This window comes from Flavobacterium soyae, from assembly GCF_021245985.1.
Taxonomy (GTDB): Bacteria; Bacteroidota; Bacteroidia; order Flavobacteriales; family Flavobacteriaceae; genus Flavobacterium; species Flavobacterium soyae.
Genome location: NZ_JAJQXA010000005.1, coordinates 1 through 57671, shown reverse-complemented (window position 1 = coordinate 57671; position 57671 = coordinate 1). Strand labels below are relative to the sequence as shown.

Below are 57671 nucleotides of genomic sequence, written 5' to 3'. Positions count from 1 at the left end.
AGTGGTATTTTTTCATAAAAATCAAATCCAACAGAATTGATCTTCAATAATAACTCCAAATCTATTGAGGGAACGTGTTTAAAATAAAAAGCATATCCCATTTCCAGAACTTCCTCTGCCGTATTTCCGCATAAAAATAACGGATTATCTGAAACAAATTCAAAACCTTGTTCCAAATAATCTATAACATAAATGCTCGTATATGTTGCCCTTGCAAATGCCTTTATAGGTTCTAAATAATTATTTTTTTGTACTCTCTCTTCATCTGTCAAGCCATCAATTGTATTTCTGGAATCAAAAAATGAATTTAAATCTGGTTCTTTCATCATACCTAATTTTAATTCAAATTTAACTTTTTTTTATTATGTCTGAAAAAAATTACAAGGCTATTAGGTAATAACAACATTAAAACTTACTGACTTTCAATTTGTTACTATGCCTTTTCTAAAATGACTGCAGATTTTCTATAAAAGTCATATAAAATCAGGGGTTATCCAAAAATTGACTCATTTACCTTCATTAAATATTCTTTTCTTCTTTGCATTACAATTTAAAACTGCCGCTACACAAAAGTGTAGTTTATTGATTTTCAAATAAATACTATTATTTAGTGTAGTAAAATAATGACATATGAAAATTAGCTTTGTTAGGAACCAACGAACCAAAGAACTCATGATTATAACTCAAAATTACCTAGAAAGACTAGAACTAGACCAGCTGAGTGAATTAGCCAAGTTTGTAGTCGAAGAGAACTTCAGTCATCATTGTGAAGATGTAAATAGTAATGAACTTGTAACAGACACTCAGGAAGTGTATGATGAAGAATTAAATTATTTTAAAGATTCTGAAATTTTCGTTGCAAAAGATTTTTCAGGAAATATTCAGGGATCGATTAGAGTAATTAAATGGGATTATAAAACAAAACTCCCCCTTCAGAAAATTTTTAATATCGATCCATTAAGCGTCTTCGGCTATTCTGACCAGTTCTCATCCGTTTGGCACATTGGCCGATTTGCAACTAAAAAAAATCTCAAGGATAAAACTCTTTTTAAAAAATTAATGGTTTGTGCCATTGCTCCCATTTGTGAACAAAAAAATGGTGTTGCCTTTGCCGAGTGCGACAGCAAATTATTAAGAATTATGAACCTGCTGGGAATAAAAGCTCAGGTTATAGGAGCCTCTGCTCACTATCTGGGTTCTGAAACTATACCAATAGCATTGAATTACGATGGCTTAAAGGAGTTTTATAATAACAATAAAAATTTTGTAACCTCCTTCTCTATCGATAAAATATCCCCTAAATCCTTTAAAAAGAGAAAGTATCACTCCCAAGCATGTTAATTCTTCCTCCTAAATAAATTAAGATATAAGCCAAAACCACTATACCCCAAATACTGCACAGTAAAAGACCCAATTAAAATTTTTCAAATTATTGATTAACAGTTAATTCTATTACAATCATGAATGAAATGATAAAAAATACCACAATAGATTGGTCTTCTCCAGATATTTTGAACCAGATAGTTCAGAATATTAAAAACCCGTTAGAAAACATTATTGAGGCCAGCAAGCCCAGTATAACAGATACTAAAACACAAAGTGAAATTATTTTTTCGAGCAGCAAACAAATTAATGACCTGATTGATGAAATTTTAGATGGAATCAAATCTAAATCGGTAAGCCTGACAGTTCAGGGACGTCCGGAAATTTTTGACATTTATGAATCTAATAAAAATGTTCAGGAATTGTGTGTAAATAAAATTAATCCACAAAAAGTGACAAAATTAGATCAGGACTGGTTACTGAATTTAGAAAAAGAAATTTACAATTCTATCAGCCAAAATGATATGAACCTTTATGAACTGTCTTATAAAATGGCAGTAAGCGAAAGACAGCTGCATAGAAAAATTGCAAATTTAGTTTACCTCACACCCAATAAGTACATCCGAATATTGAAACTTCATAGAGCTAAATACATGATTGATAATTATATACAAAACTCAATTTCACAAATAGCCTATTCTGTTGGGTACAACGATGTACATTATTTCTCAAAATTGTTTTCGTATCAATATGACATTTCACCTAAAGAACTAATAAATTCTTTACGGTAAAACACTGTTAATCAAAACCATAAAAAATTAAACAAAATATAAATTTAAGACTAAATAAAATGATTTTAACAGAAGAACAAAAAAAGGGTCAGGATGTTTTTTTTAGGATAATTACAGAAGCCTGGGTAAACGATGATTTTAAAAAATCATTAATTACAAACCCCGAAGAAACATTAGAAAAGTTTTTTGGCAGAAAATTACCCATCGGAAAAAAGATCAAAGTGACAGACCAGTCTGATCCCGAATATCTGTACATCAATATTCCTATAAAGATGCAGCAAAAGGATCAGGAATTAGATGAAAAAAAGCTGGACAAATTAAGCGGAGGAACTTCTAATCGCACTAGTAGTACTATTGACTATGAAGGTTTATACGATTCTTTGGGGAATATGTATAAATAGAAAATTTCAGGTGTCAGAAATCACAGATTCTTTGTCTTAATCAACAAACGAATTACAAATAAATTAGTATAACCTTAAAAAAAATAAAATTATGAAAAGAGCACTTTTTTTCTTAGGTCAGTTTAATAACAGAGATGTAGAATGGTTCATTAACAATGGCCAGAAAATAGAATTAGGAAACGGTGAAAGACTTATCCAAAAAGGCAATTTTATTGATAGTCTATACATCGTGTTATCAGGTCAATTATCTGTATGTGCAGAGAATGGTGATAAGCAAGACATTGCAACATTAGGATCTGGAGAGGTTGTTGGCGAAATGTCTTTTTTAGAAACAAGACCGCCGTCAGTTTCTGTAATTGCTAAAAAAACATCCGTAGTTTATAAAATATCCCGCGAGGTGATCGAAATGCGGCTTACAACAAACCCAGATTTCAAAGCCAATTTTTATTATGGTTTAGCCTTGTTTCTGTCTAACAGATTAAGAAAAACAACAGATCAATTAGGTTACGGAACACCGGAAGAAGAAGATTTAATCGATACAAAAATTTTAGATGGTGTTGCACAGGCCGGCTCACGTTTTGGGCAGATTCTGCATCGATTTTCGGAGGCATAATAAAATATAAATTTTAAGACCAAAATTTAAATGAGATTATACTATTCCTTTTTTGCGATATGGATTGCAGCTGTTAATAACTTACAAAGCCAGTCTAAAATTAAATGTGATTTAACTGAAATTTCCAGCATAGCTTTTGACAAAAGCCCAAATATTAAAAGGACTTACTATGCGATACAAAATGCCGAAGGAGAACTTCAGGTACAATGGAGCACATTTGATTTTAATTTAAACTCGGCACTTTCTTATCAAAACAGCAGGCTGAATCTCTATGATGCTGATCCTAGAAATCAGTATATAGACAGATCGCTGAAGTCAAATTCAGTAGATTTTTCAGCTGGTTTGCAAAAAAGATTTAGGACTTCGCAAATTGCCGAAGTAAGTTTAAGATATCTCTATAATGACAGTAATTTTCCGCTTAATACATTCAATCAGTTTGTAGGGCCGTTTTATGGAAATCATACCGGGGTACTTAATTTTTCATTAACACAGCCTCTTTTAAGAGGAAGAGGAAAAAAAACAGCAACAACAGGAGAGAAAACAGCAAGCCTTTATATTGATAAAAACAAATTTGATTACGAGTTTACAAATTCATATGAAATCCTGCAAATTGGTATTGCTTATTGGACTTATTATACCGCATTTAAAAGTCTGGATGTTTACAAACAAAACGAAAGCCGGGTAAGGAACGTATTAGAAATAACAAAAGAATTAATAAAAGCAGACAAAAAACCTGAGAGCGATATGGCTCAGGTAAATGCCGATTTAACCAATCAGGAAAGGTTAACCTTTACTGCACAGCAAAATTTATATAACGCAAGATTAAATTTAGGAAGAGCAATAGGTTTATCTGACGAAGAAAGCCAGCAGCTGGGTGATCCTGCAAGCAATTTTCCGGTGGTTACAGAAAGTGGATACAAGGAAAATATCGATAAAAAAGCACTCATTAAAAGAGCCAAAGACAATCGAGGCGATTTAAAAGCCATTCAAAAAGTTACAGAAGCGGTAGAACTCCAATATCAATTGGCCGAAAATAATTTGAAACCTCAGCTGGATTTAACCGGTTTTGCCTATTACGGCAGCACAAGTGTGGGAAACGGAGTCGATAAAACATTCTCTTCATTTGTAAACAACCAGGGTCAGGATCTTGGCGTGGGAGCAAAATTGACCTTCACATTTGCTTTAAATAATAATCTGGCAAAAGGAAATTATTCGATTAATAAAATTGCTGTACAAGATCAGGCTATAATAAGCGATAATACCAATCGAAATGTCGATTTAAATATAAATGCGGCACTTAATAACTTAAACAATAGTGTCTTAATTCTTGAAAAAGCAAAAGAATCTATGGGATTTCACAAAGAAGCTTTTGACAACGAACAAATAAAATTTCAAATGGGCCTAACCACTCTTTTAAATTTAATGTTGTTTCAGGAAAGATTCACCTATTCAGAATTAGAATATCTAAATGCAGAACAGCAGTTTTCAAATGCAATTATAAGCCTCAGACACGAAACAGGTACACTTGTCTCTAAAGAAAACCTTGATTTTAAAGTTATTCCAAATGCATTTTACACTGTTCCAAATACAGAAAATTAATAAAAAACCCAGAAACTATGTCAGCAAGTTTTTTCAGAAAATCAGCATTAGAAAAGCTTTCTACTCCAGAAAAATTAGATCAGTTAATTAAAGTTACAGGCCCCAAAGCCTGGATCGCGCTTGTTACCGTTGCAGCAGCACTATTTACAGGTGTATTATGGGCATTTATGGGCACAGTAAAAACAAAACTAGATGTAATTGGGGTTGTTCAGGGAGGCGAAGTTCACGAAGTTGTAGCTACATCGCAGGGGCAGCTGGTAGAATTAAAAGTGGCAATTGGAGATCATGTAAAAAAAGGTGATGTCATTGCCACGATACAGCAGCCGGAACTACACCAGCAAATAGAAGATGCAAAGGCAGTAGTATCAGATCGAAAATTTGAAATGGGAAAACTGGCTTCTTATGGAAGCCAGGGAACACAACTGCAAAGTGAATTGATTAAACAAACACGCGTAAGTATTCAGGGCGAAATTGAAGCAGAAAAAAAGAAATTAATTTTCCTGAACAATCAGCTGGAATCAGAGAATGGTCTTCTTAGCAAAGGTTTAATAACCAAATCTGAAGTGGCAGTTACGAGACAGCAAATTGAAGCTTCAAAAAATACTATTGAACGTTTAAAAGGACAAACTGTAGAAACCTCGACACAGCAGCACAATTTAGGTTATGATCTGCAGCAAAAAGTAACATTGCAAAGCCAGAGAATTGCTGAAGCCGAACGAAATCTCCAATTTTTAACCGAAAGATACGATCAGCAGAAAAACATAAAAAGCCCGTATGACGGAGAAGTTATAGAGGTTTTAACAGATGCGGGAATTGTTGTCGCTGCTGGAACTCCCCTATTTAAACTCAAAAACCTCAGCGAAGCAAAACTAGCTGTGTTAAAAGGAGTTTTATACATTCCGTCACAAGATGGAAAAAAAATACGAAAAGGCATGGAAGCTTTAGTAGTTCCGTCGACCGTTCAGCCGCAGGAATATGGATTTATAAAAGGCAAAGTAACTTATGTTTCTGATTTTCCTGTTACACAGCAAGGTATGCTGACTTCTGTTAAAAATGATCAGCTTGCAAAAGGACTTTTGGCACAAGGCCCATTATTTGAAGTTCATGTTGATTTTGAAAAAGACCCAAAATCATACAGCGGATTTAAATGGACATCGGCAAAAGGACCGGATATTTTTATAAAAGAAGGTACTTCATGCATGGGAAAAGTAACCATAAAACAAGAACCTCCTGTAACGATAGTAGTTCCCGCATTCAAGAAATTTTTTGATTTATATTAATAAATACAAATGGGAGATATTGCAAATTTTGTTATTGAAAAACAAGCCCGGCCAGTTAAGGTTCCAACTGTATTACAGATGGAAAGCGTGGAATGCGGCGCGGCAGCTTTAAGTATTATTTTAGGACATTTTGGTAAATTCGTTCCTTTAGAAAAATTAAGAATAGCCTGTGGTGTTTCCAGAGATGGGCTTAAAGCAACTAACATCATTAAGGCCGCTAAAGAATTTGGGTTAGACGCAAAAGGATATGCCAAATCTATTGAAAAGCTAATGCAGATTAAAACGCCTGCCATCATTTTTTGGAATTTTAATCACTTCTTAGTACTCGAAGGTTTTACCAAAAAAAAGGTATACTTAAGCGATCCTGCCCAAGGAAGATACTCCGTAAGCCATCAGGAATTTGATGATGCTTATACCGGAGTGGTTTTGACTTTTGATCCTAACGAAAGTTTTGAAAAAGGAAATGAGAAAAAAGGACTTATGGGTTCTTTACTTTCAAGAGTAGCCAGTTCTAAATTAAGCATAACTTACATCATTATTGCCAGTTTATTTTTAGTAATTCCGGGTTTAATAATTCCTTCGTTTCTTACCGTTTTTATAGATAAATATCTGGTCAACAATTTTTCTGGTTTTGTAATGCCGTTATTGTTGATAATGGGCGGAATCTTAATTATTAATTCGGTTTTAGTATATCTTCAGCAATACTTTTTACTCAAGCTGGAAACAAAATTAGCCTTAGTTACTTCCAGTAAGTTTTTGTGGCATGTTTTTCATTTACCAATTGCTTTTTTTACACAGCGTTACAGCGGAGAAGTTGGCAACAGGGTTTCTTTAAATGATAAAGTTGCCAAATTATTAAGCGGTGATTTAGCTAATGCAGCCTTAAATGTTATAGTGGTCATTTTTTATGCGATACTAATGTTTTCTTATGATGTTACGCTGACCTTAATCGGGATTTTTATGGCGGCATTAAATATCATCATCTTAAAATGTGTGGCCACAGCCAGAAAAGACGGAAGCCGCCGATTAAGTAACGAAACCGGAAAATTGTTAGGTACAACTACTTCTGGAATCAGCATGATTGAAACCTTAAAAGCATCCGGAAGAGAAAATGATTTTTTTACCAACTGGATTGGATATTTGGCCAAAGTAATGAACGCACAGCAAGAACTGGGCTGGTTAACTATTCGATTAAATGTTCTTCCTAATTTGATCACATCATTAACAAATTTCTTAATTCTGGGAATTGGAGCTTTACGAATTATGGACGGCGAAATGACCCTTGGAGCATTAGTAGCCTTTACTTATTTGATGAACAATTTTATTACACCCGTTAACCAATTGGTAACCGTAGGTAATACACTGCATGAAACAGAAAGTGACATGGGCCGAATAGATGATGTATTGAATTATGAAATTGATAATCAGTTTAGAGAAAAAGAATCCAATCAAAACTCACAGTCCGATCATAACGAAATTCCTAAAAACAAACTGATTGGGTATTTTGAAATGAAAGATGTCACATTTGGGTATAATACAACAATGCCGGCATTAATAGAAAATTTCAATTTAAAATTAAAACCCGGAAGCAGAGTTGCCTTAGTAGGAGGTTCCGGAAGTGGAAAATCAACAGTAGCCAAAATAGCTTCAGGACTTTATGATCCGTGGAAAGGTGAAGTTTTATTAGATGGAAAAAACAGAGAAACCATTGCAAGAAACATCATTACAAGTTCATTAGCCGTAGTAGATCAGGATGTTATTGTATTTAATGGCACAATTAAAGAAAACATCTCTTTTTGGGATTCTATGATTTCAGAAAAACACATTATAAATTCTGCACGCGATGCTGCAATTCACGATGTTATTTCTGCCAGAAGTGATGGTTATGACAGCGCTGTAATGGAAGGCGGAACCAATTTTAGCGGCGGACAGCGTCAGCGTATCGAAATTGCCAGAGCCTTATCCGGTAACCCGACTATCTTAGTTATGGATGAAGCCACCAGCGCCCTTGATCCAACTACTGAAAAAACGGTAATGGATAATATCAAGAAAAGAGGCTGTACCTGCCTGATTGTAGCGCACAGACTAAGCACTATTATTGATTGTGACGAAATAATAGTAATGGAGCTGGGAAAAATAGTAGAACGTGGTTCTCATCAGGAATTGCTAAAACAAAATGGAGTTTATGCACATTTGATCGAATCAAAATAAATTTAATACCATGTCAGTGAAAGAGAAAATACATATAGGCGTTGAAAATCCATTGATTCTTAATAGTACAGACAGTTTCTGGATGGTTATTTCGGGTGAAGTAAATGTGTTTCATACTAAAATTGATGAAGACGGAGAGTATTTATGCCCTTTAAAATTTCTGTATGCTGCAAAACAAGGCGAATTACTATTTAGCTTATTACCTCGGGATTGTACCCTAAATATTAGATTAATCGTTTATTCGAATGAAGCTAAATTACTGGCAATTCAAAAAAGTGATCTTTTGAATATTGATCCTTTCTTTTTGAAAAATCTGATCAATAAATGGATATCAAAAACATCCTCCGAATTAAATTTTCAAAACACACCAAGAGTTTATACCGCCCTTGATGACTTTAACACAATAAATTTAAAAGAAAATACGGTTGCATATCCTTCACACGGCATAAACTGGGTAAGCTTAAACTGCGGAAGTCTTTCTGCCTTTTCATCTGATATTGTTGTAAATTTTGATGATACTTCTAATTTTCCAATTCCTGTATCGAATAAATTATGGATAAAATCCTTATCAGATCAAACAGAAATTAAAATACTAAGTACCAGAGAAGTTATAGAGGAAGAAGTGAATCTTTTGATTTCTTTAGAAAAAATACAATCTTATTTTTATGCACAGCTTTGTAAAACAATAGAAAACAATAGTGTTTTTGAAAATGAGCATTTTAATGCTAAACTGGTCAGTGAAGAAGATGAGTTAAAAAACACGCTCGAAAAAATAAAATCTATAGTAACAGGCAATAAAAAAAGTGTACCGCATGTAGCCCCTTCAAAGCTAAATAAACAAAACATACTCTATTCTACATGTCAGGTTATAGCAGATCACAGCCAATTTAAATTTGAAGAACCCAAACATATTGATGCAAACGAAACCAGCGCAAAAAACCTGCTGTATGCCATTGCAAAAAGTTCTAAAATAAGAGTCCGCAAAATCATTTTAAGAGATGCCTGGTGGAAAGAAGAAAACGGACATTTGCTGGCCTTTACCAAACAAAAAAACGAACCCGTTGCGCTTATACAAAAAACGTCCAGTTCTTATCTAATAAAAAATTTATCCGATGGCTCTGAGTCAATTGTCAACAACGAAATAGCTGACTCTTTAGAACCAATTGGTTATATGTTTTTTTCTGGGTTCGATGTCAAAATGGATTCCATGAAAAAGGTATTAAATTTTGCTATGAATGGCGTTAAAAAAGATGCCAAATTATTAATTCTGGCTTCATTTGCAGGAAGCCTGATTGGGCTGTTAGTCCCTGTTTTATCAGGAGTTATTTTTGATGATGTTATTCCGGCGGCAGACAGATCCATACATTTAGAAATATTTAGTATCATGATTGTGATCGCTTTTGTAACTGCAGGACTTCAGCTTGTACAGGGCGTATTGCAAATGAGAGTAGAATCAAAATCCAGTATTAATCTCCAGGCAGGTGTAATGGATTATATATTGCGACTACCGGTAACTTTTTATAAAAAATATACCGCAGGAGATCTTACTAACAGGGTTTTGAGTATCAATTCGATCCGGCAAATACTTTCAAGTACCTTAATGACGGCAGTATTAAGCGGAGCATTCTCTTTTGTAAATCTGATACTTCTTTTTTATTATGACTCCAGTTTAGCCTGGATTGGTGTAGGTTTAGCTGTAATTGCTATTGTTTTTATGATAACTATTGGCTGTTTAAAATTAAAATACGATCGGGAAGTTTCGAAATATCAGGGAGAAATTCAGGGTTTTCTTTTTGAATTTTTATCCGGTATCAGCAAAATAAGAATAACAGGCGGAGAACGAAGAGTTTTTACCCTGTGGGCAGAAAAATTTTCAAAACTAAAACAATTAGGATTCAGTTCTGGCAGTTATCAGAATTTTGTTGAAATTTTCAATAGCTCCTATCCCCTTTTTACCAGTATTTTCTTTTTCTCTTTCATCTACTACAGTGTAGTCAACCCAGGTGCTGCAGGAGCAAACATAATTTCTGTAGGTTCATTTATGGCATTTATTACAGCTTTTAATAAATTTTTAGGTGATAGTTTAAGGTTAAGTATGGCATTTATAACTTCCTTAAATGTTATTCCGCTGTACGAAAGGGTAAAACCAATTTTAGAAGAAGAAGCAGAATCTATGGATCAGAGTATTGATCCGGGCGAATTGGCCGGAGATATCGAAATGAATTCCGTTTCGTTTAGATACAACGAAAATCAGCCTCTGATTTTAAAAAATATTACCTTCAAGATTAAGCCGGGCGAAATGGTTGCTTTTGTTGGTCCTTCAGGTTCCGGAAAATCAACTATTATGAGACTGCTTTTAGGATTCGAACATGCTGAAATGGGTTCTATTTTTTATGATGGAAATACTTTTGACACCATGAACAAAGAGCTTGTAAGAAGACAAATAGGCGTTGTACTGCAAAATGGAGCATTGATGGCCGGCAGCATTTACCAGAATATTGTCGGGAATTCTGAATTGACCTTAGATGATGCATGGGATGCGGCGCGTATGGCAGGAATGGAAGAAGATATCAAGAATATGCCAATGGAAATGCACACCCTTGTCAGCGAAGGTGCAGGAACATTTTCTGGCGGACAAAGACAACGACTTATGATTGCAAGGGCCATTGTACATAAACCAAGATTACTGTTTATGGATGAAGCCACAAGTGCGCTCGATAACAGAACCCAAAATATTGTAGCCGAAAGTTTAGACAAACTTCAGGCTACACGTATTGTGATCGCACATAGATTAAGCACCATAAAAAACGCAGATCGTATTTATGTTCTGGATCAAGGAGAAATCAAAGAATGTGGCACTTATGAAGAGTTAATGCAGCAAGATGGCATATTTACACAACTGGCTAAACGCCAAATTTCGTAATGATCATGAATAATTCATTTCTCCCCGAACCAATTGATCAAGCTGCATCAATTGATTTATCAGACAAACTTAAAGCTTATCTTTTTAATAAGTTTCCTTTAAATGATGACTGCACAGCTTCTAGTTTTACCGAAGGCACAGAAATTCAATTCTGGGAAGATTTTTTAATGAATTTTTCAAATGGAAAAGACATTTTTAATGCGCTAAAAGAATGTTATCCGTCATTAAATTTTCTAATTGATAAAGAAATTGATAAAGCCGAATTGTATAACAACATGCTTTTAAAAGGAACAACAAACGATATAAAATTAACTTCTTACATAAAATTAGAAGACACAAAAAATATCAGTTTAGAACTTCATGAAAGTATTGCAGGCAAAATCCCGGTTTTAACCATTCCTAATAATGAAGATTTTGTAAAAATACTACAGTCCATAATACATAAAAACAATCCCTTGCCTATTCCTGCATCAATGGGAGCTGTGTTATTAAATGGTCTTAATAACTCGAAACGGTTTAATATCATTAAAAAAAACTGGCTGCAGAACAATCCTTTTGGAGACTGGAATACCGAGTTTTCAAACAATATTATGCTTAAAAAATCTTTGTATAAAGATAAATTGATCATTTTAAGTACAAAACCTTACAGCAATGTAACTGCAAGTCAATTGGGACTGGAAGAAGATTTATGGATTTCATACTCCATTTCTATTCGAAAAGAACATGAATTTACGCATTTATATACGCTCAAAAAATACGGACAGGCAACTAATAACCTGCATGATGAGCTGATAGCAGACTATATTGGAATTGTTAAAACAATATGGAATTATAATAAAGTCTGGATGCTGACCTTTATGGGATTAGAAAATTATCCTCATTACAGAGAAGGTGCCCGACTAGAAAATTATGTAAAAGAAAATAAATTATCACCGGATGATTTTAAACAATTGATTACCATAATAAAAAATGCTATTGAAAACATTGCCGTTTTTGATAAAAGTGCAGGCAAAGTAAAATCGATTAAAGATCAAACATGCAGAATAGATGCACTTTGTGAAATAAGTCTGATCGATTTAGCGTCTGCAAATGGTGCCACATTATTGATTAATATTTATTATGAAAATTTTCATCGGACATTATTTTAATCTTTGTAAAATTATTAAAAAATTGAAGTAAAAAAAGCCCATTTTATTGATATTAAGTTTTAAAAAAATACGGTTCATCATATTTTTTGTAGCTAAATATAAAATTATCTATTCTTATTAAACTCAAGTAATCAAGTACTTGTCATTTTAAATCTATAGCAACTTTTTCAATTGTTCCATTAAATTTAAAAGGCGGCTTATAATCAAAAGTTACTGGCTGACCGCTGTCTTCGCCAATACCAAAAGTATCTGCACCAAAACGCGCAAAAACTGTTGCGTCCATTTTTGCTTTTCCAGCCTCCTGCCCATTAACCTTCAAGATCAGCTCTGCTCCTTTACCCATACCACCCCCTGCATAATTAAAATCTAATACTATGGTTTCTGGTTCTTTACCCAATACTTTTTGAGATTTTATAATAGTATGTTTCCCATAATAGTTGTAATCAAAAACTGGAATTCCATCTTTTACATACAGCGTAATTCCTGCAGAAACTCCGCCAGCCGCTATAATAACCCCATTTGTTTTCTGAACATTTCCTGTTATAGCTGCGGTAATTGTCCAACTGCGGTTTTTAATAGCCGGCGAGGCTGTCTCCGGTAAACGGACAGCGCCAGGATAGTATACAAAATGTGTAGTTTTAGGATCAAGTCCAGGAGGTGATGGCTTAGGAATTAAAGCTCGGGCTACACCACGATCATCAAGTGGATAAATATGATATTTAACTGCTGCCTGATCAAATTTTTTCTTCATTTCAGTAAGTTTGTCCGGCATTTTAGCAGCAAGGTCATTTGCCTCAGAAAAGTCAGTATTCAAATTATAAAGTTCCCATTTATCATTATCCCAATTTCCAGGTGCAACATCCTGTCTCCACGGTAAAGTATGTTGTGCATTGGCTTTCCACCCATCTTCATAAATCGAGCGGTTGCTTAGAATTTCAAAATATTGTTCGGTTCTTCCTTTGTATGCGTTATCTGTAAAAGTTGGTAAAAATGATTTTCCTTCCAGCGGAATTTGTTTTATTCCGTTTACATATTCAGGCATAGTAACATGAGCTGCTTCATAAACTGTTGGGGCAACATCTATTAAATGCAAAAAGGTATCTCTTGGTTTATCATCGTGTTTGATACGTGCTGGCCAGCTTATCACCATCGGGTTTCTGGAACCACCTAAATGAGACGCAACCTGTTTAACCCATTGAAAAGGTGTATTTCCTGCCCATGCCCATCCTACTGGATAGTGAGGTTCCGTTTCCGGGCCGCCAAGTTTATCAAGATCTTTAATTATATCATCTAAACTGGCATTCATACCAGATAAACTTTTTATTTCGTCAAGAGTTCCGTCCGGACCGCCTTCAGAAGAAGCACCATTATCTCCCACTATATAAATCACTAAAGTATTCTCTGCATCAGGAAGCTCTTTTATTGCCTCCAAAAGTCGGCCAACCTCATGATCTGTAAAAGCAAAGTAGCCAGCGTAATTTTCAAAAAGTGCATTATAAACTTTTTTCTGCTTATCATTTAAAGTTTCCCATGCCGGTACCCAATCAGGTTTTGGTGTCAGCTTTGTATCTGGTGGAATAATCCCCATTCTTTTTTGATTCTCAAAAACCTCTTCTCTATATTTTTCCCATCCCATATCAAATTTACCTTTAAACTGATCACGCCATTCTTTGGTAACATGATGCGGTGCGTGCATCCCACCAGGCGCGAAATACATAAAAAAAGGTTTGTTTGGAGATACCGATTTAGAATATTTCATTTTAGAAATTGCGCGATCTGTCATATCCGTTAGCAGATGATATCCTTCTTCCGGTGATTTAGCAGGTTCTATAGGCAATGTATTTTCAAAAATTACGGGATAATATTGATGTGCTTCACCAGCATTAAAGCCATAGAAATAGTCAAATCCTAAACCTGTTGGCCAGCGGTCAAAAGGTCCGGCCACGCTGGTTTCCCAATCTGGAGTATTGTGATTTTTTCCATACCACCAAGTCGAATAACCATTATCTTTTAAAACTTCTCCCATCGTTGCTGCGGCCTTTGGAATCATGGTAGAATAATTAGGAAATCCTGTAGCCCATTCCATCAAAAATCCATTTCCGGCATCGTGATGATTTCTTCCTGTAAGAAGTGCAGCTCTGGATGGACCGCATATTGCAGTAGTATGAAACCTATTGTATTTTAAACCTTCTGATGCTAGTTTATCCAAGTTGGGGGTTGGTATTAATCCTCCAAAAGTAGAAGTTTGTCCAAATCCGACATCATCAAGTAAAACGATAACTACATTTGGTGCTCCGGTAGCTGCTTTTGGGATTTCAGGCCAGACAGCAGTAGATTCTTTATATGTTTTTCCAATTTTTCCTTTAAATACCGGATCAGAATAAGGTAATTTATTCTGGGCCTCTTTTGTATCTTTTTCTTGTGCAGAGATAGGACTTAAACTAACAGTCATTAAAATAATAACTGAAAAAAATATGGGCGCTTTGAGAACTATTGTCTCTAAAAAATTCATTTTCATAAATTGTTTTTTTGAGTTTTTTATTCACACAAATTACAATTATTGCAAAGACAATTCTTTTAAACTATGTTTCAAATTATAAAATGCAACCAAATTTTATCAAATATTACCATTTTCAGGAGTATTTCATTATCTATAGTTGTTAACGGGAACTGCACTTTTTTACCACAAAAGTTAATATTCCTTGTCTGAACATTTTTTTACAACAAATGTTTTGGCAATATCTTCCTCTTCACTAGCTCTTTTTATAGGTTATGCACTTCCAATATATTTTTACTTTATTAAAGTTCGAAAGATTTATTAATCTTCATTAATAAAAAAAATCCAAACCCCAATCTAAAAATTGGAATTTGGAATTTAATATTATTTGGAATTTAAATTATTTAGTCAAGAATAAAACTTACACTAACATTTGCAGTAATTTCGATTTCTCCAATTGCTAATGTTTCGTTTGAAGCTCCTGCACTATCAGCTTCCATTGATTTCATAGCTGCATACATTGGCTGTGGATGATAAATTTGTGAATTATCTGAAATAACATAAGCTTTCCCTACTTTTTGACCTAAAACTGAAACGTAATCTTCTGCCTTTGCCTTAGCATCTTTCATCGCTAATTTTCTGGCTTCTGACTGTAATGATGTTAATTTAGAAGATTCAAAAGAAACTCTGTCTATACGATTAATTCCCTGCTGTACCAAACCTTCCATCAATTCATCATATTTAGATAAATCTTTTAAAACGATCTCTACAGTTTGTCTCGCATTGTAGCTTGTTTTCTTTTTCTCGTAATCGTATTGCGGATTAAGTGCAACTTGTTTTGTTTTGAAATCTGCTGCAGGAAGATTCATTTTTTTTATGAATTTTAAAACAGCATCCATTTTTTCGTCATTTTGCTTTTTGACATCTTTAGCATTATTCCCTTTTGTTTCAACCGTAGCTGAAATACAAACCTGATCAGGTGCTACTTTTACTTTTCCTTCTCCATTTACATTAATTTGAGGAATTTGTTTGGTTTCTTGGCTGTAAGACATAGTCATAAACATGATTGTTAAAAATAATACTAATTTTCTCATTTCTGTTATATTTTAAGTTATTGATAAAGGCCTGTCAAAAGTTATGCCAGCATTACAATTTCCCCAATTTAGCCATTCCAAAAAGAATCAAAATTGGAATTAATAATAAAACAACCATGAAAGTTTCATTATAGATTAATGAAGGCTCTTTTATCAAAGTAATTAAGTATCCGCCAATTGCACCTCCAAAATGCGCTGTGTGGCCAATATTGTCATTTTTAGCTTTCATTCCATAAATAGAATACAATAAATATAAAATTCCGAAAAGGTAAGCAGGAATCGGAATTATACCAAAAATTCCAAGCATCATATCAGGGTGAAGCAAAATCGCAGAATACAAAACCCCGGTTACAGCTCCAGATGCTCCAACAGCACGATAACTGTAATCGTTTTTATGAAACAGCATTGTCAATAAACTTCCAAAGATCAAACTTCCAAAATATACTAAAGCAAAGGAAACTTTTCCAAGCCCGTTAGTAACAACCGGAGCAAAAAACCAAAGTGTCAGCATATTAAACGCCAAGTGCATAAAATCGGCGTGTAAAAAACCAGACGAAAGCATTCTGATTTGTTCTCCCGCTCGAATGCTTCCTACATGAAATTCGTATTTTCTAAAAAAATAAAGATCGTTAAAACCTTTATAGCTAATCAGTACATTGGCCGCTATAATCCCAATTAAAATGATATTCATAAATAATATTTAATGTGAATGGTAAAGATAATCAATATCAAACATAAGTTGATGAGAATCCAAAATATCGAGCTTATTCATTTTTACATTATATTTGCAGAAAAATTTTTAGATGCAATTTATTGTTTATATAATAGCCTTCCCTTTACTTTGGCTTATCTCTATACTCCCATTTCGTTTATTTTATTTGTTTTCAGATCTTGTCTGCTTTCTTGTTTATAGAATTATTGGATATCGTAAAAAAATAGTACGCGAAAATCTGGCACTTACTTTTCCTCATTTAAGTAATGCTGAAAGAAAAAAAATTGAGAAAAAATTCTACCACCATATGTGTGATATGTTTTTAGAGATGATAAAAACAATGAGTATTACACCTGAAGAAATGGAAAAAAGATTTCATGTAACTAATATTGAATTAGTACATGAATATGCAAAACAAGGTAAAAGTGTAATTCTTGTCGCTTCACATTATGCAAGTTATGAATGGCTTTTAACAATAAACCCTAAAATTGGTTTTCAGGGAATTGCAGTTTATAAAAAAATTGCCAATCCTTATTTTGACAAATTGATTCGAAAAATTCGTTCAAAATACAATACCGAATTAGTCGAAACAAGAAAAGCAATCCCAACAATGGCCCAAAATCAGCGTGATGGAAAACTAAGCATGTATGGACTTGCCAGTGATCAATCGCCTAAATTGGACAGGATTTTTCATTCGATGAAATTTATGGGCATAGAAGTTCCCGTGCATACAGGAGCCGAAATGCTTGCAAAAAAATATGATTTAAGCGTAATCATGGTAAAAGTAAAAAAAGTTTCAAGAGGTTATTATGAAGCTGCTTTTTTATCTATTGCTGATAATCCTAATGATTATAAAAATTTTGACATTACAGAAAAATACCTGAAAGAGGTAGAAAAACAAATTCTTGAAGCTCCAGAATTTTATCTATGGACACACAAAAGGTGGAAACACCGCGTGAATAAATAATTTACAAAAGAAAATCCAAAAAGTAATTACTGCTTTTTGGATTTTCTTTTTTACTGAAATCTACAGTTTTCATCATAAGGTTTTTAAAGGCTTTAAAATACATTTTGATGGGTTTTTGTAATATTTTTTTTTGACTTAAAAACTACCCAAACCATATAAATTTGGAGTTAACTAAATCTAATAAAAAAACCTCATCAAAATTTTAACCATGATTAAAAAGTTACTTTTTATATTTTCGTTAATAACAATTACAACATTTGCACAAAGTCCAAAACGCGGAATTGCTTATGGAAATAATTCAACAGCCGATTTATTAGCGCTTAAACCCGGGATTTCCTGGTGGTACAATTGGGGATCACTTCCTGAAAATGACATTAATGCTAATTATCAAACTCTTGGTGTAGAATATGTTCCAATGGTATGGGGCAAAATAAGTGATGCCGAAGTACAAGCATTTATAGATCGTATTAAACCTGGAGCAAAATATCTTTTAGCTTTTAATGAACCAAATTTTAATGACGGTGCACGTTTAACTCCGCAGGAAGCTGTAAATGCATGGGTAAATGTAGAGAAAATCGCCGCTGCAAAAAATCTCGAAATTGTCAGCGCCTCTCCCGCTTATAACGGCCCTGATAATTATGGCGGATACAGTGATCCCGTAGCCTGGCACAATCAGTTTTTTCTTTTATGCCCAAATTGTAAAGTCGATTATATTGCTTTTCATACTTATGATAATTCTGCAGGTTCAGTTATTGGTGTTACCGGAAACCTTAAAAATTTCAATCGTCCGGTTTGGGTAACAGAATTTGCAAACCGGGTTATTCAGTCTGAAACAGATAAAATTTCGTTTATGAAACAAATCGTAAACAGCTTTGAAAATGATCCGGATATTTACAGATATTCATGGTTTACCGGCCGTGTTCCTTCAAATTGGACAGATATGCTCGAAGGACAATTACTAAGCCTCACAAGCGGCATTTTAAAACCAATTGGAACTACTTACATAAATGAGAGTTTCACAGCAAAAAAAATGAATGTTCCAGGTAGAATAACTGCCAACAAACATTATAGAAGAAAAGGAACCGGATTACAAAATACTACAGATTCTGGAACCGGACAAAATGTATGTTTTATAGACAGCGGCGACTGGAACGAATTTATGCTAAATGTCGCCAATGCCGGAAGTTATAATCTAACTTTTAGAGTTGCTTCGCCAGCTATTCCCGGAAAATTTGACATTCTGGTAAATGATATTGTAGTAAAAACAGATGAAACGTTTCCTGTAACTGGCGGATATCAAACTTATGCAGACAAAGTTGTAAACGGAGTTACATTACCAAAAGGTGAAGTTTATTTGAAAATTAAATTCAAATCAAACGATATGAATTTTAATTATATTGATGCAGCCTCAGGAAATTTGGGTGTAAATGATCCGAAAACTGATAGTGATTCTTTTACCGTTTATCCAAATCCAATTAAAGTTGAGTCTACACTTCATATAAAATCATTTACAACAGAACCTATATCTCTAAAAATAGTGGATATGAAAGGAAGTGTGTGTTTCTCTTCTAATGATTACTCTACAAATGAAGATATTAAGATTGGTGATAAATTAGCCGCTGGGGTTTATATTGTAAATATTTCGTATGGTTCGGTTACCAAATCAATGAAAATTATAAAGAACTAATTTTTAACTATACAAAAAACGCCTTCCATAAATTTGAAAGGCGCTTTTTTTATTTGTCATTGCAAAAGTTATATTCCTGCAATTACTTTTATTTCATCAATAATTCGAAGTGCTAAAGTATCAGCTTCTTTTTGAGAAGGTGCTTCAGTATAAATTCGAATAATTGGTTCTGTATTAGATTTTCTTAAATGAACCCATTCATTAGCAAAATCAATTTTAACGCCGTCAATTGTCGAAATATCTTCGTTTTTGTATTTCTCTGTCATAGTAGTTAAAATCGCATCAACATCAATTTGAGGTGTTAATTCAATTTTATTTTTGCTCATATAATATTCCGGATAAGAAGCTCTCAATGCCGAAACTGCTATTTTTTTATTCGCTAAATGCGTTAAAAACAAAGCAACTCCCACCAAACTGTCACGTCCGTAATGCAATTCAGGATAAATAATTCCACCGTTACCTTCGCCGCCAATAACTGCATTGTTCTTTTTCATTAATTCCACAACATTTACCTCTCCTACTGCACTTGCTTCGTATTTTCCGTTATGTCCGTTTGTTACGTCACGCAATGCACGGGACGAAGACATATTCGAAACCGTATTTCCCGGAGTTTTACTTAAAACATAATCTGCACAGGCAACTAATGTATATTCTTCACCAAACATTTCGCCGTCTTCACTAATAAAAGCCAAACGATCAACATCCGGATCAACAACAATTCCTAAATGCGCTTTTTCTTTTACAACTAATTCAGAAATATCCGTCAAATGCTCTTTTAAAGGTTCTGGATTATGCGGAAAATGTCCGTTTGGTTCACAGTATAATTTTACCACTTCAACGCCCATTTGTTCTAACAAGTTCGGAATTATAATTCCTCCCGAAGAATTCACACCGTCAACAACAACTTTAAACTTTGCGTCCTTTACAGCCTGAACATCAACTAAAGGTAAATTCAATACTTCATCAATATGAATATCCATATAAGCATCATTAAGCGTAATTTCTCCAAGATTATCAACATCAGAGAAATCAAAAGCTTCAGCTTCGGCAATTTCAAGAATTTTAGCGCCGTCATCACCACTTAAAAATTCTCCTTTTTCATTTAATAATTTTAAAGCATTCCATTGTTTTGGATTATGAGATGCCGTTAAAATAATTCCTCCATCTGCTTTTTCAAGAGGAACCGCAACTTCAACCGTAGGCGTTGTCGAAAGCCCAAGATCTATTACATTAATTCCTAAACCTATTAAAGTATTTACAACAAGATTATGAATCATTGGCCCTGAAATTCTCGCATCTCGGCCTATTACAACTGTTAGTTTTTCTTTTGAAGTATTGTTTTTTAGAAAAGTTCCGTATGCCGATGCAAATTTTACAGCGTCAACAGGAGTCAGGTTATCTCCCACTTTTCCACCGATTGTTCCTCGTATTCCTGAAATCGATTTTATTAAAGTCATCTTTGTGAGTTCTGTTATTTTATTACAAATATAAAAAAGTTGCTAAGGTTCTGAGGTGCTAAGAGGCTAAGATTTTAAAAAAAGTTACTATGGCTCGAAGTTGCTAAGATTCTAAGATTATTAAAAAATAATTAATAACGAAAGTCTAAAGCAGAATAATATAACAAAACGATCTGAAAAAGTTTTCATACTTTTACTAAAACAACTTAGTTTCTTAGCAACTTAGAACCTTAGTAACCTAGATAAAAAAAAATGAATTTCTTAGCCCATATATATCTTTCCGGTGATAATGACTTAATTAAAATTGGCAATTTTATGGCTGACGGCATTCGCGGAAAACAGTTTGAACATTTTCCGCAAGATGTTCAAAAAGGAATTCTTTTGCACCGATTTATTGACACTTATACTGACTCTCATGATGTTTTTAGACAAAGTACAAGGCGTCTACATGATAAATACCACCATTATTCGGGAGTAATTATAGATATAGTTTACGATCATTTTTTAGCCAAAAACTGGGCAAATTATTCCGATGAAAAATTAGAAGATTTCATTAATCGTTTTTACAATTCACTGCATGAAAATTATGCTGTTTTAACCGAAAAAACTCAAGGCTTAATGCCTTACATGATTGAAAGAAACTGGCTTTTAAGTTACAGAACTGTCGAAGGAATCCATCAAATTTTAACTCAGATGGACAGAAGGTCGAGAAATGTTTCAAAAATGCAGTTTGCCAGTGAAGAATTAAAAGAATTTTATACAGAATTTGAACAGGAATTTACTCTCTTTTTTGAGGATGTTCAACAACAAGCCAAACAAAAGTTACTTTCCTTATAAATCTAACCATTTTATAAAATATGTTCTTGTTATGAAAAAAATTTCACTTCTTATTTATTTTATATCTTTTTATAGTTTTGCACAGCATGCTGCAGCACCAACTGGTTTAACAGCTTCAAAAGCAATGGTCGTTTCGGCTCGCATAGAAGCATCAAAAATTGGTGTAGAAATAATGAAAAAAGGCGGTAATGCATTTGATGCCATGGCCGCAACCGAACTGGCTCTGGCAGTAGCCTATCCGTATGCGGGAAATCTTGGCGGCGGCGGATTTATGGTTTACCGAAAAGCAAATGGCGAAGTTGGAAGTTTAGATTACCGTGAAAAAGCGCCGCTTGCTGCAACAAAAAATATGTTTCTGGACAAAGACGGAAATGTAATTCCCGGAAAAAGCACCGAAACTCCTTTTGCAATAGGCGTTCCCGGAACCATAGCCGGAGTTTTTGCCGTTCATAAAAAATTTGGTTCTCTGCCCATGTCAGAAATCTTAAAACCTGTTATTGCACTTGCAGAAAAAGGTGTCGTTGTAACACTAAAACAGCAAAAACAGCTTGAGAATTATCATGATGCCATTGTAAAAGCAAATGGACCAAATACACTAATGGCCGGAAAGTTTAAGGAAGGCGATACAATCAAATATCCTGCGCTTGCCAGTACGCTTAAACGAATTTTAAAAGGCGGAAAAGATGAATTTTACAAAGGCAAAACTGCTCAGGTTTTAGTTGATTATCTTAAGAAAAAAGGCGGTATTATTACGTTGAAAGATTTAGCATCTTACGAAGCAAAATGGAGGAATCCGCTGCAGTTTGATTACAAAGATTTAAAGATTACTTCGATGGGTCCGCCAAGCAGCGGCGGTATTTGTCTGGCACAGATTCTGAAAATGATTTCTCCATTTTATTTATCAAAAATGAAGCATAATTCAGAACAGTCGATTCAGGTAATTGTTGAAGCAGAAAGAAGAGCTTATGCCGATAGAAGTCAGTTTTTAGGAGATCCCGATTTTGTAAAAATTCCAATTAATGGCCTTTTATCAGATTCTTACTTAAAAGAAAGAATGTCGAATTTTGACTCAGAGAAAGCTTCATTATCATCAGAAATAAAAGAAGGAAAAATTACGTATAACGAAAGTACCGAAACAACGCATTATTCAATTGTAGATCAATTTGGAAATGCTGTTTCTGCAACCACAACAATAAATGACGGTTTTGGGTCTAAATATTATTGTGATGAATTAGGCTTTTTCTTAAACAACGAAATGGATGATTTTAGTGCAAAACCGGGATCACCAAATATGTTTGGATTAGTTGGAAACGAAGCCAACAGTATTGCCCCTCAAAAAAGAATGCTAAGTTCTATGACACCGACAATTGTAGAAAAAAACGGAAAATTATTTATGGTTGTAGGTTCTCCGGGCGGGTCTACCATTATAACATCTGTATTGCAGACTATCCTAAATGTATACGAGTATAATTTAAGTATGCAGGCAGCTGTAAATGCACCTCGTTTTCATCATCAATGGCTTCCGGATCTTATTACATTTGAGCCAAATACGTTCAATTATAATACTATCGAAAGTTTAAAAGCTAAAGGATATTTAATCAACGAAAAAACTACACCTGTAATTGGTAAAGTAGATGCCATTTTGGTTCTGCCAGACAATACTCTTGAGGGAGGTGCCGATTTTCGTGGTGATGACAAAGCTGCGGGATTTTAAAGTAAAAAGATTTTAGTAGAAAAATTTGACAAAATCGAATGTTTAAAGCTAAATTTGCATTCTCCCGTAACTTTTTAAAAATACAATGATAAAAAAACTTTTTCGAAGATTAGAAAGTATTATTGCTTTAGCTCAATCTATTTTGACACCAAAGCAATTCATTTTTTTATCCAGTGTTTTGGTCGGAATTTCCTGTGCGTTTGCGGTAATTGTTTTAAAAACATTTGCCCATAGCGTTTTTTCATTTGCAACTTACATCAGCGGAATTTTAAAATTAGGTTTTATTAATAGTATCCTGCCCATTATTGGTATTTTACTAACTGTTTTGGTCGTGAAAAAAGTTTTAAACGGAACCATTCAAAAAGGAACTTCGCAAATTTTATACGCTGTTGCTAAAAAAGCGAGTATAATTCCGAAAAAACAAATGTACGCACAGATTGTTACAAGCTCTTTGACTGTGGGTTTAGGGGGATCTGCAGGTTTAGAAAGCCCAATTGTGATTACAGGAGCTGCTTTTGGTTCAAACTATGCGCAGAATTATAAATTAGCTTATAAAGACAGAACTTTACTGATTGGCTGTGGTGTTGCGGCAGGAATTGCGGCTGCTTTTAATGCACCTATTGCCGGAGTTCTTTTTGCTATAGAAGTTCTCTTGGTCGATGTTAGTATTTCTGCCTTTACGCCAATTATGATTTCGGCAGCAACCGGAGCTTTGGTTTCGGCAATTGTGTTAGATGAAAGCATTCTTTTATCTTTCAAAAAACAAGAAACTTTTGATTATCACAATATTCCTTTTTATGTAGTTTTAGGTGTTTTAACGGGCGCAATTGCTGTGTATTACTCTAGAAATTTTCAAAAAGTAGAGCATTATTTTTCAGAACTAAAAATGGGACCTTATAAAAAAGCCCTGATTGGTTCTTCACTTCTCGCGCTTCTTATTTTTATATTTCCAACACTGTTTGGTGAAGGTTACGAAAGTATCAAAATCTTATCAGAAAGTGATCCCGGGCAATTATTAGATAATACCTTATTTGCCAGCTGGAGAAACAACCAATGGGTTTTATTGCTTTTTGTGGGTTGTACCATGATGATAAAAGTATTTGCTTCGGGACTTACAATTGGAAGTGGTGGAAACGGAGGAAACTTTGCTCCTTCCCTATTTTTAGGATCATATTTAGGTTATTTCTTTTCTAAATTTATCATTCTTACCGGTTTAGCAAAATTACCTATCAGTAATTTTACAATGGTTGGAATGGCCGGAATTTTGAGCGGATTATTTCATGCACCGCTTACTGCAATTTTCCTTATTGCAGAAATCACCGGAGGTTATGGTTTAATGATTCCGCTTATGATTGTTTCGTCAATCAGTTTTGCTATTTCAAAACGTTTTGAAAAATATTCGCTTGACGTAAAAAATCTGGCTAAAAAAGGGCATGCTTTTACCAGCAACAAAGACTCTAACATTTTATCGACTTTAGATATTGACACCATCATTCAAACTGATTATTTAACGGTTTCCCCAGAAGAACATTTAAGCAAATTAGTTGATCTTATTTCACACTCCAATCAGGTAATTTTTGCCGTTGTAAATAATGAAAGAGAACTTGTTGGTGTAGTACATTTTAATGATATTCGAGAAATTATCTTTAATGCTTACCGTGTAAAATATACTTTGATCAAAGACGTAATGAAAACTCCGGCTGCGACGATTTCTTCAAATGACAGCATGGAGGTCGTAATGACTAAATTCGAAAGATCAAAAACCGCTTTTCTTCCCGTTTTACGAAATGAAAAATATTTTGGTATGATCTCAAAATCTATTGCACTTGAAGCCTACAGAATGAAACTTCGTTCCATGACAATAGAATAAGCTTAATACCGGATAAGTTAAAAATTTGGAATATCCGATATTAAGAAGTAATTTTGTAGGATTATGTGGAACATAGACTTAACATACAGAGAAGAATTTCAATCAACATTTGATCGATTATACCAAAAAAGGCTCGATCTGCAAAACAGCAGACCACTGCCTAATATCGCTTTACACAAAATCCGCGAAAGTTTATCGCTAGAATGGACCTACAATTCAAACAGCATTGAAGGAAACACAATGAGTTTACGCGAAACCCAAATGGTAATTCAGGAAGGAATGACTATAAAAGGGAAATCGCTTCGGGAACACTTTGAAACACACAATCACGACAAAGCAATTGATTATTTATATTCAATTGTTGATGATACTTACAAACTTCGAAGCATTGATATTCTTTCCATCCACGGTTTAGTTTTACGTTCTATCGAAGATGATTTTGCAGGTCGTATCCGCAATGGCGGCGTTCGAATTTCGGGAGCTAATTTTATGCCTCCAAACGCCAATAAAGTTTCAGATCTTTTAGATGAATTAATCGATTTTATCAATACAAATCCTTTAGGATTAAACGATATAGAGCTGGCAACAATTTATCATCATAAATTAGTCTGGATACATCCATTTTTTGATGGAAACGGCCGCACCGTTCGTTTAAGCATGAACCTGTTATTAATGCGTTGCGGTTTTCCGCCGGCAATTGTCCTTAAAAACGATAGAAAAAAATATTACGAAGCACTTAATCAGGCAAACAATGGCAATTATCAAAAGTTAACCCTTTTGATGTGCCAGGCACTGGAGCGAACTTTAAATATATATTTAACCGCGATGCCGGACAGCAGTTATGATTATCAGCCTATCATAAATATTGTAAGCGAACCAGAAGCCGCTTACGGTCAGGAATATGTAAGTTTACTGGCCAGAACAGGAAAAATCGACGCCTACAAAGAAGGCCGAAACTGGTACACGACCAAAGAAGCCATCGAGGAATATATGGCAACAAGAAAGAGAAAACGCTAGTTTAGGCTAGCGTTATTTTGTTACAATTTTTAACATAAACTTCTATACTCTAGTACTAAAAGAACAAATCAAAGTGGTAACTTTGCGTTTTGCTCAAATTTATGCTAGATAAAGACAATACTATTGAAGTTCTTGGCGCAAGAGTTCATAATCTAAAAAATATCGATATTTCTATTCCGCGTGAAAAACTGGTTGTAATAACAGGTCTTTCGGGTTCGGGAAAATCATCATTAGCGTTTGATACCATTTATGCTGAAGGTCAGCGCCGTTATGTAGAAACTTTTTCTGCATATGCGAGGCAGTTCCTTGGCGGATTAGAACGTCCGGATGTAGATAAAATCGACGGACTTTCGCCGGTTATTGCAATTGAACAAAAAACAACCAGTAAAAGTCCGCGTTCAACCGTAGGAACTATTACTGAAATATACGATTTCCTTCGACTTTTATATGCTCGTGGTGCTGACGCTTACAGTTACAACACCGGCGAAAAAATGGTTTCCTATTCTGATGAACAAATTAAGGATTTGATTATTCAGGATTACAATGGCAAGCGCATTAATATTCTTGCCCCGGTAATTAAAGCCAGAAAAGGACATTATGCTGAGTTATTTCAACAAATTACCAAACAAGGATTTTTAAAAGTCCGTGTAAATGGTGAAGTTCAGGATTTGGTTACAGGAATGAAACTGGATCGTTACAAAACGCACGATATTGAAATTGTAGTTGACAGAATGTTGATTGAAAATACCGAAGACAATCAAAAACGATTGGCGGAAAGTATTAATACAGCGATGCATCATGGCGAAAATGTATTAATGATTTTAGATCAGGATACAAATGAAGTTCGTTATTTCAGCCGAAATTTGATGTGTCCAACAACCGGAATTTCGTATCAAAATCCAGAACCAAATTTATTTTCTTTTAATTCACCAAAAGGTGCTTGTCCGCATTGTAACGGATTAGGAACGGTTCACGAAATCAACGTTAAAAAGATCATACCAAATCCGAAATTATCGATTAAAAGCGGTGGATTTGCTCCGCTTGGCGAATATAAATCTTCATGGATTTTTAAGCAGTTAGAAACTATTGGGGAAAAATTTGGGTTTAAAATTACAGATCCAATTGAAAAAATTCCTGAAGAAGCCATGCAGATGATTTTATATGGAGGAAAAGATAAATTTGCCATCAATTCAAAAGATCTTGGCGTAACAAGAGAATACAAAATTGATTTTGAAGGAATTTCAAATTTCATCAAAAATCAATATGACGAAAGCGCAACTACAAGCATAAAACGCTGGGCAAAAGATTTCATGGATGAAATTAACTGTCCGGTTTGCGAAGGTTCTCGTCTTAAAAAAGAAGCGTTGTTTTTTAGGGTTAATGAAAAAAATATCACTGAATTGTGTGATATGGATATTTCAGATTTAACAGCTTGGTTTCAGGATTTAAATAGTCATTTAACTGATAAACAGCTTTTAATTGCTTCTGAAGTTGTAAAAGAAATCAAAGATCGTTTGAACTTTTTAATGAATGTTGGTTTGAATTATCTGGCTTTAAGCCGAAGTTCAAAATCACTTTCGGGAGGTGAAGCACAGCGCATTCGATTAGCAACACAAATTGGCTCACAGTTGGTTGGTGTTTTATATATTTTGGATGAACCAAGTATTGGTTTACACCAAAGAGACAATGAAAAACTGATTAAATCTCTGGAGCAATTACGTGATATTGGAAACTCGGTTATTGTTGTTGAACATGATAAAGACATGATCGAAACCGCAGATTATGTAATTGATATTGGCCCAAAAGCCGGAAAATACGGCGGAGAAATTATCAGCATAGGAACTCCGGCAGAAACTTTAAAATCGAATACCATTACCGCTCAATATTTGAATGGTAAAATGAAATTAGAGATTCCAAAAAAGCGAAGAAAAGGAAACGAAAAATTTTTAAAACTAACCGGAGCAACGGGAAATAACCTGAAAAATGTTTCGATAGAATTACCTTTAGGACAATTAATCTGCGTTACTGGAGTTTCAGGAAGTGGAAAATCGACCTTGATTAACGAGACGCTCTATCCTATTCTGAACGCTTATTATTTTAACGGAGTAAAAAAACCACAGCCTTATAAAAAGATTGAAGGTTTAGAACATATTGATAAAGTAATTGATATTGACCAAAGCCCAATTGGAAGAACACCGCGTTCAAATCCAGCTACTTATACCGAAGTTTTTACAGAAATCAGAAACCTGTTTACCATGACTTCTGAAAGTATGATTCGTGGTTATAAAGCCGGACGTTTCAGCTTTAATGTAAAAGGCGGACGCTGCGAAACCTGCGAAGGTTCTGGGGTAAGAACTATCGAAATGAACTTTTTACCAGATGTTTACGTGGGATGCGAAACGTGTCAGGGAAAACGTTTTAACAGAGAAACACTAGAAATTCGATACAAAGGAAAATCAATTTCGGATGTTTTGGATATGACAGTTGATGAAGCTGTTCCGTTTTTTGAAAATATTCCGAAAATTTACAGAAAAGTAAAAACAATCCAGGATGTTGGTTTAGGATATATTACACTTGGACAACAAAGCACAACGCTTTCTGGAGGTGAAGCTCAGCGTATAAAACTGGCTGGAGAGTTGTCTAAAAAAGATACAGGAAATACGTTTTATATTCTGGATGAACCTACAACTGGATTACACTTTGAAGATATCCGCGTTTTAATGGATGTTATCAATAAATTGGTTGATAAAGGGAATACAATCTTGGTTATCGAACATAATATGGACGTTATAAAACTTGCAGATTATATTATTGATATTGGCCCTGAAGGCGGAAAAGGCGGCGGACAATTAATTGCCAAAGGTACTCCGGAAGAAGTGGCAAAAAATAAAAAAAGTTATACGGCTAAGTTTTTGAAAAAAGAATTGGAATAAAATATCGTCATTAATGAGATGGATTAAAATTTATTAAAATCCGTTGTGTCAAAATCACTAACGGATTGAAATCCGTTTCTACAATATGTACCGTTCCTACGGAACTCTATTCTTGGGGCGTATTTATATTTTCAACGGATTAAAATCCGTTGCTACCGACATGTCGTTCCTACGGAACTTTATTGTTGGGGCGAATGAAATATTTTGCTGCAACATGTATTGTTTCTACGGAACTCTATTATTAGGATATAGATATTTTCAACGAATTAAAACCTTTCTTTACAATATAAAATGATTGAATGGTTTTTTAAAATTGATTGTTTTACAAAAGTTCCGTAGGAACGACATGTCGGTAGCGACGGATTTTAATCCGTCGTTGAATAGCCCCAGCGCAAATAAGTTCCGTAGGAACGAAATATCGGTAGCAACGGATTTCAATCCGTTGAAAATATCAATGTGCCAAGCAGTAGAGTTCCGTAGGAACGGCACATATTAAGCACAATTATAATGTGCTATTAAAATTTCATTTATCGCAATTATTTGATAATGAATTAAAAAACTGAATTTCTCTTTTTCTAAACGTTGCTTTTAGATTATAAATTTCCTTTTTTGTAACAATTCTCAAAAAAAGAGTTAATTTAGTATCCCTTTTTTGTCAAAATTTTAAACTTTGAAAGAAAGATGTATTTAGTTAAACTAATGTTTAATTGAAAACTAATGCCTAGCCCTGATGGGAACGGCATCTCCCGATTTAGAAAAACAAGGCTTTTTAGCCATAATTTTTGTTTATCGGGAATATAGTGGACAGCAGGAATCAGCTCCTTCCTTCGACTATAATTAAAATGACAGCTTAATAAAATATAAATAATTAAAATACCTAAAATGAGATTAGAAGATTTTGATAATGATGAGGATAAAGTAATCCAGGACAGTTTAAAACAAAAAACCTGGAATGAAATTAGAACAAATGACAGCTGGGCGATTTTTAAAATCATGTCCGAATTTGTAAACGGTTACGAAAGCATGGGACGTATTGGTCCGTGTGTATCTATTTTTGGTTCGGCGAGAACAAAACCAGATGATAAATATTATTTACTGGCAGAAAAAATTGCTTTTAAAATTAGTAAAGCCGGTTATGGTGTAATTACGGGAGGAGGCCCGGGAATTATGGAAGCCGGAAATAAAGGTGCGCATTTAGGCGGCGGAACTTCGGTTGGTTTAAACATCGAACTGCCTTTTGAACAGCATTTTAATCCTTATATCGATCACGATAAAAACCTGAATTTTGATTATTTCTTTGTGAGAAAAGTTATGTTCGTAAAATATTCGCAAGGCTTTGTGGTTATGCCGGGAGGTTTTGGAACGCTGGATGAAATGTTTGAAGCGATCACTTTGATTCAGACTAAGAAAATTGGAAAATTCCCGATTATTTTGGTTGGAGTTGAATTTTGGTCAGGTTTACTGGATTGGGTAAAAACGGTTTTGGTAGAAAAAATGCATACTGTAAGCCCAGAAGATTTGAACTTATTCAAGATCGTAGATACTGAAGATGAAGTTGTTGACGTTTTGGATAAATTCTACAAGAAATACGATTTGAGTCCGAATTTCTAAAAATATTTACAGGGTAAATAAATATTATAAGATTAAGTATTCTTAAAAAAATCTGCATTTATTTTACTTATAAGGTTAAATTTATACCCTTTGCGATATAAAAATTGAAAGCTGTTTTTTAAAACAGCTTTTTTTATGCTATTTTTACATAAAGCCATGAATAAATTTATGCATATAATTTTAGGTATATTTATAATTTTTACGCCAATTCTTGAAATCAATATATAAAATTATAATTCTCATTTTTGTTTTATTTAGTTCAATAAAACAGTACGCACAACATCAGTCTAAGATGGAAGTGGCAGTTAATCTTGAACTAAAGACGCTGAATGTAAAACAGGATATTACGTATTACAATACTTCAAACGATACATTGATTTCTATTGTTTTGAATGATTGGAACAATGCATTTGCGGATAAAAACACGCCTTTGGCCAGACGTTTTTCTGATGAATTTTATCGCGGTTTTCATTTAGCAAAAGCTATTGAAAGAGGAAATACAACAATTTTAAATCTAACCGATTCTAACTTTACTGCACTTGAATGGGAGAGAACTGATAAAAACCCGGATTTTATTGTTGTCAGGCTAAACCAAAAATTACATCCGGGAGAACAAATCACTCTGCATGTCAATTATATTTCAAAAATTCCGAGTGATAAATTCACGCATTATGGATTTAACCAAAACGGAATGAATTTAAAAAACTGGTTTTTAAATCCTGCACGTTTTGAAAATCACCGTTTTATAAGACACAATAACTTTAATCTTGACGACATTGCAAATGCGGTTGTCGATTATGAAGTTGAAATAAAAATCCCGAATGATTATTCGATTACAACGGATTTAAATTCGGTTTCAAAAGACGTTTCGAATTCGGCATTTACTAATTATTCTTTTTCGGGAAAAAACAGATCAGACTTTAATTTAATTATCGAAAAACAAAATAATTTTAAGAGTTATGATAATGGGACAATAGAAGTTCTTTCGGATTTGAAAAACAAGAAAATCAGCGAAATTCAAAAAGCGATTATAATTGACCGGGTTGCTGCTTTTGCAAATGAATTTCTTGGTAAATATCCGCATGAAAAAATTACGGTTTCGCAGGCAGATTATGAAAGAAATCCTTTTTATGGATTGAATCAGCTGCCTTCGTTTCTAAGTCCGTTTTCGGATGAGTTTATGTTTGAAGTAACTTTCTTTAAAACTTATTTGAACAATTATTTAAAAAACTCACTTCGTCTTGATCCTCGTAAAGACAATTGGGTTTATGACGGAATCCAGATTTATGCCATGATGAAATACATGGAAGAAAATCATCTGGATGAAAAAATGCTGGGAAAACTTTCAAAAATGAAACTTTTTAAAAGTTACAATATTACCAACCTGACTTTTAATGAGCAGTACAGTTATTATTATATGCTGATGGCCCGTAAAAACCTGGATCAGCCGCTTGGAGATCCAAAAAATACGCTGATAAAATTTAACGAACAAATTGCAAGTAAATACCGCGCAGGTTTAAGTTTAAGTTATCTTGATGATTATTTGAATCATAATATTGTTCCCGAAAGTATTCAGGAATTTTATAATTTAAATAAAACACAGCAGACAAATCGTTATGATTTTGAAAAAATCCTGACTGAAAAAAGTCCGAAAAATATCGACTGGTTTTTTAGAACGATAATCGATTCACGTGAAATTATTGACTATAAATTTACGCATGTTTCCAAAACTGCAGATAGTGTACAATTCTCAATAAAAAACAAAACCGATATTTATGCTCCAATTCCTATTTATGGTTTAAAGAAAAATGAAGTTGTTTTCAAGGAATGGATTGAGCCTAAAAAAACAGATTCTGTTTATCAGTTTGACCGAAAAAATGCGGACAAATTAGTTATTAATTATGATAACGAGGTTCCTGAATTCAATCAAAGAAACAACTGGAAATCGCTAAAAAGTCTGGTTATTACCAATCGTCCTATAAAATTTAATTTTGCCAAAGATCTTGAAGACCCTTATTACAACCAGATTTTATATATTCCAACATTAACGTATAATTATTATGACGGATTAACACCGGGAATTCGTTTTCATAATAAAACGATATTAGATAAACCTTTTACTTTTGATATTAATCCGGCCTATTCCATAAAAGCGGGGACAATTTCGGGTTCATCTGCTTTTTCTTTGAATCAGTTTTATCGAAACAGTACTTTATATAATGTGCGATATTCTATAAGCCAGAACTATTTTCATTATGCGCCAGATGCTACTTATCTGCGATTAAATCCTATGGTGCAGCTGCGAATTCGTGAAGAGAATTTTAGAGATAATAGAAAACAGCTTATTTTATTTCGTCAGGTAATTGTAAACAGGGAAGCAAGCGAATTTATTACAGATAATTCCAGACCTAATTATTCTGTTTTTGATGCACGTTACGTAAACACAAAAACAGAATTGGTTAATCATTTTAATTTCATGACTGATGTTCAGTTTGGCGGAGGCTTTGGAAAAGTTTCCGGAGAAGTTGAATACAGAAGGTTATTTGAAAATAACCGCAAACTAAACTTAAGATTGTTTGCCGGAAGTTTCCTGTATAATAAAACCAATTCTGATTATTTTAGTTTTGGTTTAGATAAACCTACAGATTATTTGTTTGATTATAATATCTTGGGAAGATCTGAAACTAGTGGGATTTTCAGCCAGCAATATGTAATTTCCGAAGGTGGTTTTAAATCAAAATTAAATCCTTCATTTGGTAATCAGTGGATGACAACTTTAAACGCCAGCTATGCATTGTGGGACTGGGTTGAAGTTTATGGCGATGTTGGGCTTTTGAAAAATAAACATGAAAATGTATTTTTTGCTTATGATAGCGGAGTGCGGTTAAACCTTGTTCCAGACTACTTTGAACTTTATTTTCCGGTCTATTCAAATAACGGATGGGAAATTTCTCAAAAGAATTACGATGAAAAAATCAGATTTGTTATCACTTTGGCTCCAAAAGCATTAGTTACTCTTTTTACCCGAAAATGGTTTTAATTAAATAAATTTTAATCAAAAACGTAAGTTATTATCACAAAAAAGATAAAAATCATAAAAATAACATAATTAAAGTACGTAGTTTTCTGTTTTTAAATACAAATAATTAAATTATATTTATTTTAAAGAATTATGATTATTGATTGTTTTTAAGTAATTTCGCAGTCATAACATGACCCCTACAAGATTATGATAACAGAAAAAAGCAATACTACTTTAACTTTTGAAGATTTCAAAACTGAGGTATTAAACGACTATAGAATTGCTGTAACAAGCAGAGAATGTAGTCTTTTAGGTCGTAAAGAAGTATTGACAGGAAAGGCCAAATTTGGAATCTTTGGTGATGGAAAAGAAGTTCCGCAGCTTGCAATGGCAAAAGCCTTTAAAAATGGGGATTTCCGCTCTGGTTATTATCGCGATCAGACTTTTATGATGGCAATTGGCGAATTAACTTCTAAACAATTTTTCGCAGGTTTATACGGTCATACTGATTTAGAACATGATCCGATGTCTGCAGGAAGACAAATGGGCGGACACTTTGTAACGCACAGTTTAAACGAAGACGGATCCTGGAAAGACTTAACAAAACAAAAAAATTCAAGCTCAGATATATCGCCTACCGCAGGACAAATGCCAAGATTATTGGGATTAGCCCAAGCTTCAAAAATTTACAGAAATGTTAATGGAATTACCATTAAAGATAAATTTTCTGTAGATGGAAATGAAGTTGCGTGGGGAACAATAGGAAACGCAAGTACTTCTGAAGGTTTGTTTTTTGAAACTATAAATGCTGCCGGAGTTTTACAAGTTCCGATGGTAATGAGTGTTTGGGACGATGAATACGGAATTTCGGTTCACGCCAAACATCAAACTACAAAAGAGAACATTTCTGAAATCTTAAAAGGATATCAGCGTGATGAAGATTCTAAAGGTTATGAAATTTTTAGAGTAAAAGGCTGGGATTATGCTGAGTTGGTTTCGACTTACGAAAGAGCGGGCGCAATTGCACGTGAAGAACATATTCCGGTTTTAATTCACGTAAACGAATTAACGCAGCCGCAAGGCCACTCTACATCTGGTTCTCATGAACGTTATAAAAATGCAGAAAGATTAGCTTGGGAAAAAGATTTTGACTGTATTCGTCAAATGCGTTTATGGATGATTGCTATTAATATTGCATCACCGGAAGAATTAGCAGAACTTGATTTTGAATTAAAGAAGGAAGTTCTTGAAGCTAAAAAAGATGCGTGGAACGATTTCATCAATCCGATAATTGAAGATCAAAAAAATCTTTTGGATTTATTGGAACAAATTGCAGAAGCAAGCATCAATCATAAAGATAGAATCAGAAAATATATTTCAGAATTAAGTGCGATAAAAGCGCCTTTAAAGAAAGAAATTCTGGTTTACGCAAGAAAGATTCTTCGTTTTATAGAAGTTCCAAACAGTAAAGTTCTTTTATCAAACTGGATTACAAATTTTATTGGAGCTACTCAGGGAAAATTCAGCAGTAACCTGCATTCAGAATCTGCACAAAATGTGTTTTCTGTAGAAAAAGTACTTCCTGAATATGCCGAAAATGCAAAACCGGATTTAGACGGAAGAATGATTCTTCGTGATAACTTCGACGTTTTATTCAGTAAATATCCTGAAACATTGATTTTTGGAGAAGATGTTGGCAACATTGGCGACGTAAATCAAGGTCTTGAAGGCATGCAGGAAAAATACGGTGAACTTCGTGTTGCCGATGTCGGAATTCGTGAAGCCACTATTATTGGTCAGGGAATTGGAATGGCTCTGAGAGGTTTACGCCCAATTGCTGAAATTCAATATCTTGATTATTTATTGTATGCTATTCAAATCATGAGCGATGATTTAGCTACTTTACAATACAGAACTGTTGGAAAACAAAAAGCTCCATTAATTATCAGAACCCGCGGACACCGTTTAGAAGGTATCTGGCATTCTGGTTCTCCTATGGGAATGATTATAAACGCTATTCGCGGAATCCATGTTTTGGTTCCGAGAGATATGACTCAGGCTGCAGGATTTTATAATACGCTTTTAGAGTGCGACGAACCGGCTTTAGTTATTGAATGTTTGAACGGTTACCGTTTAAAAGAAAAAACACCTTTGAACTTTGGTGAATTCAAAACTCCGATAGGTGTTGTTGAAACATTAAAAGAAGGTGCAGATATTACTTTGGTTTCTTACGGATCGACTTTAAGATTGGTTCAACAAGCTGCTGAGGAATTACTAGTTTTAGGAATTGATTGTGAGGTTATTGATATTCAGTCTTTACTTCCGTTTGATGTTAATAAAGATATTGTAAAAAGTGTCGCTAAAACAAACCGTCTTTTAGTAATTGATGAAGATGTTCCGGGTGGAGCTTCGGCTTACATTTTACAGCAGATTCTGGAAGAACAAGATGCTTATAAATATCTTGACAGTAAACCGCAGACTCTTGCTGCAAAAGCACACAGACCAGCTTACGGAACTGACGGCGATTATTTCTCTAAACCTTCTGCCGAAGATATTTTTGAGAAAATTTACAGCATGATGAATGAAGTTAATCCTTCTAAATTTCCTAGTTTGTACTAAGGATTTAGAATGTTTTAGATAATAAAAAAAGCTCCAAATTGGGGCTTTTTGCTTTTATTTTGTCATCCTGAGGAACGAAGGATCACACTCGTAACTCGACAAAGATTGGCGACTTTCTACCCCGAATTTCTGGTGTGATCCTTCGTTCCTCAGGATGACAAGATTGCGTAAAAACCCGTATTAATCCGCTTTTTCGCGAAAGCGAATCCGTAAAACCCGTGTTCCAATAGAATTGATTAAATATCTCTCAACATTGCTCTCGCTCTTTCTAAATCCTCAACCGTATCAATCCCAATTCCAACATGAGTCGTTTCGACCATTTTTATGCGTTTTCCAAACTCTAAATATCTCAACTGCTCCAATTTCTCAGAAGCTTCTAAAGATTTCATAGGAAGGCTGTAAAAATCTAATAAAGCCTGTTTTCTAAAAGCATAAATTCCGATGTGCTGAAAATAACGAACTCCAGTAGCTGCATCTCTCGGATACGGAATTACCGATCTTGAAAAGTACAAGGCAAACTGCGATTGATCTACAACCACTTTCACATTATTTGGATTATTGATTTCGTCTTCGTTGGTAATTTCACGCATTAACGAAGCTAAATCAATCTTTTTCTCTTCATCATTTTTAAAAACAGATAAAACCTGTTCTAAAGGTCCGGCTTCTGTAAAAGGTTCATCGCCTTGTACATTTACTACAATATCAACATCAAGATTAGCAATAGCTTCGGCAATTCTATCGCTTCCAGATTCGTGTTCTTTGATGCTCATTATGGCTTTTCCTCCGTTAGAAACAATTTCGCCAAAAATTAAATCAGAATCGGTTACAACAAAAACATCGTCGAATAAATTTGTAGAAACCGCAGCTTCGTATGTTCTTAAAATTACTGTTTTACCTCCCAAATCCTGCATTAGTTTTGCAGGAAAACGTGTTGATGCGTATCGCGCCGGAATTACCGCTATTATTTTCATTTTTTATGTCATTGCGAGGAACGAAGCAATCTCGCTCCCATAGTTAATTTATATTTTTTATTCTTTGTGAATCTCTGTGTAAATCTTTGTGCAACTTTGTGTAATAACTTTCACAGAGATTCACAAAGATTCACACAAAGGTTCACAGAGTTGTATGTATTACATTATTTTTACCGAAGTCATACTCAATGAACCTGCCAAAAGTTTATCATTAAACAAGTCCAATTCTTCTGACTTTTCTTTTAAACCTAAAGTATACAATAAAGGCAGATAATGATCTGGAGTTGGAATTGCAATTTGAACCGCTTTACTCATTTTTTCGTACTCAATTAAAGGCTGAAAATTTCCATCTAATAAATAATTATTTACGGTTTCTCTTGCTTCAATTGCCCAATCATAACCGTAATTATCTTTATCGAAATTTCTGAAATCGACTAAACGAAGATTGTGAACAATATTCCCGCTGCCAATAATCAAAACGCCTTTATGGCGAAGCGATTGTAATTTCTGCGCCAGTTCAAAATGGTATTGCCCGGATTTAGTATAATCAATACTTAACTGAATTACGGGAACATCTGCATTAGGATATAAATGTTTAATTACACTCCACGCGCCGTGATCTAAACCCCAATGTTCATCTAATTCTACCTGAACAGGGTCTAATATTTTCTTGGTTTCTAATGCCAGTTCGGGGCTTCCTTTTGCTAGATACTGCACATCAAAAAGTGCCTGCGGGAAACCTCCAAAATCGTGAATGGTTCTGGGCATTTCCATTGAAGTTACTTTTGTGCCTTTTGTAAACCAATGCGCCGAAATACATAAAATCGCATTAGGCTGCGGTAATGTCTTAGCCAGATTACGAAAACCAGCCACAAACTGATTTTCTTCAATAGCATTCATCGGACTGCCGTGTCCTAAAAACAAAACCGGCATTTTATCTGTATTCGAAAACGTAGACGAAATCGAATGTAAATCGTTTAGTGTTGTCATTGCAAAAATATTTTTTTTTCTTGCCACAGATTAAAAGGATTAAAAAGATTAATAAAAAATCAGTGAGAATCTTTTTAATCTGTGGCAAAAAACTATTCTTCAAAACTCTCGTCTTTAAATCCTATCAAATATAATTTATTTTTAGCACGTGTCATTGCCGTGTAAAGCCATCTTATATAATCATGATCGATTCCGTTTGGTAAATACGGCTGTTCTACAAAAACCGTATTCCACTGCCCTCCCTGCGATTTATGGCATGTTATGGCGTACGAGAATTTCACCTGTAAACCATTAAAATATTCGTTTTCTTTTACCTTTTGAAATTTCTTATATTTTGTCGATTCATCTTCATAATCCTTCATTACTTCTTCATACAAACGATTTGATTCTTCGTATGTTAACGATGGAGATTCACTTTTTATAGTATCTAAAATCAATACCGTTTCAAAAGGTTTTTGATCCGGATAATCGACCATTCTTATTTTTACTCTTGCAAAAGTAAATCCGTATAATTCTTTGATACCGAACATTTCCAGAACCTCAATAATATCTCCATTGGCAATAAATCCGGCTTCATCGGTTTCTTTCAGCCAAAAATAATTGTTCTTTACCACCATTAAAAAATCGCCTACAGAAAGTTCGCTTTCTTTAAACAAAATTCGGGTTCTGATTTGTTCGTTGTATTGATTTGCCCTTTTATTGGAGCGGACAATAAAAGCCGTATCTTCAATACTATAATTACTGTATGCCGTATTTATGGCATCCTGAATATCATATCCATCCGTTAAACGAACAATATCTTTAAACTTTTTTACATTGAATTTAAACTCCGTAATAAAGCTTTCTTTCAAAAGTTCGCGTAATTCGGTTGCATTGAACAAAATCCCCGAACTTTCTTCCTGACGCATTACTTCATCAAGTTCAATATGTTCGATTTCTTTATCGTAATGCACGCCCAAAGTATGTGTATCTAAAGCCGGGCTAATATCTAAATTTACCGGAGGAAGCTGCGCTGTATCTCCTAAAAGAATCATTTTGCAATTGGTTCCTGAATACACATAATTAATCAAATCATCCAGAAGCGAACCGCTGTCTAAAGTGCTGTCTGAAATCATCGAAGCTTCATCGACTATAAAAATGGTATTTTTATGTTTGTTGACTTGTCTTGTAAAAGCCACTCCTCCACCCGATGATTTTTTTGGGAAATAGATCTTTTTGTGAATTGTAAAAGCCGCTGTATTTGAATAATTTGCAATTACTTTTGCCGCACGTCCGGTTGGTGCAAGCAGAACAAACTTTTTATTAATATCGCCAAGATTATTTACGATTGTAGAAATCACCGTTGTTTTTCCAGTTCCGGCATATCCTTTTAATACAAAAATGGTGTTGTTTGCTGGTTCGGTCAAAAAAATGGCGATTTTTTGAAAAAAAATATCCTGTTTATAAGTAGGTGCAAAAGGAAATCTTTTTTGCAAAACGCCGTAAAACGATGCTGAATTCATAAGGTAAATTTGAAACACAAAGTTCGTCTTTTTAAATGGCAAAGTCAATAATTTAAAACCATATAAGTGATATAAGTAAATTTAAGTTTTACACTAAGCGTTCTAACTTTTTGAATTCACATAACTTATATGGCCTAAAAAAATCAAAACAAACATCCAGTAAGCTTAAATTACTTATATAACTTATATGGTTTAGAAAAAGAAAAAAATAACGAAACGATAATCCTGCGCTAACGTTCTTGTAATATTGTTTTTTAAAATTGCAATTATATTAGTTGCTTTTAAATTTGTAAGTTTGTGGTCACCTAAATTCTTTATTGAAACAAAACAGGTAACGAATTGTAAATCAATTATGTCAATACACAATACTAATATTACATCAAAAAATTACAAAAAGCTTTCGATTCAGGTTTCGCTGAACGGATTTTCTTTTTGTTGTTTTGATACCTTAAATAATACCATTACTGCGTTTAATGAAGTTCAGTTTGATACTCCTCAAAAACAAAATAAAATTGAAGATTTATATGCATCAGCATTTAAAAACTATCCTGAATTAAAAGAAACTTACGACGACATTTTAGTCATTCATAATAACAATCTTTCGACTTTTGTGCCAACGCCATTATTTGATGAAGATTATTTAGGAAGTTATCTGCAGTATACCACAAAAGTGTTTGAGACAGATTTTTTTACTTTCGATCAAATCACAAATTACGATATGCATTCGGTTTACATTCCGTATATCAATATCAATAATTTTTTAATTGATACCGTTGGTTCTTTCGATTACAAACACGTAAACAGTATTTTAGTCGAGAAAATTTTGGAAGGATCAAAAAACAACGACGAGAAAAAAATGGTGGTTAATTTTAACCCTGAGCATTTTGAAATTATCGTCGTACAAAATCAAAAGTTATTGTTATTCAACTCTTTTGAATATCAAACTCCTGAGGATTTTATTTATTACATTCTTTTTACAGCCGAGCAATTAAATCTAAATCCAGAGATTTTTCAATTGGAACTACTTGGAACAATTCACCAAAACGATCCGTTTTACGACATTGCTTACAAATACATTCGTAATATTTCTTTTCTTGACGTTAGCACCTTAAAAGAAAAGAACAACTATACAACAGCTCAGAATCAAAAACATTATATCTTATTTCAATCATGAGAATCATTTCAGGGAAATACAAAGGGCGTAGGATATTCCCACCAAAAAACCTTCCTGTAAGACCTACGACTGATATGAGTAAAGAAGCATTGTTTAATGTTTTGAATAATCATTTTAGTTTTGACGGCTTAAAGGTTTTAGATTTATTTTCGGGAACCGGCAATATCAGTTATGAATTCGCTTCACGCGGAAGCGCACCAATTACCTCAATCGACGGTGATTTTGGATGCGTTAAATTCATCAAACAAGTTTCATCAGAATACGATTTTGACATTGCAGCCACTAAAAGTGACGTTTATAAGTTTCTGGAAAACTGCAAAACTTCGTATGATATTATTTTTGCCGATCCACCTTACGGATTAGATCAAACCGCTTTTGAGAAAATTGTTCTTACTGTTTTTGAAAAAGAATTACTTTCAGAAGATGGAATGATGATTATTGAACATTCAAAATATACTAAAATGGATCATTTAAGTAATTTTTCATTTCAGAAAAGTTACGGCGGTTCGTTTTTCAGTTTCTTCGAATTGAATTCTACAGATGATGATGAAGAACTTCCGGGTGAATCTCCTTTAAAAATTGTTGAAGAAGACGAAGGATAATTTATATCAATTTTCAAATTTTTAAAATCCCAAATTCCAAACTTCAATTGGAATTTGGGATTTTAAATTTTGGAATTTTTCATTTTATCGAATTCTACTTTCGTTTTCATTCACATTCGTTTCCTTGAATTCAGTTTCTTTTACTTTCCCAAAAGAATATTTAACCGAGATTGAAATTTCATGAGCATCAACTACATATCTTGCTTTTGAACTGGTATCATTAATGGTGAATTCTTCTGTTTCAATTACATTTTTAAAAACATTATTACAGATCAAAGTACAGTTCCATTTTTTTAAGAATGTTTTAGAAAGCGCCATATCTACAACAAATCTGGGATTTCTTTCAAAAACACCTTTCTTTTGTTCTGTTAATCCCCAAAAACTTAAAACGAAAGTATATTCCTTTGGAAGCTTAAATTCGTTGTTGGAATAATAATATAAATACGGTTTTGAATCTAAAAATTCAGCCGAAGGATCTTCTGTTTTTTCGAGAATAAAAACCAGCGAATTGGTTGTTGTCCAAATTTTATAGGTAAAAGGCAGTTCAAAATCAAGACTTAAACCCGCTTCTTTATCAAAATTTATATCTTTAAAAGTCATTATATTTTTTTCTTTATCATAAAGAAAACTATTATAAACCGGATTTTTATTTTGCCAATAACTCACTTTTACTGATTTATCATTGTATTGAAAAGTCGACGAAATTTCATTATTAAATGTTGGTCCCAAATTGATATTACTGGCGTATATAAAATACGGATTTATATAAGTCGCAATATTACTTAACGATGAATAATTGGGACGCGAAATGCTTTTGGCATAATTTAAACTAATGTTTTTTGTGCTGTCTATTGCCATAGAAAGCTGCACTTTCGGGAAAAGATTCGTGTAATTTTTATCGATCAAAGCCGAAGCATCTGTTCTATATTTTCCGCTTACATTGGTATTTTCAACTCTAAGTCCGGCAGAAAAACTGATCTTTTTAATTTTTCCCGAAAGCTGTGTATAAGCCGCTGAATTCTCTTCTTTAAAATCATAATCTAAAGCCGTATTTTCATTTTCTTCGAAATCAAAAATATTAGTATTTGATTTGGATTTTGCTGCAGAATAAAGTCCGCCGTATTCCAGATTCATTTCGTTTTTAAACTTTTTTTCTAAATCAATTCTTCCCGAAAAAACATCAACATTAAATTTTTGGTTTCGGTTTTGAGACAAAGCAAATTCAGTATCATTATAATTATTTTCGACCATCGTTACTAAATTCTGTTGAAAATTCGAATATTGAAAACCTGCAAAAAGCTGCGTATTAATTGCTTTTATCTTTTTTGAATAATTCAGAAATGAGTTTACAAAATTCTTTTTACTCGAATTATCGCTCCAGGTTAGAACGTTGTTTTCAATGTTTTGATTTTTATTATACGTAAAAGTATTTATAGGAAAAGTGTCTGATCGAAGTCTGGAACTAACATTAAACGAAAAATAATCGTCGTCATTTATTTTGTAAAATAAACCGCCTCCAAAAACATATTGTTTACGTTTTGTTTCGGCCATAACATCATACTTAGATGCAATGCCTGCATTTTGAATTTGATAATCAATGCTATGACTTTCCCACGGATTGAGTCTATTATAATTGAAATTAGCTTTCCATTCGAATTTGTTTTTCTTGAAACTCGTATTCAATCCCAGATAATTATTATAGTTTTTCTTGAAGGAAGCCACTTCAGAAATCTCAGTTCTAAAACTATCTTTTTTACTGAATTTTCGAGTAATCAAAATTACCGAACGACCTTCGGCTTCATATTTTGCAGACGGATTCTGAATGATTTCTATCGTTTTAATATCGGCGGGAGCCAAAGCATTTAAATCGTTTATTCCCACTTTTTGATTGTCAATATAAATCAACGGATTTCCTTTGCCAACAACAGTAATATTTTCTTTATCTGAACTTACCTGAACGGTTGGCAGTTTTGCCAGTAAATCAACTGTATTTGGAATTGAATTGTAAACAGAACTTGTAACATCAACTTTAATGTTTCCGTTTGTATTGGTAAACGTTTTTTTGTTTTGAGTGATAACAACTTCTTTTAATTGTCCATTTGAAATGGAATCTTTTGGCGTTTCATTTTGTGCCTTTGCGGCAAATGAAAGACAAAAAAGTAAAAACGCAAGAAGAAGTTTTAAGGACAGATAACGATTCATTTTTAAAAGTTTTTTTTTTGTAATGATGCAAAAATGCTTCTAAAAAAGGGCTGCGTAGGTTAATTGAAGGTTAATGCGGAGTTAACGTCATTTTTGTTCCATAAAAGCATTATTTTTGGGTGGAGAAAATGGGCCGCAGATTTTACGAATTAAACGGGTTTACGCTGGTTTATTTTTTAAGATTTAGTTTAAATATAATCTGTGTAAACCCGTTTAATCCGTGTCATCCGCGAGCAAAAAAACAAAATGAAACAAAGAATCAATTTATTAATAGCATTTTCGGTTGTCGCGCTGATCGTTTTATCGACTGTGCAATGCTATTTGGTAAAAACCACTTACGATTATAAAGTGGCGCAGTTTCATACGCAGATTAAAAATGAAATTGCTCAGATTTCTAATAATTACAGTGACATTGATTCGGTTTTAGTTTCCAGAAAAGAAGCACTTTATACTAATTTATCCGAGAAATACATTCAGGGAAAAAATTCTAAAACTGACATTAAAAAAGGGATTTTAGAAAATGAATACCGAAGCGCATTGACAGCACAAATTCAGCGAAAATTCGAAAGAGATTTACCTAATTTTAAAATCGATTTTGCAATTGTTCTCAACAAATTTATTTTATACAAAAACACCAAAAAAGCCGATACTATTTTTTCTGAAAAGCCTTTTATTCGAAACAAATTATACGGAAATCTGGCTTCTCTAAATCATGCTTTTTTAGTCCGAAATTATGTTGGAACTACAAACGGAACTTTTGAAAATCAGGAATACCAATTATTGACGGAAGATTCGATGTACGTTTCGGTTATCGACTGGGAAATGATTATTTTAAGGCGAATGGCTTTTATTCTGGTTTTGTCTTTATTCTCGATTCTCACGCTTATAACGCTTTTTGTAATTGCACTTAAAGCTTTAATAAAACAGAAAAAAGTAAGCGATGTAAAAACCGATTTTATCAATAATATTACACACGAGCTTAAAACGCCTTTGGCAACTTTAGGGATTTCGACCAAAATTCTGGAGCAGAAAAACATTCGTGAAAACGATGAAAATTTCAATGCTATTATCAATACAATTTCTCGTCAAAACAATCGTCTTCAAAGTTTAATCGATCAGGTTATGGCAAATTCATTGGCAGAAAATGAAATCGAACTGCAAAAAGAAAAAATTGAAACAGAAGATTTCCTGCTTTCTATTGTAAATGATTTTAAAATCACGTATCCTAAAATTGATATTAAAACTGATTTTCAGACTCAAAAAACGAATTTGATTCTGGATAAATTTCATTTAACAACGGCTCTTTTAAATGTTTTGGAAAATGCTGTAAAATACGGTTCGAACACGATTATTGTAAAAACGAAACAAGTTGAAAATCAATTTTCGATTAGTATTGAAGATAACGGGATTGGAATTTCTAAAAATAATCAATCGCTGCTTTTTGAGAAATTTTATCGTGTTGAACAAGGAAATCTGCACAACACAAAAGGTTTAGGTTTAGGATTGTATTATGTGGATCAAATCGTAAAAGCACATCAGGGTTCTGTTAATGTGATTAGTGATTTAGGAAAAGGAACTCAGTTTACTATTTTATTAAAAGTTTAATTACCATATTTTGAAAAAATTACTTTTAGCTGAAGACGATCATGATTTTGCAGCAATTTTAAAACAATATTTAGAACTTCATCAATTTGAAGTAATCTGGGCAGAAAACGGCGAAATAGCTTTAGACTATTTTAAAAACCAGACTTTTGATATTTGTGTTTTTGATGTAATGATGCCCAAATTAGACGGGTTTTCACTGGCCGAAAAAATAATTACAATCAATCCCGAAACTCCCTTTATTTTTTTAACGGCAAAAAAGTTAAAAGAAGACAAAATTATTGGATTAAAACTAGGTGCAGACGATTATATCGTGAAACCTTTTGAGGTCGATGAACTGGTGCTGCGCCTGCAGAATATATTGAAAAGAATCGAGCAAAAGAGAAGTCTGGACGGAAATAATATAATTGAAATTGGTTCGTATATTTTTGATAACGAACGTTTAACGCTCAATAATAAAAATCATGTGCAGCAGCTTACAGAGAAAGAAGCGGCTCTTATTGAATATTTATATCTCAATCATAATCAGTTATTAAAGAGAGATGAAATTTTAATGTCTGTCTGGAAAAAAGACGATTATTTTTCAGGAAGAAGCATGGATGTTTTTATCAGCAGGCTAAGGAAATATTTTAATTCAGATCCAAACATAAGTATTGAAAGTGTTCGAAATATTGGTTTGGAATTTAAAATTCAAAAGTAATCCTGCAAATCATATAAAATTAGCTAAACAATTGTGTAACAACATATAACGATTAAAATCCTATATTTGTTAATAACTTAAAAATCTAAAAATCATGAACCTAAAAAGATTTTTCGGAGGGTTATTGACGATCCTCGGGATTGTAGGACTTATATATACAGCTGTCATTTTTGCCGGCGCATCAGCAGAAACCAGAGATATCAAATCGGTAATTATTTACGGCATTTTAGGAATTGTTTTCTTTACGTCAGGAATCAGTCTGGTTCGTACAACAAAGGACGAATCCTAATTTTTTTTAACACATAGAAACATAGTTTAATAAAACTAAAAAAACTATGCTTCTATGTGTTTAAAAGAAAATCATTTAACCAAAACGGCGGCAATCTTTTCGTAAAGAGGAGTTTTTACGCCGTATTTTTTTCCTTCGCTCACAACGTATTGTGTAAGCGAAATGGCTTCGGTATTTTTTCCTGCCAGTAAATCTCTGTGCATAGATGAAGTAGCTTCTTTTGGCGATTTTTCTAATTTTTGAATAGTCTGCGCTACAATATCATGCGGTAATTTTAGGCCTTTTGCCTGCGCCACATCTTCAATTTCATGAAGTAATTCGATATAGGTTACTTTCGATTCTGAATTGCTTAAAATTTCACCAATATTTTGGTTTAAATACGAAGTTGCTGATGCTAAAGCTGAAATAAAAATGAATTTTTCCCAAACGGTTTCTTCAATATTTTCAACTAAATAGCTTTCTATTTTTGCTTTTTGCAGAATATGAAGTAATTCTTCTAATTTTGAAAATGGAGTTGTTTTAGATCCAAAAAACATTTTTTCATAAAACCCGATCCTACGAATGGTTCCAGGCGAAAAAATCATCGAAACAATATAAACACAGCCTAGTAAAACTTCATTATCGGGCACTATTTTTTTAATTCTTTCCTGCGCATCAACTCCATTGTATAACGGAAGAACTATGGTTTCTTTTTTAATGCAGTTTTTTAAAGAAGTAAAACTTTCTTCAATATCATATGTTTTTGTTGCGCATATTAAATAATCCAATACACCAATTTCTGACGGATTATTCGAAACTAAATTCGGACGAACAATCGTTTCAGAATCATCGGTTACAATCTTTAATCCGTTTTCGGCAATCGCTTTTTGAGTTTCGCCGCGTGCGATAAAAATGATTTCAACATCATCAGATTTTTGATAGGCTTTCGCCAAAAGTCCGCCGAAATAACCTCCAACGCCTCCAAGTCCTAAAATTCCAATTCTTTTCATAAAATTTCAATTTAATGCCATGAATTAATGCCGCAAAGGCGCTAAGTCACAAAGTATTTTTTAATCTCGCGAAGCTCAAAAAGAAAAACAAAAACTTAGTGTCTTTGTGTCTTAGTGGCTAAACAAATTATTCCTCCAAAACAGGATTCAAATCAAGCTCTGTAAAATCGTGTTCTGTTTTCGAAATTATAATCGTTGCGACAGTATTTCCAATTAAGTTTGTAATGGCTCTCGCTTCGCTCATAAATTTATCAACTCCTAATAAAAAAGCCAAACCTTCTACAGGAATTTTATGCAGCGCTGTTAAAGTTGATGCTAAAACAATAAATCCGCTTCCGGTTACGCCTGCCGCGCCTTTTGACGTAATCATCAAAATACCAATAACGGTCAGGATTTCGAAGAAACTCAAATGCACATCATACAACTGCGCCAAAAATATTACCGACATCGACAAGTAAATCGAAGTTCCGTCGAGATTAAAGGAATATCCTGTTGGAATTACCAATCCCACAACCGATTTACTGCAGCCCATTCTTTCGAGTTTAATCATAATACTTGGCAGAGCGGCTTCTGAAGATGAAGTTCCTAAAACCAGTAAAAGTTCTTCTTTTATATATTTTAAAATCGAAAGTATACTTATTTTATAATAGCGTAGAATTGTTCCTAAAATTAGGAAAACAAACAATGCCATGGTGAGATAAACACAAAGCATTAATTTTCCAAGCGGAATCAAAGTTGCTAATCCGAATTTTCCAATCGTATAAGCCATTCCGCCAAAAGCACCAATTGGAGCGAGGTACATGACATATTTTAAACCGAGGAAAACCACGTTTGAAATTCGTTCTAAAATTAAAATGGTCTGTTCTCTTTTTTGATAAAAATTCAAGGCAATTCCGCAGACAATTGCCGCCAGTAAAACCTGCAGCGTAAAATTGGAAAAGAAAAACTGAATCCATGAAAAATCCTTTGCGCTTCCATTTGTATATTGGCTTGCGTCGCCAAGAGCCAGTCCCGACTTATCAATTTTTCCGGGCTGAAATAAATAAGCAACTGCAACACCAATTGCTAATGCAACGGTTGAAACTACTTCAAAATATCCTAAAGCTTTAACGCCAATTCGTCCGACTTTTTTTAGATTTCCCATTCCGGAAATGCCTAAAACAATGGTCAAAAATATAATCGGGCCAATAAATAGTTTGATAATATCGACAAACCTTTCGCCTACAATTTTCATTTTCACACCATTATCCGGCGAAAAATGTCCGAGTAAAACACCGGCAATAATGGCTATTAAAACCCAAAATGTCAGGTTGGTAGTTATAGTTTGAAAAAGGCCTTTGTTAGCTTTTGAAACAGGATTTGGAGTAGTTATATTCATCAAGATAGATTAGAGTCTTTCACAAATATATAAAAAAAGCAGACCTATAAGCCGGATTCTGTCCCTGATAAATCAAGGCCTTATCATTTATCTAGATTCCGCATTACTGCGAAACTCAAGCTACCTACCCTTCAACAACGGACGAGAAGCCCTTAAATGCTGATATACTTGGTATTTCACCGCATAGAGTTTACCTGGTTTCACTACAGCATTACCTGTACATACTTTCTGCTGCACTTGTCCTAATCCCGATCGAGATCGGGACCGACGGGCGTTACCCGCTATGCTTCTCTGTGGTGTCCGGACTTTCCTCTCTTCCGATGAATCGGAACAGCGATAAGGCGGTCTGCGCTGCAAAAGTAACACTTTATAGACTAAGAATAATGATTTTAAATTTCTGAATTTCATTTAATTTTCGTAACATTTTAATTTTAAAATAGTTATCTTTAAAATTCCGTAATTTTTAAATTTAGTTTATTATGAAAAGAATGTATCATTACGCAACTGTTTCAAAGGCTTTAGATCAATTGAATGAGAAAGGATTTACTTGTGATTTTAATCGAAATGCAGACATGATTAAAAAGAATCCTGAGAAATTTGAAATTGTTCATGTGTATCGATACGAAGGGGAATCTGACCCCGGCGATGAGGCAGTTGTATACGGAATTAAGTCCGTAAACGGTAAAAAGGGCGTTTATGTAGCAGGTTTTTCCGCCGATTCAGATCAGGAAACTGCCAAATTTTTATTTGATTTAAGTATTAGGGGAAGGTAATTTTTAATGATTACATCCAGTTTTGTCATTTCGACGAAAGGAGAAATCACACTCGTAATTCGACAAAGATTGAAGACAAACTATGCGGAGTTTCTGGTGCGATTTCTCTTTTCGTCGAAATGACATAAACGTTGAAATTTCTACAATTAATCTACTAATCATTGACTGCTTTATTGGTCAAATATATTTAGTCCTTTTTCTTTTTGATTTTAAACTTTCGAGATGATTTTTAGGTGCTTATTAAGGTTAAACTTTCTAGTAAAAGTATAAAAATCATGTTTATAAAATGAAATTAAAAAACCTTACTTTCACAAACTCAAAGCACTCAAAATCTTCTCTAATATTTATGATTTTCATATTTGTGATTTGGTAATTTTCAGACTATATTTGCTATCGAATAAAAAAGAATATGGAACAATTTGTAGTATCGGCTCGTAAATACCGCCCGCAGACCTTTAAGGATGTTGTGGGGCAGAAAGCCATTACCAACACGTTGTTGAATGCTATTGACAGCAATCACCTTGCTTCTGCTCTTTTATTCACCGGACCGCGTGGAGTTGGAAAAACTACCTGCGCCCGTATTCTGGCCCGTAAAATAAACCAGCCCGGGTATGATGATCCAACTGAGGATTTTGCTTTTAACGTTTTTGAGTTAGATGCTGCTTCAAACAACTCGGTTGATGATATTCGTAACCTTATTGATCAGGTTCGAATCCCGCCTCAAACCGGACAATATAAAGTATATATTATTGACGAGGTTCATATGTTGTCTTCGGCTGCTTTTAATGCTTTTCTTAAAACATTAGAAGAACCGCCAAAACATGCTATTTTTATTTTAGCTACAACAGAAAAACACAAAATCATTCCAACGATTTTATCTCGTTGTCAGATATTTGATTTCAAAAGAATTACCGTAAAAGATGCTAAAGAACATTTAGCTGATGTTGCTCAAAGTCAAGGAATCAATTTTGAAGATGATGCTTTGCACATTATTGCTCAAAAAGCAGATGGTGCCATGCGTGATGCTTTATCTATTTTTGACCGTGTGGTTTCGTATTGCGGAACTAACTTAACACGTCAGGCTGTAACAGAAAATCTAAATGTTTTAGATTACGAAACTTATATCACTGTTACAGATTTGATCCTGGAAAATAAAATTCCGGATCTTTTAATTGCCTACAACGATATCCTTTCTAAAGGTTTTGACGGACATCATTTTATTGCCGGATTAGCGTCTCATTTTAGAGATTTGTTAGTGAGCAAAACTCCTGCAACTATTGCTTTATTAGAAGTTGGTGAACAGGCACAGCAAATGTATGGCGTTCAGTCTCAAAAATGTTCTCAGGAATTTTTATTGAAAGGGATTGACATTGCAAACGACTGCGATTTAAAATATAAACTGAGTCAGAATCAGCGTCTTTTAGTCGAATTATGTTTGATGCAATTAGCCTCTATCAACTTTGATGGAGAAAAAAAAAAGCTGAGCAATTCATAATTCCGCCTGCTTATTTTAAAAACGGAAGTTTTTCTATTGTTGAAGTCCAAAGTCCAAAGTCGAAAGTCGAAAATCAAACAGAAGAAAAAATCAATGGCAATCAAAATGACAATGGCAATTCTGATGTAAATACTACAACGCAAACTCCTGTTACAGAAACTCCAAAAGTTGAAATTCCTGAAATTCCAAGGGCTGAAATTGGCGGTGAACCTAAAGTTTCTGCATTTTCTTTGGCGAGTATCCGCAAGAAAAAAGAATTAGAACAAAGCAGTAAATCTTACGTTAAACCTACATCTGTTTTGCCTACCGAAGAATTTACAGAAACTGAAATGCTTGTGCAGTGGAATAAATATGCAGAACGTTTAGGTCAAAAAGGTTTAAAGATCATGGAATCGATCTTATTAATCAACGATCCTGTTTTAAATGGAACCAACATCACTTACGAACTTCCAAACGAAGGTTCTAAGCTAGAATTCGAAAGTCAGATGAATGCGCTTTTAGGGCATTTAAGAGGTCACCTGCACAATCATGATATTACAATTGAAGTAATTGTAAATGAAAAAGTTGAAGCTAAAAGAAGTTTCAACGATCAGGACAGGTACAATCGTCTGCATGAAATCAATCCAAACATTGAACTTTTGCGTTCTACATTTGGGTTGGATTTACCTAGTTAATATGTTTTTTTTGCCGCGAATTACACGAATTTCCATGAATTAATTTCAACTCTTTTGCGGAAAAATTCGTAGAAATTCGTGTAATTTGCGGCTCAAAAAATCTTAAATTTTACCGTAATACATCGCTTTTACGATTCCGTCAGAAAGTCCAATTTTAGGAACATAAATCTGGCGCGCCCCACTCCATTTCATTGCATTAAGATAAATGCGTGTTGCGTGAATAATTACGTCGGCACGATCAGAGTTTAAACCTAATTCAGCAATTCTTTGTTCGTAAGTCAATGAATTTAAAAAGGCATATTGAGAATTGATGTAAATGTATGAAAGTGGTTTTTCCTGCTGTTTTCCAGACATTTTAAACAGTTTATTGATATTTCCTCCAGAACCAATTAAGGTAACTTCGTCATAATCTGCTGTATTGGTTTTAATCCATTTTTCGATTTCATCCCAAACTACATCGTGAACCATATTATTAAGTAAACGAACGGTTCCGGCCTTAAATGATCTTGAACTGATCATTTTTCCGTCAGAGAACAAAGTAAATTCAGTACTTCCACCACCAACATCTACAAAAAGATACGTCTCGTCTGTTTTTAATAAATGATGTAAATCAGTAGAAGCAATAATTGCGGCTTCTTTTTTACCATCAATAATTTCAATTTTAATGTCGGCTTTTTTCTTGATTAAAGCTACAACTTCTTTTGCATTATAAGCTTCCCGCATTGCCGAAGTTGCAAATGCCATATAACGTTCTACTTTATGTACTTTCATCAAAAGGTTAAATGCTTTCATGGCATCAACCATTCGATCTATATTTTCTGGCGAAATTTCACCTACTGTAAAGGCGTCTTGTCCCAAACGTATTGGAACACGAACAAGTGAACTTTTATTAAACTGAGGTTCTTTTCCTTCTTGTTCTACAACATTCGATATCAGAAGCCTCATGGCGTTTGACCCAATATCTATTGCAGCAAATTTCCTTATATTAATCATGCTCACTTTATGATTTGTAATTGAATTTTAATTATTTAGTTTACTTTTTCAGGAGCCTCTTCTTGTACCGCAATTTTATCTTGATAATACTTATAGGTTTCAAATTGTGCTCTAAATGGGGCATGATGATTTCGAGGTTTATATTTATTATCTAATTTGTATGAATGATATCTTACTTTTACATTTCCTTTCCATGCAATATTGAAATTGTCTATTAATTCTTTTTTGATTTCATGATCGTAAACCGGACATGTTACTTCTACTCTTCCGTCAAGGTTTCTTGTCATGAAATCAGCTGAGGAAATATAAACCTCGTTTAGACCTGCATTTCCAAAAATGTATATTCTTGAATGTTCCAGGTAATTATCGACAATACTTATGGCTTCAATATTTTCGCTCATTCCCGGAATTCCCGGAATCAGTGAACAAATCCCTCTTACCTGAAGCTGAATTTTTACTCCTGCATTACTAGCTTCATATAGTTTATCGATCATTTTAAAATCTGATAAGCTATTCATTTTTAATTTGATAAATGTTTTTCTTCCGGCTAATGCATGAAGAATTTCACGATCTATCAGTTTTACAAATTTTGTTCTTGTGTAATGCGGCGAAATGATTAAATGTTTATATCTGTGAATTCTGTAATTGATATCAAAGAATTCGAATATTTTTGAAATATCTTTTAAAATTCCCTGATGACATGTAAAAAGTGTTACATCAGTATAAATTTTAGCCGTTGCCTCGTTAAAGTTTCCTGTCGAAATAAAACCGTAACGACGATTTTTTCCATCCTCAGTTCTTTCGATTACACATATTTTACTGTGCACTTTAAGGCCTTTTATTCCAAAAATAAGTTCTATACCTTCAGTCTGCATCTGTTCTGCATACGAAATATTCGAAGCTTCGTCAAAACGTGCCTGAAGCTCAATTTGAACGACTACTTTTTTACCATTTTTAGCTGCATTAATTAATGAACTAATAATTTGTGAGTTCTTTGCCAAACGATATAACGTAATTTTGATACTGGTAACTTTTGGGTCTAAAGCAGCTTCACGTAAAAATTTCGTCAAGTACGAAAATGATTGATAAGGAGCGTGCAGCAAATAGTCTTTTTTGTTGATTTTTTCCAAAATACTTCCGTCAAGGCTCAAGCCCGGAACCGGCAGAGGTTCATTAGGCTTATAAAGTAAATCGTAACGTCCTAAATTTGGAAAACTCATATAATCGCGGCGATTGTGATACCTTCCTCCGGGGATTATACTGTCTGTTTCAACAATTTTCATTTTATCTAAAAAGAAACGCAAAGTATCTTCTTCGATTAAACTGTCATAAATAAAACGAACCGGCTCCCCAATTCGGCGGTCTTTTACTGATGAAGCGATTTTTTCCAGCATACTTTTGCTCAAATCACTATCTATATCTAACTGTGCATCGCGCGTAATTTTGATCATGTGTGCCGAAACACTTTTATAATCGAATATATTAAAGATGTTTTTTAGTTTATAACGAATAACATCATCAATTAAAATTACGTACTGTTTATCATCTTCAGAAGGAAGCACGACAAATCTGTTTATGGTTTTAGGAATTTCAATTAAAGCGTAACGAACCTCGTCATTTTTTAATTCCAGACGCACGGCTAAATATCCTAAAGTATCCTTTAAAACCGGAAAAACAGCTAGGTCATTCAAAATAATGGTAACTAATTCGGGACTTAATTTTTGCATAAAAAAGTCCTTTAGAAAACATTCCTGTTTTGCTGTGATTTGATCTTCGTTTATAATAAATATATTTTCTGCTTCGAGCTCAGCTTCGATATTTCCCAGAATACGTAAGCTTTCCGATTGCTGCTGAATTACAATTTCTGTAATATCCTTAATTAATTGATGAGCAGAGACTCCGCCTAAATATTTTTCGCCGGAAATTCCGGAAAGGCTCAATCTTCGAATTGCGGCATATCGAACTCTAAAAAATTCATCTAAATTGTTTGAAAAAATTCCAACAAAACGAAGTCTGTCTAAAAGCGGAACCGTATTATCTGCGGCTTCCTGAAGTACTCTTGCATTAAACGCTAACCAGCTTTTTTCTCTATCGATATATTTCTGTTCGTACACTTGATTTATTTTAGGTCTTTGGGGAATAATGTTTTATTGGTTTTGCCTTTATTAATTGAGTCCCAGCTTTCTGAATCAAATTGCAATGAAACAAAGCCAGAGGTCGGGACATTATCAATAAAAACATCCCCAAATTTATTAACAAAATTTGTAATAGCCTCGTTATGTCCAAAAAGAATAACGCTTTCTAAACTATTATCACATGATTTGATAACTTTTTCCAGTTGTCTTTCATCAAAAGTATAAAGATCATCTTTATAAACGATACTTTCTATAGGGTATGAAATGTTTTGTGCAAAAATTACAGCTGTTTCTGAGGCACGTGCAGCTGTACTGCTCCATATAATGTAAGTCTTAGGAAGATATTTTGAAATATGTGTCGAAACTTCGTGGGCATCCAAAATCCCTTTCTTCATTAAAGGCCTGTCGAAATCTTTTAAAGGAGCTTCCCAACTTGATTTTGCATGACGTATTAAAATTAAATTTTTCATAAACAGAAGGTTTAAAAACCGCAAAAAATGGCTGCGATTTTATTTAAGTTCTAATTTACAAAAGATATTTTAATACTTCTCTTTTTTTTATTTCTGTTAACATTAAATGAAAATTTTAACAAGAATAAATTATTCTCAAAATTTTAACAATACAAAAAAATTGATTTTTCCATTTATAAAAAAAATGTACTTCGTCTATTAAAAATGCATTTTGTCGACATTTTGAATTTGGCAATAAATTAACCAAATAATTAATCATTAACCATTTAATACCGATTAAGTAACATTGTTTTTATCAAAAAGCAGGGAAAAATCAGTATTAATTTTTCGTCAAACCTGTCAAAAAAATGTTTTTTTGAGCCAATTTTTAATAAAAAAAGAGCAGTTAAACGAGTTTTTAGGTTAGTTACAGATAAAAAAAATCAAATAGAAAAACTCTAATATAACTTTGATTCTGTTAAAATGTCAAAAATATAACAAACAACAAAACAACTTATAATAATCAAAAACCTACTTTCTGTGAAGTGGTAAAATTATCAAAATTGTAAGTTATTTTTTTATCAGGGCGCAAGATGTGATTTAATGTACTATTTGTCCGTTAAAACAATAAAATAGGACTTATTCTCCATCTCTTAAAAGATCTATTAACCGTTAAGTTAAACATTTCGGAAACAAAAGAATCAAATTAAGTTTTTTACATCACCATTATTTCTAAATCAATTCTATAGTCGATTTACCTAATTACCATTAAACAATCATAGTCCGTTAAAAGTGACTATACCCTCTAAGAATCTTAAAGTAAAAGTATTAAAGTTTAAAAATTAGAGATTATGAAAAACATTACTTCTTTTAAAAATATTAATATTAAGAACGTTCTCATAACGTTAATTCTAATATTTAATATCCATTTATCGTTTTCACAAGTAGATTTAAGAACCTGCGGTTATAGCTGTACATCAAACAATTACACATTGACGGATGTATTTCTTAGTCTGTCTAATGTAAATGGAACGCCTATAACTAATACCACTTGTACAATTGGACAGGTACAGCAGGTATATATCTATCTTAATTATTCTTCAAATTCGAGTTCCAGTATTCATTATGCAAGGTTAAACTCAGATTTACAGATAAATGGTGTTACTACTTTTTTGAATGTTTTATTAGGTGACATAGTTCCCGGAAGCAATAAAAAGTTAATATACGGTCCGTTCAATTGGACTTGTGGTGATGAATTAAGCCTGGAAAATACTATTATTGCCTGGAAAACAAATAAAAATAATGATCCTGGTCCAAATTATACCTGCAGTTCTTACACCAATTCTCAATGTGACTATACAAACACTTTTACCATTTCTAAGCCTTTAGCCGTTCAGTTTACTTATAAAGCGTGTACCGTTGGAACAAACATAACTGTTAGTTTTACATCAACTACAAACGGAGGTAAAACCCCATACACTTATGCCTGGGATTTTAAAAATGACGGAGGTGCGCCAGATTCAACCTTACCAAACCCAACTTATACTTATACAACTTCTAACAACACAGCCAAACTAACTGTCACTGATTCTCAGAACTTATCAAATTCATACATTCTTCCTATAATCGCGCCTACGGAACTGATATTAAGCGAAACCCATACAACAGTAAGCTGCGGCGGAGGTACGTCTAATATTACCTTAGGGGTTACAGGCGGAACTCCCGGCTATAGTTACTTATGGAGTAATGGTGCAGTCACTAAAGATTTAAATAATGTTGCTGCCGGAACATATACAGTAACTGTAACTGACAGTAACAATTGTTCTAAACAGCTGACTGTAACTATACCTAGTGGAGATTCTATTAAACCAGTAATTGATCCGCTGCCAGATCCTACTACAATTAATTGTCCGGAAATTCCAGTATTTGCTCAAGCTACAGCAACTGACAATAGCGGTACAGTAACATCATTAACTTATACAGATCAGAGTAATCCTGGTTCTTGTACCGGTACATATTCAATAACCAGAACATGGACTGCAAAAGATGCCTGCGACAACACATCACTTCCTGTAAGTCAAACCATAAATGTAGTAGACGTTACAGCTCCAGCTTGGACAACACAAAGCGGATCTCTAAACCAGACTGTTGAATGCAGCAATGCCGAAGCTCTGGCTGCTGCACAGGCTTTATTCCCTGCTGCTGCTGATTTATGTGATGCTGATGTTTCTAATATTGAAAAAGTAAGCGGACAGTTCACAGCCTCTGAGGGATGCTCAAATGCCGGAACCTATACCAACACCTGGACCGTAAAAGACGACTGCGGCAATACTTCTGATACTTTTACTCAGGTTATTACCATTGAAGATACAGCGGCTCCTGTATGGTCTACTCAGGCAGGGGCTCTAAACCAGACTGTTGAATGCA

43 protein-coding genes and 1 other RNA gene (1 of these 44 running past the window's edge) are annotated in these 57671 nt (G+C 33.8%); 28 read left to right on the top strand and 16 right to left on the bottom strand.

Going from position 1 to position 57671, the window contains the following annotated elements; all coding sequences use genetic code 11:
* Positions 1-329, bottom strand: the start of a protein-coding gene (locus LUU93_RS08195) for a response regulator transcription factor (protein ID WP_232680178.1). 439 nt of this gene lie to the left of the window's left edge; only the first 329 of its 768 coding nucleotides appear in the window; the start codon lies at positions 327-329; the stop codon falls past the left edge of the window.
* Between the two features lie 301 nt (positions 330-630).
* On the opposite strand from LUU93_RS08195, the gene LUU93_RS08190 reads away from it, so the two are divergent.
* From LUU93_RS08190 to LUU93_RS08150, 9 genes are all read left to right on the top strand, one after another.
* The gene (locus LUU93_RS08190; protein ID WP_232680176.1) at positions 631-1341 is read left to right on the top strand and encodes a hypothetical protein; all 711 of its coding nucleotides are present in this window, start codon (positions 631-633) and stop codon (positions 1339-1341) included.
* Positions 1342-1469: 128 nt separating this feature from the next.
* The gene (locus LUU93_RS08185) at positions 1470-2114 is read left to right on the top strand and encodes a helix-turn-helix transcriptional regulator (protein WP_232680174.1); all 645 of its coding nucleotides are present in this window, start codon (positions 1470-1472) and stop codon (positions 2112-2114) included.
* A 59-nt stretch (positions 2115-2173) separates the two neighbouring features.
* Positions 2174-2515, top strand: a complete 342-nt coding sequence (locus tag LUU93_RS08180) for an NHLP leader peptide family RiPP precursor (RefSeq protein ID WP_232680172.1) — start codon at positions 2174-2176, stop codon at positions 2513-2515.
* A 91-nt stretch (positions 2516-2606) separates the two neighbouring features.
* Positions 2607-3128: a cyclic nucleotide-binding domain-containing protein gene (locus tag LUU93_RS08175; RefSeq protein ID WP_232680170.1), complete on the top strand. Its 522-nt coding sequence runs from the start codon at positions 2607-2609 to the stop codon at positions 3126-3128.
* Between the two features lie 30 nt (positions 3129-3158).
* Positions 3159-4727, top strand: coding sequence for a TolC family protein (locus LUU93_RS08170; RefSeq protein ID WP_232680167.1), 1569 nt, complete (start codon positions 3159-3161; stop codon positions 4725-4727).
* Between the two features lie 17 nt (positions 4728-4744).
* Positions 4745-6007 carry an NHLP bacteriocin system secretion protein gene (locus LUU93_RS08165; protein WP_232680165.1) on the top strand — a complete coding sequence of 421 codons (1263 nt, stop codon included), beginning with the start codon at positions 4745-4747 and terminating at the stop codon, positions 6005-6007.
* Positions 6008-6016: 9 nt separating this feature from the next.
* The gene (locus LUU93_RS08160) at positions 6017-8218 is read left to right on the top strand and encodes an NHLP family bacteriocin export ABC transporter peptidase/permease/ATPase subunit (RefSeq protein WP_232680163.1); all 2202 of its coding nucleotides are present in this window, start codon (positions 6017-6019) and stop codon (positions 8216-8218) included.
* Positions 8219-8228: 10 nt separating this feature from the next.
* Positions 8229-11141, top strand: a complete 2913-nt coding sequence (locus tag LUU93_RS08155; protein ID WP_232680161.1) for an NHLP bacteriocin export ABC transporter permease/ATPase subunit — start codon at positions 8229-8231, stop codon at positions 11139-11141.
* Positions 11142-11146: 5 nt separating this feature from the next.
* Entirely contained in the window at positions 11147-12289 is a 1143-nt protein-coding gene (locus tag LUU93_RS08150) for a DUF7005 family protein (protein ID WP_232680159.1), read from the top strand.
* 142 nt (positions 12290-12431) lie between these two features.
* Here the strand turns inward: LUU93_RS08150 and LUU93_RS08145 are convergent, their stop codons facing one another.
* The 3 genes from LUU93_RS08145 to LUU93_RS08135 all read right to left on the bottom strand — a co-directional run bounded on the left by LUU93_RS08145 (position 12432) and on the right by LUU93_RS08135 (position 16571).
* Positions 12432-14807, bottom strand: coding sequence for an arylsulfatase (locus LUU93_RS08145; protein ID WP_232680157.1), 2376 nt, complete (start codon positions 14805-14807; stop codon positions 12432-12434).
* Positions 14808-15190: 383 nt separating this feature from the next.
* Entirely contained in the window at positions 15191-15880 is a 690-nt protein-coding gene (locus LUU93_RS08140) for an SIMPL domain-containing protein (RefSeq protein ID WP_232680156.1), read from the bottom strand.
* A gap of 52 nt (positions 15881-15932) precedes the next feature.
* Positions 15933-16571, bottom strand: coding sequence for a rhomboid family intramembrane serine protease (locus LUU93_RS08135; RefSeq protein WP_232680154.1), 639 nt, complete (start codon positions 16569-16571; stop codon positions 15933-15935).
* A gap of 112 nt (positions 16572-16683) precedes the next feature.
* On the opposite strand from LUU93_RS08135, the gene LUU93_RS08130 reads away from it, so the two are divergent.
* Together LUU93_RS08130 and LUU93_RS08125 are read left to right on the top strand one after the other, a co-directional pair.
* Positions 16684-17559: a lysophospholipid acyltransferase family protein gene (locus LUU93_RS08130; RefSeq protein ID WP_232680151.1), complete on the top strand. Its 876-nt coding sequence runs from the start codon at positions 16684-16686 to the stop codon at positions 17557-17559.
* Positions 17560-17767: 208 nt separating this feature from the next.
* Complete coding sequence (locus LUU93_RS08125) at positions 17768-19246, top strand: glycosyl hydrolase (protein WP_232680149.1); 1479 nt, start codon at positions 17768-17770, stop codon at positions 19244-19246.
* A 68-nt stretch (positions 19247-19314) separates the two neighbouring features.
* Here LUU93_RS08125 and glmM read toward each other — a convergent pair whose 3' ends face one another.
* Positions 19315-20703, bottom strand: coding sequence for a phosphoglucosamine mutase (gene glmM, locus LUU93_RS08120; protein ID WP_232680147.1), 1389 nt, complete (start codon positions 20701-20703; stop codon positions 19315-19317).
* Between the two features lie 252 nt (positions 20704-20955).
* Here glmM and LUU93_RS08115 point away from each other — a divergent pair, with 252 nt between their 5' ends.
* The 8 genes from LUU93_RS08115 to LUU93_RS08080 all read left to right on the top strand — a co-directional run bounded on the left by LUU93_RS08115 (position 20956) and on the right by LUU93_RS08080 (position 36326).
* Positions 20956-21540 (top strand): acyl carrier protein phosphodiesterase, encoded by a 585-nt coding sequence (locus tag LUU93_RS08115; RefSeq protein ID WP_232680145.1) that lies wholly within the window; start codon positions 20956-20958, stop codon positions 21538-21540.
* A gap of 31 nt (positions 21541-21571) precedes the next feature.
* Complete coding sequence (ggt, locus tag LUU93_RS08110) at positions 21572-23254, top strand: gamma-glutamyltransferase (protein ID WP_232680142.1); 1683 nt, start codon at positions 21572-21574, stop codon at positions 23252-23254.
* A gap of 85 nt (positions 23255-23339) precedes the next feature.
* Complete coding sequence (locus LUU93_RS08105) at positions 23340-25124, top strand: chloride channel protein (RefSeq protein ID WP_232680140.1); 1785 nt, start codon at positions 23340-23342, stop codon at positions 25122-25124.
* 63 nt (positions 25125-25187) lie between these two features.
* Complete coding sequence (locus LUU93_RS08100) at positions 25188-26141, top strand: Fic family protein (protein WP_232680138.1); 954 nt, start codon at positions 25188-25190, stop codon at positions 26139-26141.
* Between the two features lie 101 nt (positions 26142-26242).
* The gene (gene uvrA, locus LUU93_RS08095) at positions 26243-29074 is read left to right on the top strand and encodes an excinuclease ABC subunit UvrA (RefSeq protein ID WP_232680136.1); all 2832 of its coding nucleotides are present in this window, start codon (positions 26243-26245) and stop codon (positions 29072-29074) included.
* Between the two features lie 882 nt (positions 29075-29956).
* On the top strand, positions 29957-30685 hold the full coding sequence (locus LUU93_RS08090) for an LOG family protein (protein ID WP_056200002.1): 729 nt from the start codon (positions 29957-29959) through the stop codon (positions 30683-30685).
* A 292-nt stretch (positions 30686-30977) separates the two neighbouring features.
* Positions 30978-33725: a gluzincin family metallopeptidase gene (locus LUU93_RS08085; protein WP_232680135.1), complete on the top strand. Its 2748-nt coding sequence runs from the start codon at positions 30978-30980 to the stop codon at positions 33723-33725.
* Between the two features lie 189 nt (positions 33726-33914).
* Complete coding sequence (locus LUU93_RS08080; RefSeq protein WP_232680132.1) at positions 33915-36326, top strand: alpha-ketoacid dehydrogenase subunit alpha/beta; 2412 nt, start codon at positions 33915-33917, stop codon at positions 36324-36326.
* A 236-nt stretch (positions 36327-36562) separates the two neighbouring features.
* Here the strand turns inward: LUU93_RS08080 and kdsB are convergent, their stop codons facing one another.
* The 3 genes from kdsB to LUU93_RS08065 all read right to left on the bottom strand — a co-directional run bounded on the left by kdsB (position 36563) and on the right by LUU93_RS08065 (position 39789).
* The gene (gene kdsB / locus LUU93_RS08075; RefSeq protein WP_232680130.1) at positions 36563-37297 is read right to left on the bottom strand and encodes a 3-deoxy-manno-octulosonate cytidylyltransferase; all 735 of its coding nucleotides are present in this window, start codon (positions 37295-37297) and stop codon (positions 36563-36565) included.
* Between the two features lie 159 nt (positions 37298-37456).
* Positions 37457-38287 (bottom strand): 4,5-DOPA-extradiol-dioxygenase, encoded by an 831-nt coding sequence (gene ygiD / locus LUU93_RS08070; RefSeq protein WP_232680128.1) that lies wholly within the window; start codon positions 38285-38287, stop codon positions 37457-37459.
* A gap of 92 nt (positions 38288-38379) precedes the next feature.
* Positions 38380-39789: an ATP-dependent DNA helicase gene (locus LUU93_RS08065; RefSeq protein WP_232680126.1), complete on the bottom strand. Its 1410-nt coding sequence runs from the start codon at positions 39787-39789 to the stop codon at positions 38380-38382.
* Between the two features lie 352 nt (positions 39790-40141).
* Between LUU93_RS08065 and LUU93_RS08060 the strand changes: the two genes are divergently transcribed.
* Both LUU93_RS08060 and LUU93_RS08055 read left to right on the top strand, forming a co-directional pair.
* Positions 40142-40963 carry a DUF3822 family protein gene (locus tag LUU93_RS08060; protein WP_232680124.1) on the top strand — a complete coding sequence of 274 codons (822 nt, stop codon included), beginning with the start codon at positions 40142-40144 and terminating at the stop codon, positions 40961-40963.
* On the top strand, positions 40960-41565 hold the full coding sequence (locus LUU93_RS08055) for an RsmD family RNA methyltransferase (protein WP_232680122.1): 606 nt from the start codon (positions 40960-40962) through the stop codon (positions 41563-41565). Before LUU93_RS08060 ends, LUU93_RS08055 begins: the two co-directional genes overlap by 4 nt.
* Before the next feature lie 84 nt (positions 41566-41649).
* On the opposite strand, the gene LUU93_RS08050 is transcribed toward LUU93_RS08055, so the two are convergent.
* Entirely contained in the window at positions 41650-43767 is a 2118-nt protein-coding gene (locus tag LUU93_RS08050; protein WP_232680119.1) for an outer membrane beta-barrel family protein, read from the bottom strand.
* A 246-nt stretch (positions 43768-44013) separates the two neighbouring features.
* Between LUU93_RS08050 and LUU93_RS08045 the strand changes: the two genes are divergently transcribed.
* From LUU93_RS08045 to LUU93_RS08035, 3 genes are all read left to right on the top strand, one after another.
* Positions 44014-45372, top strand: a complete 1359-nt coding sequence (locus tag LUU93_RS08045; RefSeq protein ID WP_232680117.1) for a sensor histidine kinase — start codon at positions 44014-44016, stop codon at positions 45370-45372.
* A gap of 10 nt (positions 45373-45382) precedes the next feature.
* Positions 45383-46069, top strand: a complete 687-nt coding sequence (locus tag LUU93_RS08040; protein WP_232680115.1) for a response regulator transcription factor — start codon at positions 45383-45385, stop codon at positions 46067-46069.
* Positions 46070-46163: 94 nt separating this feature from the next.
* Entirely contained in the window at positions 46164-46358 is a 195-nt protein-coding gene (locus tag LUU93_RS08035; protein WP_232680113.1) for a hypothetical protein, read from the top strand.
* Between the two features lie 71 nt (positions 46359-46429).
* On the opposite strand, the gene LUU93_RS08030 is transcribed toward LUU93_RS08035, so the two are convergent.
* The 3 genes from LUU93_RS08030 to rnpB form a co-directional block, all read right to left on the bottom strand.
* Positions 46430-47347 carry a ketopantoate reductase family protein gene (locus LUU93_RS08030; RefSeq protein WP_232680111.1) on the bottom strand — a complete coding sequence of 306 codons (918 nt, stop codon included), beginning with the start codon at positions 47345-47347 and terminating at the stop codon, positions 46430-46432.
* Positions 47348-47474: 127 nt separating this feature from the next.
* Positions 47475-48725: a cation:dicarboxylate symporter family transporter gene (locus LUU93_RS08025; protein WP_232680109.1), complete on the bottom strand. Its 1251-nt coding sequence runs from the start codon at positions 48723-48725 to the stop codon at positions 47475-47477.
* Positions 48726-48756: 31 nt separating this feature from the next.
* Positions 48757-49078, bottom strand: an RNA gene (rnpB, locus tag LUU93_RS08020) — RNase P RNA component class A.
* 126 nt (positions 49079-49204) lie between these two features.
* Between rnpB and LUU93_RS08015 the strand changes: the two genes are divergently transcribed.
* Both LUU93_RS08015 and dnaX read left to right on the top strand, forming a co-directional pair.
* Positions 49205-49498, top strand: coding sequence for an SH3 domain-containing protein (locus LUU93_RS08015; RefSeq protein ID WP_057120656.1), 294 nt, complete (start codon positions 49205-49207; stop codon positions 49496-49498).
* 409 nt (positions 49499-49907) lie between these two features.
* Complete coding sequence (dnaX, locus tag LUU93_RS08010) at positions 49908-50993, top strand: DNA polymerase III subunit gamma/tau (RefSeq protein ID WP_232680108.1); 1086 nt, start codon at positions 49908-49910, stop codon at positions 50991-50993.
* Between the two features lie 100 nt (positions 50994-51093).
* Here dnaX and LUU93_RS08005 read toward each other — a convergent pair whose 3' ends face one another.
* Positions 51094-51240, bottom strand: a complete 147-nt coding sequence (locus tag LUU93_RS08005; RefSeq protein ID WP_232680106.1) for a hypothetical protein — start codon at positions 51238-51240, stop codon at positions 51094-51096.
* 52 nt (positions 51241-51292) lie between these two features.
* Here LUU93_RS08005 and LUU93_RS08000 point away from each other — a divergent pair, with 52 nt between their 5' ends.
* Positions 51293-51667, top strand: coding sequence for a DUF8439 domain-containing protein (locus tag LUU93_RS08000; protein ID WP_232680104.1), 375 nt, complete (start codon positions 51293-51295; stop codon positions 51665-51667).
* A 102-nt stretch (positions 51668-51769) separates the two neighbouring features.
* On the opposite strand, the gene LUU93_RS07995 is transcribed toward LUU93_RS08000, so the two are convergent.
* The 3 genes from LUU93_RS07995 to LUU93_RS07985 are packed head-to-tail and all read right to left on the bottom strand — an operon-like array spanning position 51770 to position 55265.
* Complete coding sequence (locus tag LUU93_RS07995) at positions 51770-52660, bottom strand: Ppx/GppA phosphatase family protein (RefSeq protein ID WP_232680102.1); 891 nt, start codon at positions 52658-52660, stop codon at positions 51770-51772.
* 35 nt (positions 52661-52695) lie between these two features.
* On the bottom strand, positions 52696-54774 hold the full coding sequence (gene ppk1 / locus LUU93_RS07990) for a polyphosphate kinase 1 (protein WP_232680100.1): 2079 nt from the start codon (positions 54772-54774) through the stop codon (positions 52696-52698).
* A gap of 5 nt (positions 54775-54779) precedes the next feature.
* Positions 54780-55265, bottom strand: coding sequence for a SixA phosphatase family protein (locus tag LUU93_RS07985; protein WP_232680098.1), 486 nt, complete (start codon positions 55263-55265; stop codon positions 54780-54782).
* A gap of 830 nt (positions 55266-56095) precedes the next feature.
* Here LUU93_RS07985 and LUU93_RS07980 point away from each other — a divergent pair.
* Positions 56096-57671: PKD domain-containing protein (locus tag LUU93_RS07980; RefSeq protein WP_232680096.1), on the top strand; the 1576-nt coding region annotated here is incomplete at its 3' end.

Bases quoted from the DNA above. Each gene is read 5' to 3' on its own strand.
- LUU93_RS08190 (WP_232680176.1), top strand. From the start codon at position 631: ATGAAAATTAGCTTTGTTAGGAACCAACGAACCAAAGAACTCATGATT.
- LUU93_RS08185 (WP_232680174.1), top strand. From the start codon at position 1,470: ATGATAAAAAATACCACAATAGATTGGTCTTCTCCAGATATTTTGAAC.
- LUU93_RS08180 (WP_232680172.1), top strand. From the start codon at position 2,174: ATGATTTTAACAGAAGAACAAAAAAAGGGTCAGGATGTTTTTTTTAGG.
- LUU93_RS08175 (WP_232680170.1), top strand. From the start codon at position 2,607: ATGAAAAGAGCACTTTTTTTCTTAGGTCAGTTTAATAACAGAGATGTA.
- LUU93_RS08170 (WP_232680167.1), top strand. From the start codon at position 3,159: ATGAGATTATACTATTCCTTTTTTGCGATATGGATTGCAGCTGTTAAT.
- LUU93_RS08165 (WP_232680165.1), top strand. From the start codon at position 4,745: ATGTCAGCAAGTTTTTTCAGAAAATCAGCATTAGAAAAGCTTTCTACT.
- LUU93_RS08160 (WP_232680163.1), top strand. From the start codon at position 6,017: ATGGGAGATATTGCAAATTTTGTTATTGAAAAACAAGCCCGGCCAGTT.
- LUU93_RS08155 (WP_232680161.1), top strand. From the start codon at position 8,229: ATGTCAGTGAAAGAGAAAATACATATAGGCGTTGAAAATCCATTGATT.
- LUU93_RS08150 (WP_232680159.1), top strand. From the start codon at position 11,147: ATGAATAATTCATTTCTCCCCGAACCAATTGATCAAGCTGCATCAATT.
- LUU93_RS08145 (WP_232680157.1), bottom strand. From the start codon at position 14,807: ATGAAAATGAATTTTTTAGAGACAATAGTTCTCAAAGCGCCCATATTT.
- LUU93_RS08140 (WP_232680156.1), bottom strand. From the start codon at position 15,880: ATGAGAAAATTAGTATTATTTTTAACAATCATGTTTATGACTATGTCT.
- LUU93_RS08135 (WP_232680154.1), bottom strand. From the start codon at position 16,571: ATGAATATCATTTTAATTGGGATTATAGCGGCCAATGTACTGATTAGC.
- LUU93_RS08130 (WP_232680151.1), top strand. From the start codon at position 16,684: ATGCAATTTATTGTTTATATAATAGCCTTCCCTTTACTTTGGCTTATC.
- LUU93_RS08125 (WP_232680149.1), top strand. From the start codon at position 17,768: ATGATTAAAAAGTTACTTTTTATATTTTCGTTAATAACAATTACAACA.
- glmM (WP_232680147.1), bottom strand. From the start codon at position 20,703: ATGACTTTAATAAAATCGATTTCAGGAATACGAGGAACAATCGGTGGA.
- LUU93_RS08115 (WP_232680145.1), top strand. From the start codon at position 20,956: ATGAATTTCTTAGCCCATATATATCTTTCCGGTGATAATGACTTAATT.
- ggt (WP_232680142.1), top strand. From the start codon at position 21,572: ATGAAAAAAATTTCACTTCTTATTTATTTTATATCTTTTTATAGTTTT.
- LUU93_RS08105 (WP_232680140.1), top strand. From the start codon at position 23,340: ATGATAAAAAAACTTTTTCGAAGATTAGAAAGTATTATTGCTTTAGCT.
- LUU93_RS08100 (WP_232680138.1), top strand. From the start codon at position 25,188: ATGTGGAACATAGACTTAACATACAGAGAAGAATTTCAATCAACATTT.
- uvrA (WP_232680136.1), top strand. From the start codon at position 26,243: ATGCTAGATAAAGACAATACTATTGAAGTTCTTGGCGCAAGAGTTCAT.
- LUU93_RS08090 (WP_056200002.1), top strand. From the start codon at position 29,957: ATGAGATTAGAAGATTTTGATAATGATGAGGATAAAGTAATCCAGGAC.
- LUU93_RS08085 (WP_232680135.1), top strand. From the start codon at position 30,978: ATGGAAGTGGCAGTTAATCTTGAACTAAAGACGCTGAATGTAAAACAG.
- LUU93_RS08080 (WP_232680132.1), top strand. From the start codon at position 33,915: ATGATAACAGAAAAAAGCAATACTACTTTAACTTTTGAAGATTTCAAA.
- kdsB (WP_232680130.1), bottom strand. From the start codon at position 37,297: ATGAAAATAATAGCGGTAATTCCGGCGCGATACGCATCAACACGTTTT.
- ygiD (WP_232680128.1), bottom strand. From the start codon at position 38,287: ATGACAACACTAAACGATTTACATTCGATTTCGTCTACGTTTTCGAAT.
- LUU93_RS08065 (WP_232680126.1), bottom strand. From the start codon at position 39,789: ATGAATTCAGCATCGTTTTACGGCGTTTTGCAAAAAAGATTTCCTTTT.
- LUU93_RS08060 (WP_232680124.1), top strand. From the start codon at position 40,142: ATGTCAATACACAATACTAATATTACATCAAAAAATTACAAAAAGCTT.
- LUU93_RS08055 (WP_232680122.1), top strand. From the start codon at position 40,960: ATGAGAATCATTTCAGGGAAATACAAAGGGCGTAGGATATTCCCACCA.
- LUU93_RS08050 (WP_232680119.1), bottom strand. From the start codon at position 43,767: ATGAATCGTTATCTGTCCTTAAAACTTCTTCTTGCGTTTTTACTTTTT.
- LUU93_RS08045 (WP_232680117.1), top strand. From the start codon at position 44,014: ATGAAACAAAGAATCAATTTATTAATAGCATTTTCGGTTGTCGCGCTG.
- LUU93_RS08035 (WP_232680113.1), top strand. From the start codon at position 46,164: ATGAACCTAAAAAGATTTTTCGGAGGGTTATTGACGATCCTCGGGATT.
- LUU93_RS08030 (WP_232680111.1), bottom strand. From the start codon at position 47,347: ATGAAAAGAATTGGAATTTTAGGACTTGGAGGCGTTGGAGGTTATTTC.
- LUU93_RS08025 (WP_232680109.1), bottom strand. From the start codon at position 48,725: ATGAATATAACTACTCCAAATCCTGTTTCAAAAGCTAACAAAGGCCTT.
- LUU93_RS08015 (WP_057120656.1), top strand. From the start codon at position 49,205: ATGAAAAGAATGTATCATTACGCAACTGTTTCAAAGGCTTTAGATCAA.
- dnaX (WP_232680108.1), top strand. From the start codon at position 49,908: ATGGAACAATTTGTAGTATCGGCTCGTAAATACCGCCCGCAGACCTTT.
- LUU93_RS07995 (WP_232680102.1), bottom strand. From the start codon at position 52,660: ATGATTAATATAAGGAAATTTGCTGCAATAGATATTGGGTCAAACGCC.
- LUU93_RS07985 (WP_232680098.1), bottom strand. From the start codon at position 55,265: ATGAAAAATTTAATTTTAATACGTCATGCAAAATCAAGTTGGGAAGCT.